Here is a 57671-nt window from a genome sequence, read left to right as displayed (position 1 = left end):
TCGTAGATAATGATGAGCGAGAGTTTTTTGAAATGAAGAAAAATGTAAATCCTATTTTTTCAAACTATACTCCATATGCATATTTTTATACTATTTTTCCAAATAACAATGAAATCTTTCGATTCCCGTATATTTTTCTAAATTTTTAACTTGAAAACCAATTCTTTTATAAAATTCTACCGCCCCATCGTCTGTCTCTGCTTCTATATAAGTCAATTGATATATTCTTACAACCTCTTTAATCATTTGCAGTGCAATTCCTTTTTGACGATAATCTGGAGCCACTGCTATATGACATACTCGTGCTTTAGTTGCTCCGATTACTTCAATACCTATACAAGCTTTTTCTTCATATTTGTACAAAGTCCCTTTATTACTTTGATAAAGTAATACTGCTTTCTTTAAGCTTATTTCTTTTGGACCGACGGCATATTGTAGCACATTTAATATTGAATCTTTTTCAAGTTGTTCAACACGTTGTAAATTCATACTTTCATCCCTTTCTACGAAAAAAGACTAGCTCTTAATAAAAAGAGCTAGTCTCATTACGCCGTTATTTTTTCTTCTTTTTTTACAACGACAGCCACATAACTATGAAGTATCATCCCAATAATAACGAGACTCATACCAACCCAAGATAATGATGACGGAATTGGTGCAGATAACCAGATCAGCTCTCCTACTAGCGCAAATAAAACTTCACCAGACTGCGTCGCTTCCACTGTTGCTAGTTTTTGCGGATCATCTTTCACAAGATCTGTTGCAAAGAAAAATAATACTGTCGCGATTAACCCAGAACTAACTGCTACAATAAAACATTGAAAAACTTGGCTACTTGATGGTAATCCATTTGTAGATACTTCGTAACCAGATAGAATAAACCAAAATGGTAAACTTGCTAATGTCATACCGAGTACTCGCTGAAATACATCTAATTCCCCTTTACAAACTTGCATCATTTTTCTATTTCCAAGAGGATACGCAAATGCTGCAATAAGTACAGGAACTACGCATAAAACGGTTTCACGAATACCTAATGAAGAAGCATGTTCTACTTGCATGAGAACAACACCGAATAAAATAATGCCCGACATAACTAATTCCTTCATCGGAAGTTTTTTATGTAGTGGATCCACCGCAAAAAATGGTGTTAACAAAATCCCTGCAACAATTGTAATTTGCCATGTTGATGCAACGAGCCAACCTGGTCCGAACGCTCCAGCAAAACTGAGCGGTGCATAAAAGAGACCAAATCCAACGATACTCCATACTAACCATTCTTTCGGATTGTTTTTCATATATTGAAAGAGTTGCTTTAAGTTCCCTCTATACATAACAATAAGTAATAGCATTGGAACCATAAAATAATACCGTAATGATGCACTCCAAATCCAGCTTCCACCTTCTAAGTCCATTGCCCGGTTTAAAACAAAGGTAAAGGCAAAGAAAAATGATGCCAGTATCCCTATAACAATTGCTTTCATTGTAAAACCCCTTGTTTAGTTTCTTCCTAATACTATACAACAAAATAAATATAATTAAAATTCACAATCTTTAACTTGTATGTAATCTAGCTCTATATAATTTCCTCAATCGACTTATATGAGCTTGATGATACCGATTATGATCTGCTATATGCCATATTCCCCATCTTATAGTCGCATTTTCCCCTTTTTCATACAAAACTTTCCGCGTTAAATCAGTTTCTGTTAGTTTCATACATTCTTCATAAAACAATTTTTGCACTGCTTCATAATCTTGCATTAACTCTTGCAACGTGTATTTTCTTAAACTCGGTATTTCTCCTACTTCATTCAACATAGGCCCATATTTATTTTCAAATGTTGTTGGAACATCTTCTCCCTTGAAACGATACACCCAATGTAAATCGACAACTGCTAAATGCTGAAGTAACTGCCCAATACTATTTTCATTATTTTCAGACCCTTTATAGGATAGTTCGTTCTCTTCAGTACCTTCTACTAGCCTTTGCAATCTATTAAACGTATCAGCAACCGTCGCATACAAAATCGCTACTTGAGGGTCCATATTTCTTTCTAAATAGAGATCTTTCATACAAAACTTCCTCTCTTAAAAGAACAACACCATATGTTCATCATCACTATACAAACCATTCATTTTTATAGCCCTTTTTTCAATTCCGTACGTTTTAAATCCCATTGATTCATATAAGCGTTTTGCTGGTTCGTTCGTTGACACAACCCCTAAATTCAATTGCTCTAGCTTCATCTCTTTTGCCCTTTCAATTGCTTTACGTATTAAATCACGTGCAAGACCACTTCTTCGATTTTCAGTATCTACATACATTGCAACGATATGTCCTTTATGCTTATATGCGTCTTTTTCTTCTGTTAATAAAGTAACAACCCCAACTAAACGATTTTCATTATTAAAAGCACCAAATGTAAAACTACTATTGGATGAAAGATTACTAGCAACTCGTTCAAGAGGGTTTTCTTGACGTACTGCTTCTTCATAAGTCGTTATAAATGCTTCTGGATTTACTTGTAATGCTTGTAAACGTAACTCCCAATATTGTTTTGCATCCGCTTTTGTAAGTAATCGAATCATTTTATCTTCCCCTTTTTAATTCACATAATATTTTTATGGGCTACTTTTTTTGATTCATACTCTTCTTTTAATATACTGTAACGATTGCGATGAATGAACTTCCCCTGTCTCAATCGATCATTTCTCATTAACCCTTCGCATACAAATCCGGCACTTTCATAACTCTTTTTAGCTTTTGTATTATCTTCATCTACACGTAACCAAATTTTCACCAATTCAAACTGAGAAAAACCTATTTGTAACATGCTGTTTAGAGCTGCCATTCCAAATCCTTTACCCCAATAGTCTTTATTTCCAATCGCAATTCCTAGTTCAGCATTTTTATTTGTTTTATCAAAATTTTTAAGGTCTACCCATCCAATATGTATACCTGCCTCAGTAACGATTGCCCTTTGTTCATAACCATTTTTTCGACTTATACAAGCTTCAATCCAGTTTCTCGTATCTCCACGAGTGAACGGAGGATATTGATCTGGTACGACTAAATGCTTTGTTACATCTCTATCTAATGACCATTGATAGCGATCTTCTACATCATCTAGTGTCAATTCTCTTAATTGAACATATGGTACATTCATTTTTCTCTCCCCTTTTTATTTACCAATAGAAAATCCTTCGAACACTCTTCCACCATACTGTTCTAACGTCTTTTCTATAAAATGAATTAATTCATTTTTCTCTCCCGTTTTATAAAAATAATCAAAAGCCGCTACAAATTTGTTTGCATATTGCTCATCATATCTTCTTAGCACCCTAATAAACCATTTTGAACTCCCAAGCCACTTACCATTTACTCTTAATACATATTCATGTACTAAATCCGCTAATAAATTAGCGATAAACAATTCTTCTTCTCTTTTTGTTGCACCAATAAAGTCATCTAAAGTATCCGTAATAAAATATCGCTTCTGCTTAATCGTTTCTTCGGACCATTTAGCTGGTCCTTTATGTAGTAAATCATTCGCTTCTTTTTTTAATCTCTCAACAATTTCCTTTTCCCCTTTTAATGCAATCCCTTCTGAAACTAATTGTGGTAACGACGGTCTCCCTCGATCACAATCCATTTTGAAAAAGGTTTTATATGTTTCAAAATTATGAACAAACACCTCAACAGGCCATCCATTACTATAGAAAGATTCTCTATAACAAGAAGTTAAACTTTGGTCAACTATTACAATATCAAGGTCAGATGTTTTCGTCGCTTCTCCTCGTGCAACGCTTCCACCGAGTAAAGCTACATCACAATTCGGAAATTGTGATGTAATTATGCTTTGTGCTGCTTCAATTGGTTTCATAGCCGTTCCTCTTTTCTTATTTCACTTTCTTTTTTTCAGCTCTTTCTCTCGCTTTTTTTATATAGCTTTCTGCATCTGGTGTTTTACATGATGTTGCACCGTGATCAACCTCTACTTTTCCAATTTCACGTGCAATTTCAATTGCTTGTCGCTCTAAGTCTTCATTACGAATTCCTATTGCGATTAAAGCACTATTCATCGCTTCTTTTTTTCTATTTTTTTCATTATGTATATTTTCTTTAATCTCTTCTAAGTATGGAGAGAAGAAACCATCATGTAACGTTTTATTTTTAATCGCTATATTTGCTAATAAAGACCAGCCAGCTCTTCCAATCCATTCATCATTAGACTTTGTCCACTCTTCTATTCTTTCTATTGCAATTGGCGAAGTACATATAGATGTCATAAGAACATCCATTAAACAGTAATAATCAACATCCTGAATCCAACTATTAAGCTGTTCTGTCGTTATTTTTTTCGGGTCTAAAATATAAGTTGCTAATGTCATTGCGTCCATATTTTTCGTTCCCCACAATCCAACTGCTAAATCGTGATCTTTTTTTATCTTCTTTTTTAACAATTTTAAATTCGCAAAACTAACTCCAAATAACGGCTCTTTCGCTCCGTGGTTTTTATACGTTTTTCGATTTTGTTCTGTTCCATATTCCTCTAGTTGCCGCATTACTTCCTCAAGTAACATATACCCACCTCTTTATCTTTTATGTTGACTGTATATATGTATGTACGATATATTCTACATTACTTTTCGGTTTTCCTATATTTATTTTTAAAATACGGTATGTGAAATTTCTAAAGATTGCACAGCTACACCATCAAAAAACTGTACATGTTAAACATAGAGTTTTTTGATGGTATCAATTTTGCGTAGAATAAGATATAAACTACGAAAGAACTTTTAATGGTCCTCTCAATCACCTATTTTTTCAACTAAATTTTTTACATCTGACCACTCTTCTATTGACCCTGCATCCGGAAAAACTGTAACTACATTAAAATTCGCACCTTTTTCTTTCCCAATTTGTTTAGCTGCTAATAAATTCGCTGCCGCAGAAGTTCCTATTTTTATACCAGTATCTTTATAAAAACGTGCCATTTCATACAGGGTATCTTCATATGAATAAGTCCATTGTTTTTCTATCAAATTTTCTTCCTGTTCTATGAAATGTTGTTTCCTTCCTAAGCCGAACCCACCGGATCCAGCATATTTCTTTAAATCATTTGGTGGTTGTTCCGAGCCATAGGGCAATTCAGCAGGCATTACTAAATGTAGTTCAACATTTTTTGTATAATTCTTTATTGCTGTATAGACTCCCATTAGAGTTCCACCAGTACCAGCAGATGCTACCCATGCATGTATTGGTTTTCCAATCATTTGTGCAATAATTTCTCGCCCTGTACCTTCAATATGACTTACTATATTTGCATTATTATAGTGTTGGAATAAAAAGTATAATTCTGGCTTTTGTTTGCTAATCTCTATTGCCTTCTCAATTACAGCGTAAAACCCCTTACATTTATCAACTAAGATTACGTTAGCACCATAATATTCGAGTTTATTTAATAGAGATTGACCAATTGCAGAACTTAACACTAACGTGCATTCAATCCCTAAATAATTACAAATACACCCAATTGACCTCGCTAAGCTTCCACCACTATACTCTAAAATATTTTGTATTTTGTCCGCTTCTTGTAAATATTTATTAATCATTGCAAGTGCTGCCCTATCCTTAATCGATCCTGTAGGATTGTGCCATTCACATTTAGCATAGATAGAAAGGTTCTTCGTTTCTTCGCATTTTAATTTCATGAGAGGTGTATTTCCAACATGTTTAGAAAACTCTTCAAAATGGTTTACTATCATACTTTTATACCTCCTTCATAAATTATGTTTATTACATTTGTTCTTAGCAAAAATACTTTCTACATTTTAATAACTCTCTCAATAAGATTTTCTTATATAAAAATCCCTACAAACACTGCAGGGATTTATGTCTAAATCATTTTGTTACACTCTATTTCATATGAAAATAGTTTCCTTATTCAGCTGCATTCATAAGCACAATTCTCCAACCATCTGGATCCTCTATTGTGGTTCCTTTCTCTATCCAATACGGGTTTTCTGGTTCCACCTCATGATAGCCCATATTACTTAATCGATTCACTATCTTTTCAATTTCATCTTTATTAGGCATATAAAAAACTAGTAAATTATCTTTTGTCGGTGCCGGACATGGACTTCCATTAACATGTGTAGTAAACTCCAAATGATACTCTTCATCTGGTAATCCAAACATAACCCCGTCATATCCTTCGTGATTGTGAAATTCCCCTATACGTTTTAGTCCTAATCCTGTTTCATAAAAACTTATCACTTCTTCAAATTTATCTGTTGGTCTTGCAATTCTAAATTGAACCCAATTCTTCATGCAAATCTCCTCCTTTTCATTTTCCAAAGCTTTATAGTAATTAATATAGGTTACATATATTCCCTTTAACATCCCTCATTAGTGTGAGCTTCCTAAGTTGAAAGACCTATTAGTTAATAAACAATAGGACTTTCGTATAAAATTCATATAAAATTAGTTATATAAATGTAGAGATAAAATACAAGCTATTACGTATGAAATAGTTCTCCTTGCAGGGCCTTTATATACCGATCAGCAGATCTTTGTACAGCTTTATTCGCATCTTCCACCACACCATGAAATGCATTATATAGTCGACTAAATTGGATATCTTTTACTTTCTCTGCCATATCTCTAACTTTATTCGCTGGTAATGGAATGAGATTGGGATAACTATACATAAAACTTACCCATTTTCGATCCGAAACTACTTGTATAATATCACCTGATAACAAAATACCTTTCCCTTCATTACCATCTTTCCAATGTATAACAGTCCCGCCCTTAAAATGGCCTCCTAAGCGGTGCAATATAAGTTCTTCCGATAATATCAGATGCTCCCCAGACCAAAATTTAATTTGCTTACTCGGACGAACCACCCACTCTTTATCATCTTCATGAATATAAATAGGTACATTGAATGTTTCCGCCCATTTAACTTGTGTAGAGTAATAATGTGGATGAGAAAGTGCTATTGCTTGAATACCACCTAAATCATATATACGTTGTATCGTTTTATCATCTAAATAACTAATGCAATCCCACATAACATTTAGAGTTTTACTTTGTATTAAAAATGCTGTTTGTCCAATCGCAAATTTAGGTTTAGTAGTAATGCTATACAAACCGCTTTCTTCTTTTATTATTTCGTTTTTGTATAAATTGCTATTTTGCATTGTTTCTAATGTTGTCCATGACTGCCCAATTGGATTAACATATTGTCTTTCCTCATTACAAATTTTACAACGAGAAGGTGCTTCTTCATTTTCGAGATACTGTACTCCACATGTAGTGCAAATATAATTATTCATATTCCCACTCCTTTTTTTATGTAATTGTTTCTTTACGAATATTTTAATAAAAAACAAAAATATTCGAATCAATAATTGGAATGAAAATGAAGTGATACGAAAGTATAATTTGATGATTGAAAGTTTAAATAATAAAGTTTAATTTCATCCTATTTTTCAAAACTGCAATTGATATAAAATCTTGCATACTTTTGAGTAAACTTTTTTACACTTGTAAAAAAGTTTTTTTGCATTTCCCTACCTATAATTGCTAATATAGTAGAGTAGAACTTTTATAGAGAGAAGGAAAATTATGCACAATGGAATTCGAATGACAACTTTGGTAAAAAGGGCTATGTTGGTTTGTGCGGGGGTATTATTTACATACGAAGCCGCTTTAGGATCAGTACATACTGCTTTAGCTAGTACAGAGGATGAAGCAAAATCTGTTCAACTTGTAAGTGAGATTCAAACATCTCTTGCTCCGAAAGAAGCTCCAAAGCATTATAACGGACAAGTTAGAAAAGTCGCTTACTTAACATTTGATGACGGTCCCGGAAAATACACAGCTGAGCTTTTAGATATGTTAAAGAAAGAAAATGCAAAAGCAACATTCTTCCTAATTGGTTCAAACGTAAAAGCTTTCCCTGATCTTGTAAAACGCGAAGATGCTGAAGGCCACTACGTTGGGATGCACAGTATGACTCATAACTACAAGAAACTTTACACTGAAGGTCATTATGTAGATGAAATGAAGGAAGATCAAGGCTTAATCGCTGGTGTTTTAGGTAAATCACCAGTATTAACTCGCCCATCTTACGGATCAATGCCAGGATTAAACGAAGCTCTTCGCAACAAAGTTGTAGAAAATGGCTTAAAGGTTTGGGATTGGACAATTGATTCTTTAGACTGGAAATATAACAAAATGCAAGTTGATGCTGCATCTGCTAAAATTGTAGAGAACGTACTACATGGTGCTACAAATCCAACAGAAGTTATCCTTATGCATGATATTCATCCACAATCGGTAAAAGCAGTACCTGGAATTATTAAAGGACTGAAAGAAAAAGGATATGAATTAGAAGCATATAATGAGAACGAACACTTCCCATTAAACTTCTGGCATGATAATCGTATGTAATAAAAAGACTTGATTCCCTTTAGTAGGTTATCAAGTCTTTTTTTATCCCATATATTAAAAAATATAGCCTACTAACTTCACAATTTCACTAATCAAAATACCGACCACTGCGAAATCAGAATCCCCGAATGTTGTATTCTCAAATCCTAAACCACCTAATATAGGTAATAATATCGCTGGTAGGAATGAAATTAGTAACCCATTTACAAAAGCGCCAAGTATCGCTCCCCTTCTACCTCCTGTTGCATTTCCAAATACAGCTGCTGTTGCTCCTGTGAAGAAGTGAGGAATTAATCCCGGTACTATTACACTTAAACCGATAAATGGAAGAAGAAACATGGAAAGAAGTCCAGCAATAAAACTTGTTAAAAAGCCAATAATAACTGCATTTGGTGCAAACGGAAAGATTGTTGGACAATCTAATGCTGGTTTTGCATTTGGTACAAGTTTATCTGCAATACCTTTAAATGCAGGTACAATTTCTGCAATTAACATACGTACACCTGCTAGAATAATATATACACCTGCTGCAAACGTAATGGCCTGCATGAAAGAATAAACGAGATAATTTTGTCCGTTACTTAATTCAGTTTCGATAAACTCCTTACCAGCAAATGGCGCAACAATAAAGAACAATACAGCCATCGTTAATGACATAGATACTGATGTATCACGTAAGAAACCAAGTGATTTCGGAACTTGAATTTGTTCTGTTGTTTTTTCTTTATTTCCAAATTTACTTCCAACAAACCCTGCCGCTAAATATCCAACTGAACCGAAATGGCCAATTGCAATATCATCCATCCCTGTAATCTTTCTAACATACGGTTGTAGTAATGCTGGAAAAATCACCATAAGTGACCCTAAAATAACTGACCCAATAATGACTAGTGAAGCGCCTTGCATCCCTGTAGTTGAAAATACCGCTGAAATTAAACATGCCATGAATAAGGTATGATGACCAGTTAAAAATACATATTTAAATTTCGTAAATCGTGCAATTATTAAATTTGTAATCATACCAAATACCATGATTAATGCCGTTTCTTTTCCTAATGTTTGCTGAGCTATTGCAACAACAGCTTCATTATTTGGAATTATACCTTTAATATGGAATGCTTTATCAAATATTTTACCAAAAACGTCTAAAGCTCCTACTAATATAGTAGCTCCGCCTCCTAAAACGACAAAGCCCATAATTGTTTTTAAGGTTCCTGAAACTGTGTCTGCAAAGTTTTTCTTTTGCAGTAGTAAACCACACATAGCAAATAATCCAACTAATATTGCAGGCTGTCCCAAAATATCCTTCATTATTATATCAAACATAGCATTACTCCCCTTTCACTGTACTACATCAGGTGTTTTTGTAATGCTTCTTTAATTTCATTTTGATCTAAAATATTTGTTAAACCAGCAACTGTGCGTGTGCCATCTTCAAGATTACAAATAATATCTTTTGCACCTAAATATAAATCAGCTTGCTCAGATTTACTAGAAGCTAAATCTGTATGAGATACTTCTGCTTGTAATCCTAGTTCATTTAAAATTTTCTTCACATTCATTTCCACAATAAAACTACTTCCTAAACCATTTCCACATACAACTAATACTTTTTTCATTTTAATTTCCCCTTTAATTAGAATATTTAGCTATCATTTCTAATAATTTATCTTTTGAATCTGAATGAATTAACATTTCCACATTTTTTTGTTCTGATAGCATCTCACTTAATTGTGCTAATGCTTTTAAATGTGTTTCATTATCTATAGCCGCTAGCACAATAATCAAATTAGCAGCATGCTCTTGTTTTTCTGAAAATGAAACACTTTCTTTTAACTGTAGTAAACTCATTCCTAGCTGCTTAACTCCTGCTTCTGGACGAGCATGTGGTATTGCAATTTTAGGTGCAATAACAATATAGGGACCTAATTTTTCTACATTTACAATCATTTCATCAATATATTCTTCAAGGATATATTGATTTTGTAATAACGGTTCAGCTGCTACCTTTATCGCATCTTTCCAATTATCAACTCGATTTTGAAGTTGAATAAACTCTTTAGTTAAAAGTTCGTTTAACATTGGTTTATATTTCTCCTCCTTCTCAAAATACACCGGACCACTCATAAATTCAGTCAATTCTCTTTTTAAAGATTGCTCATCTACTACATCGGAATATTTTCGAATAATTCCCATGACTACATCAACAGAATCCTTTTGATTCTCACCATACAATACTCCATTTACGTTTCTTAAAAGAGATGCTTTTTCAGAATCAGTTAGAATTGGATTCACCTTAAAAACAGGTACCCCTCTCTTCTCAATTTCAGTAGTTGTAATAATACAATCTACATCAAATGTATTTGATTCATATTCTCGCTTTGAAATTGCATTTAATATATCCACATTTGAAAATAATTTTTCTAATTGGTATTGCAACATACGTGATGTTCCAATACCATTCGGACATACAAGTAGCGCAGTTTTCCGCGGATTGGGAACGATTCCTTCTTTCCTCATCCACGCTCCAAAATGCATAGTAATATATGCAATCTCATCATCTGAAACAGATTTTCTCACATATTCTTCAAAATGATGAATCACTTTTTTCGTAAGATAATATACCTCTTTATAATTTTGCTGAATCGTATTTAGTAATGGATTTTCAATATCTATTCCATACTTCACCCGATAAAACGCGGGTTTCATATGCAAATATAGGTCTGAAGACAGCCCGTTAAAATCTTCAAATATAACGCAAGCATAGTCCTGAAATTCTTTAATAATCCTGTCAACAACCAAATGTATTTCATCCTTATTATTTTTTTCATACATATTTTCCTGGTAATTTACTTTTGCACCTAACAAATGCGTCGTAATATAATAAATTTCATCACTTGGAAATTTAACAGCAAACTTTCGCTCAAACTGCTTGGCGATATACTTTGCTGCTTCAAATTGCTTTGAATCTCGAAGAACATTTTTTTCTGCTTCTTCCATTTCAATGTACTGCCCTTTTAAAATACGTCTATGGAACAAATACATGTAAACGCTTAAATTTTCAAGCACCTCATCTGTATATTGGATACCTAAAAACCCTTCACAGTTTGAAAGAATATTTTTTATGTTGTAAAGTGTTTCTCGTTCCAGAGTATCTTTTTCATTCCTCATATCACTCATAATGCATTTTACTTGTGATATTAAATACTCCCAGCCGTTTTTGGTAATAATGAAAGAGAGACTGGAAATTAACAAATTTCGTTTATCCTGTTCATTTCCAGCAATTTGATAGCCTTGTTTACGCCCAAATTGTAATAATAAATCATACTTATTTAGTTCTACTTTTAGCTTTTTTAAATCTGTAAGCACAGTATTACGACTTACTTGTAAAAGGTCAATTAAGTCTTCTAATAAAATTCTGTTTTCCTTTATGAGTAAGTATAAAATTAACCATATTTTTCTTTCTTGTGGAGAATATTCATATTGATTACTCGTAAATTCATTTAATTTTTTTACTATCATCTGTTTCGTTTCATTACTTATGCAATAACCTAAAGGTCGGATATATTCAATTGAATGTAGCCCTTCTTCTTGTAACCAATCTTCAATCTTCTTAATATCATAATAAATTGTTCGCTTAGAAACTTGAATTACATCAATTAATTGATTTATAGACACATAACCTTCTGCTTGAATAATTTGTTGCAAAATATTTACACATCGATTATCTAATATCATATATGGTGTACACCCTTTCTATACTTGTTCACTAATTGACTTGCAAGTATAGATACTAACTTTGCAAAATTAGATTTTGTAATCGCTTTCTATTAATATAATATCTTTTATTACCTCCAAATATAAGTCCAAATTTTTGTTTCTATGTAGTGCAATGATTGTGCTTTAAAAATTACTTCAGCATACCTTCCCCCGTTGGAATACATTATTTACCTTTAATTCTAAAGTTCCCCTCATTATTCATTTACACCAATGACAAAAAGCTCTTTAGAATTTTTAATATAGCTTAGCACATATTAATCATAAGGAGTGATATGTATATGGATTTTCTCTCATCTGAGTATTTGTCTGCCTTGCTTGCCATTATTGTAATCGATTTAGTGTTAGCCGGGGATAATGCCATCGTAATTGGATTAGCAGCAAGAAGATTACCAAAAGACCAACAAAAGAAAGTTATTATATGGGGTACTGTCGGGGCAATCGCTATTAGAGCCCTCGCTACCCTAGTTGTCGTTTGGTTATTAAAAATACCTGGGTTACTCCTAATTGGTGGTGTACTTCTTATATGGATCGCTTACAAGTTGATCGCTGAGGGCAAAAATCATGATATTAAAGCCGAAGAAGGATTTTGGTCTGCTATTAAAACTATTATTATTGCTGATGCGTTAATGGGCATTGATAATGTACTCGCTGTTGCAGGAGCTGCGCATGGTAACTTTTCTTTAGTGATCATTGGGCTATTAGTTTCTATTCCTGTAGTCGTATGGGGCAGTACATTGATTCTAAAATGGGTAGATCGTTTTCCTGTCATCATTACGATTGGAGCAGCGGTTTTAGCTTATACTGCTACAAAAATGATTGTAGATGAGAAATGGTTCGCTGGATTTTTCGAAAGTAACCCTTTCGTGAAATGGGCATTTATCATTATTATCATCGTCGGTGTAGTTTTCTTCGGAAAGGCAAAACAAAAAGCAACAGCTGGTTCTGTCTAATAATGATGGTATATTTACAAATAAAAGGCGCTATTCATATGAATAGCGCCTTTTATTATTTATTTAGCTTCCCCTTCCGGAGTCGTTTTTACCTTCGTATTGTTTTTATCACGATTGTTATAGTTATACTTCGAACGATCTACTGGAGTGAATCCTTCCGGTGTGTAGAATCGTAATAAGTCACCATTTACGACTTGGTCAGAGTATTTTAGTGAGTTTTGAACCATTTGTTCATTTTTCTTTATTTCATCTGTAAATTCTACTGGCTTTCCAGTTGTTGTATCATAGTATTTGCCGTTTAGTGCAGTAACTGTTGGGCTTACGTAGTTACCGTTACGGAAAGCAACGACTTGTTTATGATCTGGTGATAATAAATCAGAACCGAATTGAACATAATTCTTTGTATCTGTACCTAGTAAGTGTAAAAGCGTTGGAAGAACGTCAATTTCACCACCATATTGATGTTGTACGCCACCTTTCACTCCTGGTACACGAACGATTAATGGTACACGTTGTAACTGTGCATTTTCAAATGAGTTCATTTCTTTACCCATTACTTTTGACATTGCTGCGTTATGATTATCTGAAATACCGTAATGGTCTCCATACATAACAATAATCGAGTTATCATATAAACCAGATTGTTTCAAGTAATCGATGAAGCCTTTTACAGATTCATCTAAATAGCGTGCTGTTTGGAAGTACGTATCTACTGATGAATCACCTGTTGTTGCTGGTTCAATCGTTGCTTCTGCCTTATCGATTGGATAAGGGAAATGGTTCGATAACGTAATAAACTTCGTATAGAACGGTTGTTTCAACGTTTGTAATAACGGAATAGATTCATTAAAGAACGGTTTATCTTTTAATCCATAGTTTACTACGTCTTTTTCATTCATATCGTAGTATGACGCATCAAAGAATTTATTAAAACCAAATGATTTATAAATATCGTCACGGTTCCAGAATGTTTTGTAGTTACCGTGGAATACTGCTGATGTGTATCCTTGTTGTCCTAAAATAGCTGGTGCTGATTGATACGTATTATGAGATTTCGTTGTAAAGACAGAACCTTGTGGTAAACCAAACATTGAATTCTCTAACATAAACTCCGCATCAGATGTTTTCCCTTGTCCTGTTTGATGGAAGAAGTTATCAAAATAAAGCGTATTCGCATCTTTTGTAAATGAGTTTAAGAACGGTGTAACTTCTTGACCATTTAATTTGTAATCAATTAAGAAGTTTTGGAATGACTCTAAATGAATATAAATTACGTTCATTCCCTTTCCTTTACCGAAATACTCAGGATTTGGACTTGCATAAGTTGATGTTAAATAATTTCGTACTTCTGTCATATTATCGCCATCAGCTAATGCTCGTTCTGTCGATGCTTTCGCACTTTGAATTCCATCATAAATTGTGTAGTTGTATGCCCCTAAATATTTCACAATATAATTACGGTCAAACGTTCTTGTTAATAATTCAGGACGGTCAGACTCTGCAAGACCTAAGTTAACACTGAATAATAAAATACCTGCTACAAATACTAGAGATACTTTATGCTTCGCAACACGAATTGGTTTTGGATTTGCAAATTTTGTTGCGACTAACACAATTAATATAATCGTGTCTAAGAAGTATAGTGGATCATAAAGATGTAGCAACGCAAGAATACTACCACCTAAATCTCCAAAGTTATTCGTTTGTGTTAATGTCGGGAACGTAATAAAGTCACTGAAAAAGCGATAGTAAACTACGTTTGCATATAAAAGAATCGACAATAACAAGTTGATAACAATTAACCAAATATAAGATCGTTTCCCTTTTGCAAATAATGCAAGTCCTAAAAATAGAACTGCTGAACTTAGCGGGTTAAAAAACAGCAAGAATTTTTGGATTGTGTTTGAAATTCCTAAATTAAATTCCGTTACATAAGCTGCATATGTTTTGAGCCAAAATAAAATAACGGCAAACAGAAAGAATCCAAAATGATTGCTTAACACACTTTTGCTCTTTAATAAGAACTGTTTCATTTCTCCACCTCTTTTAATCATCCAAGGCTTATTTTTTATAAGTCTGTCTCTCTATTCAAATTTTCTTCTTCAAATAGATTATCTTTATTTAACTATATGAAGAATATTAGTAATTATAATTTGAAGCTAGTATTTATTCAACTATTTCTTTTTAAACATTTTGACCTTGGTTTCTATTTAACAAAATAAATTTGTAACATTTCCTGTTTTCTCCCAAGATTCATCCACTAATTATGACACCCCATACTATATACCTTTATAAACTCATTCGCAAACTATTCTATCTCCAATTTTGGTACATATTTCACATGACAAAATAATGTTATTTAATTATATTGCTCAATTTAGATTCCCCTGCTTCAACTAAATCTTTAAATCTTAAAGTCATTACATCTCTTCCATACATGAAAAATTTTCATGTTCATTAATATTATATTTGAATAATTATTCATTTATCCCACCAGTGGTGTTATGTTTTCTCGACAAAAAAACTCGCTCTAAAAAGAGCGAGTTTTTTCATTATATATTATTGACCTTTGTACATTGCATCTACTTGTTTTTGAAGTTCTTCATTTTCTAAGTACTCATCGTAAGTTGCCTCTTTATCGATTACACCGTTTGGTGTTACTTCGATAATGCGGTTTGCAATTGTTTGTACGAACTGATGGTCATGAGATGTGAATAACATTGTACCTTTGAAAGCAATTAAACCGTTGTTTAATGCAGTGATAGACTCAAGGTCTAAGTGGTTCGTTGGATCGTCAAGTGTGATTACGTTCGCACCACTTAACATCATTTTAGATAACATACAACGAACTTTTTCGCCTCCAGATAATACAGAAACGTTCTTCTTAACTTCTTCACCTGAGAATAACATACGGCCTAAGAAACCACGTAAGAAGCTTTCTGACTCATCTTGTGGAGAGAATTGGCGTAACCAATCAACTAAGTTGTAGTCACTGTTCTCAAAGTACTTAGAGTTATCTCTTGGGAAGTAAGATTGAGATGTTGTAACACCCCATTTGAATGAACCGCTATCTGGCTCCATTTCACCCATAAGGATTTTAAATAATGTTGTCATCGCGATATCGTTACGACCGATAAATGCAACTTTATCACCTTTATTTAAAGTGAAGTACACATTATCTAACACTTTTTCGCCATCAATTGTTTTAGAAAGGCCTTCAACAGTTAATAAGTCATTTCCTATTTCACGCTCAGGTGTGAAGCCAACGAATGGGTAACGACGTGATGATGGTCTAATATCATCTAATGTAATTTTATCTAATAATTTTTTACGAGAAGTTGCTTGTTTCGCTTTAGATGCGTTTGAGCTAAAGCGTGCAATGAAGTTTTGTAACTCTTTTACTTTCTCTTCTTTTTTCTTATTAGCATCTTGTGTTAATTTTAAAGCTAATTGGCTTGACTCATACCAGAAGTCATAGTTACCAACATAAAGTTGAATTTTACCGAAATCAAGATCAGCCATGTGCGTACATACTTTATTTAAGAAGTGACGGTCATGGGATACAACGATTACTGTATTTTCAAAGTTCATTAAGAAGTTTTCTAACCATTGAATCGCTTTTAAGTCCAAGTGGTTGGTAGGCTCATCTAGTAATAGAATATCAGGTTTACCGAATAATGCTTGAGCAAGTAATACTTTTACTTTCTCTGCACCAGTCAATTCTGATAATTTTTTGTCATGAAGATCTTCACCAATACCAAGACCTTTTAGAAGGATTGCAGCTTCTGACTCAGCTTCCCAACCGTTAAGCTCAGCGAACTCACCTTCAAGTTCTGCAGCACGCATTCCATCTTCATCACTAAAGTCTTCTTTCATGTAAATAGCATTTTTCTCTTGCATTACTTTGTAAAGTTGCGTGTGACCCATAATTACTGTTTCTAATACTGGGAACTCTTCATATTCGAAGTGGTTCTGTTTTAATACTGCTAGACGCTCACCTGGCGTAATATGTATGTCACCTGTTGATGGTTCAATTTCTCCAGATAAAATCTTTAGAAATGTTGATTTACCAGCACCGTTTGCTCCGATTAAACCGTAGCAGTTACCTGGCGTGAATTTTATGTTAACATCTTCAAATAATTTGCGATCCGCGAAACGCAAACTAACGTTACTTACTGTAATCATTTGTGTCCTCCTACTAATACCGCTTATTTCAGCGTTTTCTCACCGATTGTCTTAAAAAATCGCATATTACGACTCAATTATTGTAGACTATAGCTATTATATAGTAGAAGCTGGATGAATAGCAACGGTTGATTACCTTTCTATAATGAAATCGGATAGTTTTTATCCATTCCCCTAGCTATTGTATGTATATCATCGACCTCTTTCTCATATAACCATTCACTTCTCATTCTGTAATACATTAGATTCATTTTTCATTCGAAATTTTATATATAGAAAAACTGTAGAGAAATCATCCCCTACAGTCTTCACTTATTTCGTATTTATTATCTTTTCTTTATAACTCTTCAATCTACTCGTTAATCCCATTAAAGCAGGTAACAATATCGGCATCACGATTAAAGCTAATAGTAATAGTGCAACGCCAACAACTGATGCTACTTGTATAAGTGTTAATACACCTGAAGGGATTAATGCTGCAAATGTCCCTACTAAAATTAGCGCCGCTGATAATACAACTCCTCCTATATGACGAGATGCAGTTACAATTTTCGTTACCGAATCCCCTTCTATCTCGTTATAGCGCATCATTACGAAAATACTATAATCCACTCCTAAAGCGACAATCATAATGAAGCTAAAGAATGGAACATTCCAGCTTAATGACTCTACATGTAATACATGTGCACTAATTTGTTCGCTTATACCAAGCGATGCAAAGTACGCTAATAGTAATGAGCCAATAATAAATATTGTATTTAATAATGAACGTGTAATTACAATTAATACAATCGCAATTCCAATTAACATAATCGTAGCTGTACGTAAGAAATCTTGCCCTGTTACTTCTTTTAAATCAACGTTTCTAGCTGTTGTTCCGCCAATTGCTGTTTTCGCATCATGTAATTCCGTTCCCTTTACAGTGCCCTCGATTGTTTTATTGATTTCTTGAATAATCGGCATTGCTTCTTTTGAATACGGATTTACATCTAAAATGATGGTCATTTTAGCAATCTTTCTATCTTGTGACATGTACGTGTTCAATGCTTTTTGGAAATCGTCTCCCTCTAACACTTCTTTTGGAATATAAAACTTCTCAGAGCTTTTCGATTCATTGAGCTCCCCTAAATATTTCTGCGCGTCATGCAGGCCATTGCTTACTTTTCCAAGCCCTTCTGTACTTTTAGATAAACCAGATTGTAATTGCCCCATCTTTTCCTGCAGGTCTTTAAGGCCCGTTAAAAGTTGCCCTTGCCCATCGTTTATTTTCGTTAATCCAGATTGTAACTCAGCTGATTTATTCGCAATTTGTTTTGAACCTGCAGAACCTTCATTTAATCCATTTTTAAGATCCGCTGCCCCCTTTTGTAACTTATTAATTCCATTGTTCATTTCTTTTAAGCCGTTATCCACTTTCAGTAACGATTGATTCGCTTCTTTAAATGAACTCATCGCTGCTTTATGCTGCGTTGCTAATTGATTTAATTCTTTTGAAAGTATATTTAATTGTTTTTGAGCTTCTTTAGCAATTCCTATCGTTTGTTGTATGTTTGAATCATTCGCTAGTTCTGGTTTCGTTTGAACGAAATTGGTCATTAACATTTCAATTTGTTCATATCCCTTTTTCGCACCATCAATTGCTTGAGAAATACTTCCGAAGTATTGATCGTAAGAGCTTAAACCTTTTTCTAACTGTGCATAACCAGCATGCAGCTGCGACGTTGCATTAGATAGAACATTTATATTTTCGTTTACTGAAGCTAAGCCACTCTCAATTTGCTGTGCTCCTTGTGCACCGTCGTTTATGCCATTTGATAATTGATGTAAAGCTGTTCCTAATGCTGATACCCCGTTTTTCGCCTCGTTCGTTCCATCAATTAATTTTTGAACATTCGCAAGACTATTTGAATCATTACTTCCCATTTTATTTTTCGCATCCGTTAATCCATCATTAATTTCCTTTATGCCACCATCGGCATCTCCTAATCCTGTATTCAATTCTCCCGCTTGCTTATTTAAATATAATTCTTTTATCTTCTCACCAGTTGGACGTGTCGGTGCATATACTTCTGATACACCTTTAACTTTCGAAATTTTATCAGTTAATTCGTCTAAAATTTGTAGAGAAGTTCCTTCATCCAGCTTTTTATCAGATTGAATGACTAATGTACTCGGTGAAGAGAAACCAGGCGGAAAATGATCCTCTATTACGTTAATACCCATCTTTGATTCATACTTATTATCTACTTCAAATAAATCATTATAATTTAGTGTATTAGAGTATTTTAATATGAAAGGAATCGATATTAAAAATACGATGATTAAAGCGATAAATGGCCTTGCTACTGAGTTTTTCGCAAAGAATCCCCATAAGCGACTATCCTCATGACCTTTAAATGTTTTAACTGGATAAAACATTCCTTTTCCTAAAAGCACCATAAAAAATGGATTTAAAGTCGTTAATACGAGTAGTAATACTAAAACACCAATTGCTACCGCTGAAGTAGATTGATATAATTTAAAACTCGCTAACGCAAGTGATGCAAAACCAATTAGCACCGCTATACCGCTATATAATACGGTTTTACCTGCCGATTTAAATGTTTCTTTCGTGGCCAAAAATGCATTTTCTTGTTTACTTAATTCTTCTTTAAACCTCATATATAATAAAATGTTATAATCTGTTCCTACTCCAAAGAGGACGACGACTACGAACACTTGTGTAAAGTTTGAAAATGGGAAATTAAATTGATCTACAAGCTGAGCAATAATCCCCATTGAAACTAAATACGACACACCGACTGTAAGAAGAGAAACAATCGGAACAACTGGTGAACGGAATACGAGGATTAATACTACAAGAATGAAGATGATTGAAATAACTTCTGTCTTTTTCACTCCCTCTTGAGAGGATTTAAGAAAATCACCCGCTATTAAGTCACTTCCTGTTAAATACGTTTTTACCCCTTTCGTTTGCACCTTTTCATGAAGATTATTTGAAACCTTTGATATTTCACCATGTTTTTTATCTATCGATATTTGCGTTAAAATAGTCGTATTATCTTTAGAAACTAATTGTTTCTCCAAGTCTTTATTATCTAAATGCGAAACAACTTCCTTAATTCCTAATTGCTCTTTTTCATTTTGCAGGGCGTTGATCGTTTTTGTTATTTCCTTCTTTTGTTCATCTGTTAAAGCTGCCTTATTGCCACTATTAAAAACGGCTATAATTTCATACTTTTCAACCCCTTCTTTATCCATCTCTTTAATCATCTTGTCAGCAATACTGCTTTGTTCTGTATTAGGGATTGTAATTTTCCCTTTTTCCTTCACTAATTTATCCATATTAGGCATCGTTACGACCATTGTAATAGTAATAACTATCCATAATAGAAAAGAGGAACTTCTCCAATTTTTTAGCCTATTCATTTTAATCATCTCCGTTTAAAAAGTTTTACGTTAGTTTAGGAATGAATATTCATTCCTATTATTTCGAAACTCTCCCGGAATGAACGTTCATTCCTATTGTTCTATTATTTTTTTATAAACTCTATTAAACTACTCTTTTCAAAATGAATGTTCATTCCTTTAGTCATACAAACACTGTCTCCTACTCCCATTTTTAAATCTACTTAGGAATGAATATTCATTCCTATACTTATAAGCTATAGAATCAAATGATTCTAATAGCGTTCCAAGAGCTTTCTTCCAATTCTTTTACTAATTCTTTTGAGTATTCTAATTGCCCTGTTGCAATTACTTTCGTTAATTTTTCTAGCGGTTGATATACAATAATAATTAAAGCAACTGGAGGCAATGGACGAAGAAAACCTTTTGCGATTCCATCTTCAATAATATTCATAAAGAAGCCTATAAAATCGTCAAATATTTTCTTACTCTGTTCGTCAAGAAAATAACTATCACAGTGAGAATTTGTAAATAAAAAAGCATCCACATTGTTTCTCGCAAATTCAAATAAACGGTTGTACGTATGACTAAACTGTTCACGAATATTTGCTTCAACAGGAAAATCCGTTTTTATCATTTCAGAAAGCTCTAACATACTTTTTGAAAATAATGAGTTAACAAGCGCCTCTTTATTTTCAAAGTAGCGATAAATAGTACCCGCACCGACTTTTGCCTTTTCAGCGATCATTGGAATTGTCGTACCATCGTAACCACGCTCTGCGAAAAGTTGCATCGCAGCATCAAAAATATCTTCTTGTTTGTTTTTAGCCATTTTTTCCACCTCTATTTTTAGGAATGAAAATTCATTCCGTTTTTAATTATAAATTACATGAAGTAAAAGTCAAGTGCGTGACAAATATCGTTGCGGTTTTAATCCCTTGTTTGTGAAAAATTTATATCAGCGGTTTTTAGAATATATCGACTTACCGACAAAAACTGACAATACAAGAGAAGGCTGTCCCAAAATTTTATTTTGGGCAGCCCTATTTCCTATTTAAAACTTAAAAGAAATCATAAATAAATGCTTTACGTACTGGAACTATCGTCTCAAACGCTCGTATTTCCTCTTCGCTTCCACTAATTAATTCTAGTTCATTAAGTTGTAACGGACGTTTATAGCCAAACATTATAGTAGATAGTGCGTTTATATCCAGCTTAATCCCTTTGTCTTTTGTTTCTTCTTTTATAATTGTTATTTCATGATTCGCAAGTCTTACTGCTACGTTATTCCACGGGGCAAATGCGTCTGTAATGTGTAGAATCACTTCTTGCTGTACATTGTTCCAATTCAACTCATATTGTTTTAAGAAATGCTCTACATCTACAATTCTTCCCATAAAATATGGTTTTATTTCTGTCTTCACGCGTGGCTCTTGTAATGAATATAACAACGGTTCGTTTTCACTTACTGTCATTTCAAGTTCTTTAATCATAGAATCATGCTGGCAAATAAAGTTCCACAGACCATTTCGTGCTTCATTATGCAGTGGTACAAATTCTTCTACTGTCATTTTATAGTTTTCTATTTTGTATAACATGTAACCTGCTGCCTTTTTATTTTCATCATAGTAAATCGCTAATGTTAAATCATCATAAACCGCTTGTAACCACCAGTTCTTCTCTCGAACTAACATACCTGAAAAACGTTCTGCAAATACTTCATAGAGCTTTTCGACCTCTTCTGGATGATTTTCTTTATTGAAACGTTTCACAGTTCCATTTACTTGTTTTTTCATCACTAAATCGCTCTTAGTCATATGACATATGAGTAGATTCGCACAAAGTTCCCAGCCGTATTTACGGTAAAATGAAACCGCAAATGGATGTAACATAGAGACTGTATAGCCATCTTTTTTCATCGTTTGAAGTGAATGTTGAAGTAGCTCTTTTACATGCCCACTTCTTCTGTACTCTGGATACGTCGCTACTCCTGCAACGCCACCCATTTTAAATTTTTCTTTACCTATGTAAATATGAAACGGAATGAGATGTAGTTTTGCTGCTAAGTCTTCCCCTTCCATAATGCCGTATATTTCATGACTTTCCTTCATCTTTGTAAGTTGCTGCTGTAATCGTTCCTCATCTACTTTATATTGAAAAGCGTATTCTGATAAACGTAATGCTTCTCTGAACTTATCTTCTTTTAATTGTATGACATTCATATAATTCTCCTCCATTCCCCGTTTGAATTGTATCACAATTCTTACTATTGTAGTTCGGTAAGTGAAATTACAAAGACGTTTTAACAAAAAAAGCAGATACATCACGTATCTGCTTTCCATCCTTATTATTTAGCTAACTTTTGAAGTTCATCAAAGAATGAAGGATATGATACACCTACTGCTTCTGCATCTTCAATAATTGTTTTTCCTTCTGCCAGGCAGCCAGCAATCGCAAGCATCATTCCGATGCGGTGATCACCGTAACTATTTACTGTATTGCCTTTTAAAGCTGATTTTCCGTAAATGATCATGCCGTCATCAGTTGCTTCTATGCGAGCTCCTAGTTTCGTTAACTCCGCAACGACTGTATCAATACGATTTGTTTCTTTTACTTTTAATTCGTGTGCATCTTTAATAACTGTAATTCCTTCTGCTTGTGTTGCCGCTAATGCGATTATTGGAATTTCATCAATTAATCTTGGGATAATATCTCCGCCGATTTCGATTCCTTTTAATGAAGATGTTTCAATTGTAATATTTGCAGCTGGTTCTGATGCCCCTTCGTTAATTAGATCTACAGTGAACGTAGCACCCATTTTCTCTATAACATCAATAATACCTGTACGAGTTGGATTCATTCCTACATTTTGTAATACTAGTTTACTATTTGGGATGATTGCACCTGCTACTAAGAAAAATGCTGCTGATGATACGTCACCTGGCACTTGAATGTCTGTTGCTGTTAATTTTTGTCCACCTGACAGCTTCACTGTCTTTCCTTCTCGAGTTACTTTAACACCAAATACTTCAAGCATTCTTTCCGTATGATCGCGGGAAATATGTGGTTCTGTAACAGCTGTTACACCTTCTGCGCGAAGCCCTGCAAGTAAAATAGCTGACTTTACTTGTGCACTTGCAACAGGAGAAATATATTCAATTGCTTTTAAATCTCCGCCACGTATTGTTAGCGGTGTAAATGTTCCTTCTTCTCTGCCGTCAATGTTTGCACCCATTTGTTTTAATGGGTTTGTTACACGCTTCATCGGTCTTTTTGCGATAGATTCATCACCTTGTACGCAAGAGAAAAATGGTGTGTTAGCTAATATACCTGACATTAATCGAATTGTTGTACCAGAATTACCAACATCTAATACAGCTTTCGGTTCTTGTAAACCTTCTAATCCTTTACCAACTACAGTAACTTCATCACCGCTTTGCGTAATTTCTACTCCCATTTCTTTAAAACATGAAATAGTACTTAAACAGTCTGCACCGGGCAAGAAACCTTTAATTGTTGTTTTCCCTTCTGCAATCGAACCGAACATAACAGCACGGTGTGAAATGGATTTATCACCTGGGATTGTAATATCGCCATTCAATCCGTTATTAACAGGTTGTATTGTTCTTTCTTTCACGTTTTTCACCTTCTCATTTAAATTGTTTCATAAGTTTGGTATTCTTCTTCTCCAAGCGCTAGCTTTGCTTTCATACGATCTTCTTCCCTTTGGAAGCTAATACGTAATACCCCAAGCAGTCCTTCACGCGCTTCTAATATTTGCAAGTTCGTAATACTAATTTCCTCGCGCGCTAAAATACTCGTAATATGAGCCAATGCCCCTACTTTATCTAAAACATCGACGTATAAGTCGTGATAGGCAGGAATTGCCCCTCTCTTTCGTACTGGTAAAGAGTCACGGTATTCTTTCGCGTCTGCAAAATAGGTTTGAATCTCGCCTGCATCTCCAGTAGAAACTGTATCATATAAATCTTCCATTTCAGAGATCCACTCTTTTAATAATACCATTAAATGCTCGCGATTTTGCTTAACAATATCACTCCACATTTTTGGGCTACTGGATGCGATACGTGTAATGTCTTTAAACCCTCCCGCAGCTAGTTGATGAATGAGCGGATTATCTCCTGCATGTTTCTCCACTTGCTTTACTAATCCAGCTGCGATAAGATGCGGAAAATGACTAACGATCCCTGTTACATAATCATGTTCCTCTGTATTTAGAACGAGAAAATGAGATCCTGTTCCTTGTAACCAACGCTTTAGATCTTCCACATGTTCATTTGGCACATGATTCATCGGCGTTAAAATATAAAATGCATTTTCAAATAAATGTGCTTTTGCACTTTCAACTCCCGTTTTATGAGAACCTGCCATCGGATGTCCACCAATGAAAGAAACTTCCTTTGAAAATAAAGCTTCCGCTTCGTTCATAATAGAACCTTTTGTACTACCAACATCAGTCACTATAACATCTTCTCGTAAACGGAATGACGCAAGTTTGTGTAATAGCTTCTTCGTTTCTTCAACTGGAGAAGCAAAAACAATTAAATGTGCCTCTTCACATGCATGTTGTAAATCAACTGCTATTTCATCTACTACGTGTAATTCTTTTGCACGCTCTATTTGTTCTTGAAATATATCGTAACCTGTTATCGTTACATCGTGCTCTTTCTTAATCGCTAAGGCAAGAGAGCCTCCTATTAAACCTGTTCCAATTAATACTACCTTTTTACGCATTTGCCTCATCTCGAGACTTTCTTTTTTTATTTTCAAAGTGTTGTTTTAACACTGAAATCACTCCTTCATTTTGCTCCCTTGTTCCAACTGTAATACGGACACCATTTGGGAATGGACGAATAATAAACCCTGCATGTGCGCAAGCTTCATAAATCTCTCCAGCATTATCTACCGGTAAGAAGATGAAATTAGTTTGTGACGAATAAAATGGTATACCGTTTTCCTTACAGAAACTCTCGTATTGCTGTAATCCTTCTGTATTCACGCGAACTATTTCTTTAATAAACTCGTCATCATCAAAAGCAATCGTAGCTGCTTTTTGCGCTAATGAAGATACGTTAAATGGTAAACGTACGACATTTAATTTCTCAATTAGCTCTTCCTGTCCGATCGCATATCCAACGCGGAAAGAAGCTAATCCGTATGCTTTAGAAAATGTTCTAAGTACAAGAATGTTTTTATGTTTTTCTAAAAGCGGTAATGTCTCCGGGAAATCTTTTGCTGTTACGTATTCATAGTACGCTTCATCAATGACAATTAACGTATTTTCACTAATACCTTCAATAAATTGAGTCAAATTTCGATCATTCACATATGTGCCTGTCGGGTTGTTCGGATTACAAATCCATACGATCTTCGTATTATTATTTATTGCTGACGAAATTTCGTCTAAATCGTATACACCATTATTTAAAGGGATTTCTTTCACTTCACAACCTTCAATAATTGCATGATGACGGTACTGCGGGAATGTTGCACCAGCCGTTACGATGTTATCTCCTGCTTTAAGTACTGCACGGCTTATTATTTGAATGACTTCGTCTAAACCACTACCGCAAAGTATTTGTTCCATTTGGACATGTAACTTATCTGCAATTGTTTGACGGAGCGTTGTAGCACCTCCGTCAGGATATAAAGCATGTTCCAACCAAGACTTTTGCAACTCTTCTAAAACTCTCGGTGAACAACCGAATGGATTTTCATTCGATGCTAATTTCACAAACGAATGATCTCCGTACACTTCTTTCATTTGTTCTGGTGATTTACCTGGTTTATATGGTTGTAATGATGATAGTTGATCCTTTACTTGCACGTTAAACCCACCTTTTTATTAAAATTCTTTTGCGTAGTTATTGTGTTGCATAATGTTTTGTTTTAATAATTCCATACGATCTTTTCCGAATTGTTCGACTAGTGCATCTGCAAGTTCCCATGCTACAACAGATTCAGCTACTACACCCGCTGCTGGTACTGCGCAACTATCAGATCTTTCAATACTCGCTTGGAATGCTTCCTTCGTATCAATATCAACGCTTGCTAACGGTTTGTATAATGTAGGAATTGGCTTCATAACGCCTCTTACGACAATTGGCATACCTGTTGTCATACCGCCTTCTAAACCGCCAGCATTATTCGTTTTTCTCGTGTATCCTTTTTCTTCATCCCACAGAATTTCATCATGCACTTTACTTCCTGGTTGTCTTGCCGCTTCAAAACCTACGCCAATTTCAGCACCTTTAAATGCATTTATACTCATAATTGCACCAGCAAGTTTGGCATCTAATTTACGATCGTAATGAACGTAACTACCAACGCCAATTGGCATACCTTCTGCAATAACTTCCACAATACCACCGATTGAATCTCCGCTACTTTTTGCATTGTCAATCGCATCCATCATTTCTTGCTCTACTTCTTTGTCTAAACATCGAACCGGTGAGTTTTCAGTTATCGTTTGAATTTCTTCAATCGGTAAGTTTGAAATATGTTTTGCTTTTACACCACCAATTTCAAGAACATGTCCTGCAATTTTCACACCTAATTCGCTTAAAATTTGTTTTGCAACTGCACCAGCAGCTACACGAACTGTCGTTTCTCTTGCAGATGAGCGCTCTAATACGTTTCTTATATCACGATGACCATATTTAATTGCTCCATTTAAATCCGCATGTCCTGGACGTGGTTTTGTAATTGTACGTTTCATGTCTTTACTTTCTTTTTCCGAAATTGGCTCAGCACCCATTACTTTCGTCCAATGTTTGAAATCATCATTTTTTACGATTAACGTAATCGGTGATCCAAGTGTCATCCCGTGACGAACACCACTTACAATTTCAACTGTATCTGTTTCAATTTGCATGCGTCTTCCGCGCCCATGACCTTTTTGCCTTCTTAATAATTCTTTATTAATATGTTCCGCCGTAAGTGTCAAACCTGCTGGTACACCTTCTAAAATAACTGTTAACTGCGGTCCATGTGATTCTCCAGCTGTAATGTATCTCATTTCTCTTGCCCCTTTACTATTTTTTTGTACAAAAAAGTCCCTACTGAGCGCTCAGTAGGGACGATGTTTATCGCGGTACCACCCTAGTTGTAGACAACTGTCGTCTACCTCTCTTCTTCTTTAACGATCGTTTGACCGTCTTCCCCTCCATAAGTTGTCGGGAAAGATGCTCCAAGGCTGTAATTCATGCTTACCTTTGTACTGATTCACACCAGCCATCAGCTCTCTTTAACAGTGAGATAAGCACTACTGTTTCCTCTTCAACGCATATATGATATGGAATTAAGATAATTTATTTTTGAAACCTTTTAACTCATCCATGAATCTATGGAATTCTGGAATGTCCATTTGTTGTGCAGAATCTGACAATGCAACTGCTGGATCTGGATGAACTTCAGCCATTACTGCATCTGCGCCAATTGCAAGTGCCGCTTTCGCTGTTGGTAATAATAAATCTCTGCGTCCAGTTGAATGTGTTACATCAACGATAACTGGTAAATGTGTTTCTTTCTTTAAAATTGGTACTGCAGAAATGTCTAATGTGTTACGTGTTGCTCTTTCGTATGTGCGGATACCGCGCTCACAAAGAATAATTTGATCGTTACCTTGCGCAATGATGTATTCCGCTGCGTTAATGAACTCATCAATTGTTGCTGCTAATCCACGTTTTAATAATACTGGTTTGTTAACTTTACCTACAGCACGTAATAAATCGAAGTTTTGCATGTTACGTGCACCAACTTGAATTACATCAACGTAGTCTAATGCCATTTCAACATCGTTCGGATTTAAAATTTCACTAATAATTGCTAAGTCGAACTCGTCTGCTACTTGACGTAAAATTTGAAGTCCTTCTACTCCTAAACCTTGGAAATCGTATGGAGATGTTCTCGGTTTGAATGCACCGCCGCGCATTAATTTTAAGCCTTGATCTTTCATCGCTTGCCCTACTTGACGAACTTGCTCTAAGCTTTCTACTGCACAAGGTCCCATGATAAACGTTTGTGTTCCGTTTCCAATCAATTCACCTTTTACATCAACGATTGTATTTTCTTGTTTCTTTTTACGTGATACTAGTAACGCTTTGCGGTTATCATCTTCTTGTAACTCTAAGCTTGCTTTGAAAATCGTTTTGAAAATATGTTGAACAGTTGATGTTTCGAATGGTCCTTCGTTATGCTCTGCGATCATATCAAGTACTTCACGCTCACGTACTGGATCAAAGCGTTTCGTACCTTGTACTTGCTTTTGCTCTCCAATTTTTTGAACAATTTCACCACGTTTGTTTAAAAGGTGTAATAGTTGTAAGTTAATTTCATCTACCTGTTTACGTAATTGATCTAATTCATGATTTGCCATTTGGAAATCCTCCTCTAATGTTTTAAAAGTATAGTAAGAGAATAAAAGATTCTCTATTTTCTGAACTGGTTAATTATACAAATTTATAGTGGAATCGATACCTCTTCTTATTTTAAACTAATAATTCGTACAAAGACATGAACTACTAGTTAAAAACCCACTTTTTTGTACAAAAAAGCCCTACTGATGCAATCAGTAGGGACGATATTTATCGCGGTACCACCCTAGTTGTAGACTTCTTTCGTCTACCTCTCTTCATTGTTAACGATCATCTGACCGTCTTTCCCTTCATAAAGACAAATACTATCTTTACTACGAAAAAGATGCTCCAGGACTGTAATTCGCTCTTGTTTTTGTACTGGTTCGCACCAACCACCAGCTCTCTGTTACAGGGAAACAACAACTACTGCTTTTTCCTTTCAATGCATGACTATTTTATTTTCAAGTTGGACCACTAAAATACAAAAAGTCCCTACTGAATAAATCAGTAGGGACGATATTTATCGCGGTACCACCCTAGTTGTAGACTAACTTTCCGTCTACCTCTCTTCACTGTTAACGATCAATTGACCGCTTTTTCCTCATAAAGACAAACTATCTTTATTACGAAAAAGATGCTCCAAGACTGTAATTCATGATTATCCCTGTACTGGTTCACACCAACCACCAGCTCTCTGTTACAGTAAGACTAACCACTACTGTGATCTCTTCATTGCACTTTGTTTATTCAAATGTTTTTGAAATTGAATAAGTATGATTCGTATTATAGAACGCTTTTTAAAACACTGTCAACAACTTTTTATATATTTTTTTAAAATTCCACTTTCATCCTATAATTCTTTTTGTAAATCACCCATTACAATTCCTATGCGAATTATTTCATTTTCTAGTAAATGTAAAACATATTCCTCTACTTCATACTGAACTAATAATTCTTTTATTTGTATGATTTCTTTTTCAAATAAAACGGCTTCTTGACATGTTTGTAGTAAAATAAAAAACACATTTGCAAACATTTTTTTATGCGCTTTCATACTTTCTTTCTTATGAAGCATTTCAATCAATAACTGCTTCATTTCCTCACCTGTACATTTACCATGTACACTTGAAAATGCACGAGACATAATACATAATCCTTTTTCTAATATTTCATCCATGTATAAGATAATACGTAAAAGCATTACATATTCTCTCGCAGTTATCTCACCCATTTTTGGTCGTTCTCGTAAAAATACACTGAGCCAAGCTGTCCAAAATTTTTGTTGTTCTTTTACGCTTAATGTTTTGACGTAATAGCATAAAAACTGCATAAATTTAATTTTATTTTCTTCATTTTCTAGTATGAGTAAAGGGTATAACCACTCTGTTTTTTGCTCCCAATATAGTACACATTTAATAAATACAAAGCTAAGCCACTTCAAGAAAGCTTCCCTCGTATGCGGATGTAATACTTCCAAATGTTCTATCGCATACTTAATAAATCGTTTCATTTCTGTAAATAAAGGTAAATTTATTTGCGTGTAACATAAACCAGCCCATGCATATTCCGTAATTTCATTTGGTTTTTTTAAATCTAAGTATGGTAACAAATATTTTCGGCACCATTGCTTTTCAATATGATATAGAAATGTAATATCTGCTATTAAACGAGCAAACATAAAGTTTGTTCGTTCCAAATTAACTCTTACTTGTTCTTCAAATAAAAATAAATATTCATATACATTACGATCGTATAAATGATCATATGATAACAATTTTAATAATACAGCTGTCATTTTCCCAACAGGATGCTGAATTGATTCATTGTAAAAATCTTGTTTTCCAAGCTTAAAATCCGTATCACTCTTCATAACTTGAGGAAACACTGAAAAAGCAAAGCGTTTTACAACACGTATACTATTCTCTTCTAACTCTTCTAGTCGATTACTAATTTCATATAGAAAACTACTAATTAACCAATGATAAGCAGTATTTCTAACAAATTTCTGCAATAGCGGAATAATTTTTTGGATTTGATCATTTGTCAATCCTCGGTTATTTCGCCATTCTCTAATACAAACAAACCATACTTCATTACTTATTTCTTGCACTCCTACTAATTGATATGCGAATGAAATACTCCACTCTGTATTCAATTTACATGCTTTTGATAACATCTCTAAAAAATGGCGTTGTTCAAAAACACCATCTTGCGAAAATTGCCGAACTTGCTTCATAATTTCAACATCTTTCAGCTGCAATAATCCGTCAGCTGTTACATTACAAGTAATGCTTTGCGCTGTATCCTCTTTCTTTTGTACACTGTATCGTTCAGAATGAAAATGAGGATGCTTTTGCTTCATTAACTCATACCCATTTGCCGTAGATGGACTATTTGAATCACACTTGAATAATAAGTCTAATACGAGACATGCATCAAATACCCTCTCTTCTGTAAGATGCTTTATTACAGTTCGAGTGACTTCTTCTTTTGTTTCTTCTAAACAATGTGCATAATGCCTTTTTAAAAGTTGAAAAACTTCGTGTTTATAAGTGAAATCTAAAAGAAGTCCTTCATGTAACAACCATTTCATTTTGTCATCTACACGAACAAAAATATTTTTATTCATCGCGTCAATTGCAATTCGCTTTTGAAGTACACTATTTGCTTCTATCATTTCTGTAATATAATAATCCGCTTTTTTCTCATTGTTTTCACATAAATAAGTTAGACACTCTTTTACAATTTGTATTAAAAATGCAAGATCATTTTGATGAAAATCTTTTTCTACATCTTCCTTATTTCTTTTTTTCAGTGCCGTTTGTCTTAACGACAACATTCTCAATTTTTCTAATCCGATCATCATAATTGGAACAGCATAATGGGTGATATATGGCCTCATCTTTTCGTTCCAAATTTGCTCCACATGAGAAAATGTAGATACTGGTAAGCGACTCGATTCCTCGAGTTCTATTGATTCTTGCGTATCATTTCCCCATTTTCTTACACGTTTCAACTTCAGTTTTCCATCTAAAATAAAAGTTAGTAACAATAAGGCCATTTCCTTATGCTCAGGAAAAGAACATTTTTGCAGTAACTTAGAAATCTTTTCTATAGAGCTACTATCTTTTTCAGCTGTTTCTAATAAAAAGAGTGTCCATCTTGCAAACAACAACGGATCCATCTTACTCTTCGTTTCGTTTAAGTAGTTACAAATCGTTCTCCATAATAACGGTGATATTTTAGAATAGTTTTTATAAATTAATTGAAATAATTCTTTCTGATGACTAAAAAGAAATTGTTCCACTAACCATTCTGCAAGTAATTCATCTACTTCATTATAGTTTGGCGTAAGCATAAACAAATTTTGTAATTTACCTTCTGCTTCTAACCATTCGACCCATTCATAATCATGAGCAAATTCCACAAAGTAACGAACTGTTTCAATTTTTTTAATTGATTGCTTTATGTATGATAATTGTTCCTGTTCTACTGACGGGGGAACCGTTACAATATCCCGAATACGCATTCTTTTCGTAATATAATTATCGCCCATTAATTCCGCCCAGCGTTTTACCGCTTTTACGAGGGATTGATGATTATTCACTTTATTCGGATACACAATTGGTCTTATCCCTAAATGTTCCCAGTGGTACGTATTTTCCCCTTGTGCGACAAAAGCAAATCGTCTTGTACTTGGTGGTAAACCAGTTGCTAAATATTTCATTACTGGGTCATTATGACTATATCCAACGAATAAAACGGTGTAATTCGAGAATAGATCGACTAAAAATCTTCTCGCCCACCCTTCCGTTAAGTAAGCCCTTCCAAAATCACCGTCTGTTAAAATTAAAGCCTCTTTCTCCTGTTCTACATTACCATGTATATAAGCAAGACCTTTAAAAGCTCTCCCAGTCGGTAAAGCTGGAGCATAATAAACATTGATATCTCTATTTATTTCCTTAATTGCAGTTGTAAAATGTTGATCAAAATTTGTTGTTACAATGCGGATATCTGTATCTAAAGGAAATAACCTTGGAATTGCAAAATGCAATGGATTCGGTTTTGATTTCTCTATATGAACAAGATCTCTTGCAACTTGATGTACATCTTTTGTTTTTGCAATTTTACCAAGATAATAATCATGTGGTTCTGTTATTTCACGTTTTTCGACATATAACGTTTTTGCAATTGCATCAACTAAATCATCAAAATTCGGTAAGTTTGATTTCCCTTTCATAGAAACTCCCGCTCCAACAAATAACACTAACTTTCCTTGCTCAAGGTGATCGATTAACTCATCTGGAATTTCTACTTCTGAAGTAATCCACATCCTGGATTCCCCCTTACCTAAAAATGTCATACACTCTCATTTTACTATAACATTTTTCCGTTGTTTTTATAATATTTAGACGAAATTCCGAACATGAAAAAGTTTTACGTAAATAAATCCGTTACAATGTATGAACTCCAGAATTTATTGAAAAACTATGTATAAATCGGAGGTGTGAATTTTGAATGATTTCACAGTAGTGCTTATCAAGTTTATATCGTGCATTATCGCATTTAGTATTGGGCTTGCTTTATTTTTCCCTGCAACGTTTGTTCAAATTATTTCATTCAGTCTCTTTGTTACAATCGTATCCTACATGTTCGTTGATAAAATCATTTTAAATCGAATTGGCAATACTGGTGCCATTATGTCGGATTTCTTATTAACATATTTAAGCGTATGGATTTTCGGTAATATTTTATTAGACAACTATATGCAAATTGCATGGGGCAGTATCCTTTCTGCCATCGTCTTCACTTTATCTGAAGTAATCGTTCATCGCTTCTCTAACTCTCATACAAGGCACAACAATGATAACATTCGTATTAATCGCCGCTTTGCATATGGTACAGAGTTTGCTGAAGAACAAAATATATTGGATAAAGATAAAAAAAAGTAACGTTTTAATGCAGGAGCGCCCTTTTTAATTATGTGGTGCTCCTTTTTTGTATTTTTTCATTATGGTACGTGAAATTATATAATTGATTATTTCAAAATACCGACTTACTAACAATATTTGACGCTATTTTTTCTAATGAAAAACTGCCTCTTATTTAGAGGCAGCCACTTTTAAGTCTTTTACTGCAACAACATCCGCAAACGCTCCCAATACTGCGTTATGATGTTTCATAATATCTGCAGCACGTAACACTTCTGTATCAAATGTACTATGCGCATCACTCACTAACGTTACTTTATATCCTTCACTACATGCTCTGCGTGTTGTCGTATCTACACAATACTCTGTTTGCATTCCTGAAAGAATAACGTGTTCAATTCCTTTTTCTTGTAACACTTCGCTTAAGTTTGTCTTATGGAATGAATCTGGCGTCGTCTTTTCAACGATATTGTCCCCTTCTTGCGGAGCGATGGCCGCATGGATTCGCCAACCATCTGTACCTTTTTCTAACGGATGATCTTTAGGTCCATTATGTTGGACATAAATAACCGGAATATCATTTGAACGACATTCCCCAATAAGCTCTTGTAATGTTTGTAAAAACTTTTCCCCATTATGTACTGGCATTCCAGCTGTATACATCCCCGCTTGCACATCAATTACAATTAATGCTTTTTTCATTTCGCACAGCTCCCTTTGTTTGTATAAGCCATTGCATCTTCATTATAATTATTTAAATTCCATCATCCAACAATCTTCTAATTTCTCCTCATGCAACTCATGTTCCTTTAAAATCTTTACTTTTTTAAATCCACTTTTTTCATAACACTTTATCGCACGTTCATTATTTACTTTCGGATCCATTGCGATTGCTTCTGCTCCCATATCACCCATAATGTATGTAATTGCTGCCTGAACGAGCTTTGTTCCAATTCCTTTTCTCCAATAGGCTGTTTCACCGATAAATTGGTCCATTCCCCATACATTTTGTGATTCTTTATAGCCATATAACGCTTTCCACTCGGAATCAACTGGGTACATTTGTATGTAACCAATCGGAACGGCATCAAATTCTATTAAACATCTTTTTTCATTACTGTTTGGATTATGTATAAAATGATTAAGCACCTTTTCTACAGATTGCGGATTATCTCGTCCTTCATAATACTGCAGGACTTCTGGGTCCGTTAACCATTTAGAAATGATAGATGCATCCCCTTCCATTACGTATCTAATCAATAAACCTTCTTTTTGAAAAAGCATATTATACCTCTATTATTCCTTTATATTTTTTCTTGATGTTATATCTTTCATTGCACCTACTAATGCATATGGTAGTAATGTGATCGTAAAAAATGCTGTAAATACGTTAAATTGCGGGATTGTATAGAGCGTGAACCATTCAGTGAAAAATTGAGAATTTAATATTCTATTAAAAAACTCTCCGCCTGGCCTAAAGTTTGGCGCCCACGCAGTGATTTCACACAAAATAAAGTGAAACTTTAATCAGTGGGGGTTTTGTTCATCCCCCACTGATTATTAGTTGAACCAATCGGGCTTTTACGGGCAGTTGATCCCCCACCTAACTTCTTCGCTTTCGCTGAATTTTGAGGTGGGGGTCTTACTGCCCGTTAATGCGGGATAAACAGTAACTGAACAATGAAAAATGCCCCTAGATAGCGAAACCATGTCCGCTTCCATATTGGTTGTGCATTTTTTAATGTATCTCCCATCTAACCCCCTCCTTAAATATCCATCATATTGATTATACACTTTCTCCACGTTATTTGTTAAAATTTTCTATATAATCAATACTGTTGGGGGAATGCATTATGTCTAATCCTATACTTGCATCCACTTTAATCATTCTTAGAGGAAACTCTGCAAGTGGTAAAACAACAATCGCAAAGCAACTACAAGAACATTTCGGACAAGGTACACTTTTAGTATCACAGGATGTTGTACGTAGAGATATGCTTAGAGTACACGACACAATGGGTAATTTATCTCATGATTTACTATTTGAAATTACAAAGTACGGAAAAGGAAAATGTGAATTTGTTATTTTAGAAGGTATATTGAACAGTCGTAGGTATGGTGAGATGTTAAAAGAATTAATTCGTTATTTTGATGAAAATGCATTTACATATTACTTTGATTTATCATTAGAGGAAACTATTAGACGACATAACACAAGGGACAAACGACATGAATTTGGTGAAGATTCCCTACAAAAATGGTATAATCCGCACGATACAATTGAGGTTGCCAGAGAAACTATCTTTACAGATAACTTTACGCAAAAAGATATATTTGATGTGATTTTTAATGATATTAAGATATACAAATAAGACTGATATAATCAATCAGTCTTATTTGCATTATGTACCTTGTATCTCGGTCTTCATTACAGAACAATCTTGACATAAATAAAAATAGATATTCATTTCCCCAAACTGGAAATCAACTACTGAAATAAGTCCGCGTTCCTCGATATCTTGTGTAATTGTAGCAACATACCACCTTGTTTCTTTGTTTCAATATATTCCCTTACTTCTTTCATGAAATACACCTGTCCTTTGAACTTAATTACACACTATTATGGTTGAAAGTGTTTAGTAAACGATTTAATCCGATTTATATATTTCATTATACGTTAACCCGTCGTTGTCAACATACTATTCTTCTATTCTTCTATACTTCCTCACCTCATCCTTAATAGTTTATTTTATAAACATGATACAAGTTTCATTTTCCTTTTATGTTTTAGTACAGATTTAGTAATAACCCTTTAAAAATTCTATGTTACTTCCACTCAAAAAATAAAAGCCAGCCTCAATAAAGAGAACTGACTTCTATTTGGATCATGATTGTTATTATAAAATTTTCACTTTAACAGTTTGTCTTCCCCAATTCATAGCTTTACTTTTTGAACCCATTAAAACATCGATACGATTACCTTTAATTGCACTTCCAGTATCACCAGCGATAGCTTCTCCATAACCTTCTACCCATACTTTAGACCCTAACGGGATTACTTTCGGGTCAACTGCGATAATTCTCATATTCGGATTTGCCGTTAAATCATGCCCCATCGCAGTTAAAACGCGTCCACCATATGTACCATTTTCACTTGGATCAGCAGTATATGCTGTCGCTACTACCGTTAATTCACGTTTAGCAGACTGTATGTTGTTTTTAGATGCTTCTTTCGCTCTCTCTTCTTCTTTAGCCTTTGCTATTTCTCTTGCTTTTTCTTCTTCTTTAGCTTTTGCTATTTCTCTTGCTTTTTCTTCTTCTTTAGCTTTTGCTATTTCTCTTGCTTTCTCTTCTTCTTTAGCTTTTACTATTTCTTGCGCTTTCTCTTCTTCTTTTACTTCTTCTTTGACTTTTGCCTCTTCTTTAGGCTTTACTATTTCTTGCGCTTTCGGTTCTTCTTTGACTTTTGCTTCTTCTTTAGGCTTTACTATTTCTTGCACTTTCGGTTCTTCTTTAACTTTTACTTCTTCTTTGACTTTTGCTTCTTCTTTAGGCTTTACTATTTCTTGCACTTTCGGTTCTTCTTTAACTTTTACTTCTTCTTTAGGCTTTACTATTTCTTGCGCTTTCGGTTCTTCTTTGACTTTTGCTTCTTCTTTAGGCTTTACTATTTCTTGTGCTTTCGTTTTTGCTACTTTCTGCTTCTTTACTTCTTTCTTTTCTTTAACTGATTTTTGTACTTTCGCTACTTGCTTCGTTTTCTCTTCGGTTTTCTTTTCAGTTGGTGCTGTACTTGATAGGAAAGAAACGTTTGCATAAGCAGTTTTTCCTTTGTACTCAAATTGCAGCCATCCGTCTTTTACTTGATGCGTTGATTCAATTACATCATCTTTTTTTAGTCTGCCAAGAATTTCTGAATCCGTGTTTGCTTCGGTACGTACATTTAACAAATTCGCCGTTACATGATACACATCTTTTGTAAACTCCGAACTTACAAATACTTCTTTACCGTTCAATTCAATTTTTGACCAGCCATCTTCGGTATTGATGACTTTTAACTCTTGCCCATTCTTTACTTTTTCGACCACTTTTGATTCTGTAGTCGGTTTTTCACGTACGTTAAGTACATCTGCTGTTACGATTGTTTCTGCGGTAGCAGTTGTGGTAAACGCCCCCAATCCAAAAATAGTTGCTGTTGCTGCGCCAATTACTTTTTTCATATTAGCCTCCATTATATTTTTTTGAATTTTATCAAATGTCTCTGTAAAATTGTATAATTTTACATATTATCAAAACATTTGCAACAGTATATTAATACGACTTAATATACTGTTATTAAAACTCCTCACTTCAATACTAACAAATTCTTTTTTCTAATTCTATATATTATAAATCTCCTTATCTTTTATAAAAGCTTCATGCCCTTCTTCACACTAAATAGTTGTTGCAATTCCCGCCAAAAATAAACTTACGATTGCTAAAATTTGAGTAGCGACTATAGCCCCTCTTAAATGAAACTTATAATCTTTATATCCTTTCATACCTGCCGTACTAGGAATCACAACAAACCTTGGAGTAATCCAGCAAAAAATTAGCCAATCAATTATAAGTAAATCTACTAAATTGAAAATCATTAAAATACCAAAAGTGTGTAAATAAGCATCCATATACATTAATTTTTCATGCTTATGTAATATATATGTAGAAACGAAAGGACAACCGAAAAGAATAGCATTGTATACAATATTAAAGTAAATGGTTTGCTTTTTTTCATGAATCGATTTTGGAAAAACTACTTTTTGAATATCTTTCGGATAATCAGTTAATGAAAGTCGAGGATTATAATATAAGGACCCTAAAATCATTACGGATAGTACAATAGACATGATGACTCCAACGTACATCATTTGCTCAAATTGATTCATATGCTTCATTCACCCTTTTCTGTAATTACTATGTTAATCATTCACTTAATTACACATTGTATGTACGTACATAATCAAAAATTAACATCTAGCTTTAATAGTGAAGCAAACAAATGCAAACGTACTAAAAGCAATGATCGATCCAAATAATATCCCTTCTCGCAAAATTTTACTAAGCGTAGGTTTTACATCGGAGAAAGTTTGTGAGATTGATGGATTACCTGGGGAAATTTTGAGCACATACATATAATTACAAAAAGGCAGTGCTACTTATGTAGCACTGCCTTTTCCTTTATTCATTTACTTATAAAGTATTGTCAGTTCTTCTTTATGTTCTGTATTTCCACATTATAAATATTTCACGTCAAGGAGAGATGACTGAAATGAATAATCAAAAAATTGAACTTACTGGTCGTATCGTTACACCTAATGATCCTGATTATAATTCAGCGCGTGAAGAATTCAATACATTCTTCAACAAATTTCCGTTAATCATTATTTTTGCTCAAAATACGCAGGATGTAGTAAAGCTGTTCGCTGGTCAAGGCTACATAACGTTCCTATACGCATGCGCTCTGGACGTCATAATTATGAGGCATTATCCGTCAGTAATGCTGGTCTTGTAATTGATGTAAGTGAAATGAAGCAATTAGAAATAGATCACAATAATGGAACTGTAACTATCGGGACTGGATGGAGAAATATTTCTTTAATTGAAACACTTGCAGCTGAAGGATTAGTTGTGCCGAGTGGTGTTTGCCCTACTCCCGGGATTGCAGGTGTTACTTTAGGTGGCGGACATAGTATTCTCTCTCGTCCGTTTGGATTAACTCTCGATCATTTACTTGAATTAGAAATGGTAGACGCGAATGGTTGTATAATACGCGCTAACGCCAAGTGTAACTCCGATCTCTATTGGGCTTCGCGCGGTGCTGGTGGTGGTAACTTTGGAATATGTACTTCGTTTAAGTTTCGAACACATAAAATTAATACGGTAGGATTTGCAGAAATAAGCTGGGGGATATCAGATTTAAAACCTGTATTAACCTCTTGGCAAGAATATACGCTACCTTGCGCTAATAAACGACTTACAACTACTCTTTTTATGTCTGCAGGATTAGAACCATCATTATTAATGCAAGGTGTATTTCTCGGTTCTGTACAAGAATTGCAGTTGCTACTACAGCCATTACTAGAAGCCGGTTCACCACTGCAAGTAACTATCGAAGAAATACCATGGGCAGAAGCGAAAATAGCTGAGAAGCAACCTGCAACACCTTTACCATTTAAAAGTGTTGGTCCATATGTATATGAACTATTACCAGAAGAAGGACTATCCATTATCGATCACTTTATTAATAATGCACCTCCCTTTTCCACCACCTCCGTATTTTTCCACGGATTAGGCGGTGCTGTTGCTGAGGTGCCAAATGAGGCGACTGCTTACTTTTACCGAAAAGCACTATCAAACATGTCAATATTCGCTACTTGGGAGCAACCAGAAGGTGCTGGTGGAAGTATTCGATGGGTTGAAGACTTCCGTTTGGCAATGCTTCCATTTACAAAAGGTGTCTATGTTAATACTCCTGACCTATCCATTAAAAATTGGCCAGATGCATACTTTAGTTGCAACTTTGACCGATTAATGGAAGTAAAAGCGAAATATGATCCGAAAAATGTCTTTAACTTTCCGCAAAGTATTCCGCTTTTTTAAACTATATACTCCACCTAATCTATCTAAATGCAAAACATCCATTTTTTAAAATGGATGTTTTGCAAAAAAAGTTTACATAATATAATTATCAATTACTTATACTAAATAACTATTCAACCACCGAAAGTAAAACTTTCTCAAGCTCTTTTTTGGATAACATACTTTCGTTTATATAGCCATTCTTTTAATTGTACTTCATCCAAAGTTTCGTTCCCCTCTCGTGATCTTTCACACTATATTCGCTCGTTTTTCACAAAAGGTACATTTTACATGAAAATTTATTTATTACAATAAAAATATAAGGTATATTTTTAAGAAAAGGAGGATTTCAAGAATGAATCAAGAGGATAAAATTCACGCTGAAAAAGTGTTGAAAAATCTATTCATCGGATCACAAGTTGATGGATTACAATTTGGTATTTCTCCAGCCGCTATAAAGATTCATTTCACAAACTTTCACGACTCAGTTGATTATGACGGACAATTATATATCAATATTGAATCCAAATAGTGTTTATTTAATAAACCTCAAAAAAGATACCCATTAAATGAAGATGAATTTAAAGTTTATTCTGAGGAAGAAGAATATGAAAGAATATTTAAGATAAGAAGACAAAAAGTTACCGATATACGACTCGGCTTAGAAAGCCCTCATTTAATTATTACATTAGAGAGTGGACAAATTATTTTTGTAAATGGTTTTCATGATTATTATGAATGTTGGCAATCTGGTGTCCTATGTGAGCAATGGCTTGTAGTCGCTGCACCTGGGAATGAAATCGCCACTTGGGCTCCCGATGAGTTTATCGATAAATAAACTGTCTTCACGAAGAAGAACCGAAGATATTTTATGAACTACATAACTATTTCTATTACACTTAAACGAATGACCATTTTACTTTAATAGAACTCACTTTATTAAAGCTGAAAGGATGATAATGATGGCATGTGTCCATGATTTTGGAATAATTGACGATTTTACTTCTCAAAAAAATTACGAAGATTATACACCAGAGAAATATCATTGTATTTCTGTTGATGATGATATTATCAGTAGCTTAAATCAAAATTTATCAATTATGAAAACCTACTTCCATACAGTCAAAAATCAGGAATACGGTTTAGCCTATTGCGGTATTACAATTATCCCGCCTGAATCATTAGCAATATTCTATGAAACAGTTACATCTTCAAAGTTCTTCAAAAATTCTGATGAGCTGAATGAGTTAGCTTCAAAAATTGAACAAGCTACAGCAGAACAGAAGTACATGATCCATTATGGGGTTTAAATGTAATTCAAAAATGCTTAGGATTTCTCCGAAGCATTTTTTGTATGTTACTAATAAATTTATTCCTTAACCATTTAGTCCATGCTTTAGCCTATGCCCCATCTTTTACAAGTGAGGGCGCACCTATTAATCTAAATAAGCGTCTCATTTCCAATCTTCCAGCTAAACCATCTCCCGTGTCCTTCTGTTTCTCCAACCGTTTCACGATATTCGTTTCCGTTAATATAATAATCAATATGAAGGTCACGATCCCACATGTTGTTATACAGGTGGAATACATCACGTTTTGCGCCAATTTCTTGTATTTGTTTTTCTAACTTATGTTTTACTTGTTCTGGTATTTGATTTGCGACGTGTGTATGGAAAATACAAATAACAGCTTCTTCACTTATTTGTTCAATAATAGATGATAATAGCTCTACACCGTCTCCTTCTATTAATTGGACAGATTCATTTTTCACTAAAGATGCAGCTTGATCAAACATTTCAAGCCTTTCTTTATGTTCTGGCCAAATTAAAGCACGTAACCATAAATAATCTTCCTCATTATGTAAATCATTCACATGTAAGTCCAGTCCGATTCTTTCTACGACAGATGGGCTTTCTTTTAGAAAATGCGGCACATTCTCTCCTCTTATTTCAGAAGTTACATGCACATTTGAATTTATATTTCCGTACATTTCATCCGTCCCGTACGAATAACGATATTGGTCCCAGAACAGTTGCAACCCAGAACTTGTCCCAATTTCAATTAACGCTAACGGCTTCTTCACTTTGTTAAATATGTAGCAGAAACTTGGGTATAAGTATGCGCACCGTCTTACTTCATTTGTTTGAACGAGTTTCGTTTGTAACAAAGTAATGATTTCTTCTCGGTACTCTTTACAGAAATCTTTTAAATGATTAAAAGCTTTATCTAAATTTGTATCAGCATTTTCAACTAAACTACTATAATACGTTTTTAAATGATGTTCTTTCCCTGCTAACAATAAATAATGTACTGCACCTAATAGTAAGTTTGGGACTGGTTGACCTACCTGAGCATAGGACGATAGTGTAAGTACTTCCTCATCTTCAGCAATTTTCATTGATAAATATTCATATAAATCACTTGACCCTTTACATTCCTTTATTGAAAAGTTTCGAAATAAGTTTGAAATTTGTTCTTTTGTACGCATTAAAATCCCTCCTTTTCATTTTTCAGAATAATCTTACCATTGCTAGAAGAAAAATCCCATAAAAAGGTATTCGATTTAGTCACTTAAGGATACGTAAGCTTTTTCGAGATAATTTCAAACTGTAATTTTTTTCTATTTATCACCTTAAAAGAGCTTGTTAAATAAGATTTTTAGCGAATAAAACGTTAAATAGTTTAAAATTATCAGATAACACTAGATATTTTAGTCTATTAATTATTATAATAGAGTATGAGATGGTTATATAATTGAGACAAAAAAGGTATACACCTAGGTGGGGCCTAGGCGGTGTTTCTCTTTTACGGCTTAGACATAGAAAACACCTACACTTTTTTGCCAATATAGGGGATGGAGAGATTATCATGAGCAACATGCAGCAAAAAACAGACGTTATCTTAATTGGTGCAGGAATTATGAGTGCAACGTTAGGCTCATTACTAAAAGAATTAGCACCAGAATGGGAAATTAAAGTTTTTGAAAAACTCGCAAGTGCCGGGGAAGAAAGCTCTAACGAATGGAATAATGCAGGTACAGGGCATTCTGCGCTATGCGAACTGAACTATACTTCCGAAAAATCTGACGGATCTATAGATATTAGTAAGGCTGTAAAAGTGAATGAGCAATTCCAGCTTTCAAGACAATTTTGGGCATATCTTGTAAAGAGCAAATTAATTCGTAATCCACAAGATTTTATTATGCCACTACCTCATATGAGTTTAGTACAAGGGGAAAAAAATGTTGAGTTTCTAAAAAATCGTTTTGAAGCGCTTTCAAAAAATCCACTGTTTCACGGAATGGAATTTTCTGATGCTCCTGAAACATTAAAAAAATGGCTTCCACTCATTATGGAAGGCCGCACATCTAATGAATCGATGGCGGCAACGAAGATTGACTCTGGAACAGATGTTAACTTCGGTGCATTAACACGTATGTTGTTTGATTATTTAAAAACAAAAAATGTCGAGCTAAACTACAAGCATAGTGTCGAAAATATTAAGCGCACGAAAAATGGTTTGTGGGAAGTAAAAGTACACGATATGAATAGTGGTAAAATTGAGCATCATACTGCTAAATTCGTCTTTATTGGCGGCGGTGGCGGTAGTCTACCTCTACTTCAAAAGACTGGTATCCCTGAATCAAAGCATATCGGTGGATTCCCGGTAAGTGGACTATTTATGGTATGTAAAAACCAAAAAGTTGTAGAGCAACATCATGCGAAAGTATACGGTAAAGCTAAAGTTGGCGCTCCGCCAATGTCTGTACCTCATCTAGATACGAGATATATAGACAACAAAAAAGCTTTACTGTTTGGACCATTCGCAGGCTTCTCACCTAAATTCTTAAAAACTGGTTCAAATCTTGACTTAATCGGTTCTGTAAAACCGAATAACGTCTTAACGATGTTAGCCGCTGGTGTAAAAGAAATGGGACTTACAAAATACTTAATTCAGCAAGTTATGTTATCGCACGAAAAACGTATGGAAGAATTACGCGAATTCATTCCGAACGCGAAAAGTGAAGATTGGGATATTGTAGTTGCTGGGCAACGTGTACAAGTAATTAAAGATACTGATGCTGGCGGTAAAGGAACACTTCAATTTGGTACAGAAGTAGTAAGTGCAGCTGACGGCTCAATCGCCGCATTACTAGGCGCATCACCAGGTGCTTCTACTGCTGTTCACGTCATGCTTGAAGTATTAGAAAAATGTTTCCCAAGCCGCATGGTAGAATGGGAAGAAAAAATAAAAGAAATGATTCCTTCATATGGCATTTCACTAACTGAAAATCCAAGATTGTTCCAAGATCTTCACACTTCTACTGGTCGTACACTTGGATTAAACGAAAAAGAAACTGTTCATAATTAATGAAGAAATAAAAAAACGTCCGATATATTCGGACGTTTTTTTTGTCTACTAAAAATTATACTTATCAATATTATCTTTCGTAAATACAACTCGTTCTGGTAATACGATAATTCCGTTCCCTTCTGCCTCATAATCATATCCTTGAATGGAGTTTGGCTCTACTTTCACTTTTCCGATTCCTTTTACTTCAAAGCTATCCCCTACTTTTAACTTCTTTCCTTTTACAACAATTTCATTTGCTACATAAGTTGCCAACGCACCTTGCTGTTTGACATCCCATAATCCGAATTGTTGTACTGTTCCTCGTTTTACATAATCACGCATAACGTTCGGTGTAGAAAATCCAGTTACCACTATTTTTTTATCCATTTTTAAGTTTTCAGCTGCTTGCGCCATGGCTGGGAGTGCTGTTGCATCTGGACAAATAACTGCGTTAATATCTGGATACGTTTTTAATATGTTCTCCCCTACGGATAAAGATTTTTGTGCATTATTTTCCCCGTACTGCGTCGTTACAATTTCCCAGTTCGGATATTTCTTTTTAATAATTTCTTTCGCTTTCGTTACCCATTGGTTTTGATCCGTTACTGTTGGACTAGAGTAAAAGAAGGCTACTTTTCCTTTATCTCCAATTTGCTTAGAAGTCATTTCAATTAATAAGTTAGCAAGTTGGTCTGGTGTTCCTTGGCTGATATAAAAAGAACGGTCTTTCGGATTCACATCAGAATCCCACGTTAAGACGGTCATTCCTTTTTTCTTAGCACGTTGTAGTGATTGCGATAAACCATCAACTGATGTAGAGGAAACCATAAGTGCATCATAGTTTTGGTTAATAAAATTATTTATATACTTTACTTGCCCTGATACACTCGCTTCAGACGGCCCATCATATTTCACTTGTACGCCTAGCTTCTCTCCCATCTCCTTTGCTCCTTCACCTCCCGATGTAAAGAAGCCCACTCCTGTTAATTTCGGGATAAATGCAAATTTCACATCATCCGCTTTTTTCTTATCTGCCGTTTGACTGGAACAAGCTATTAAACCTATTAAGCAAATACATACAATCAATACAATCCCTAGTTTTCTCTTCATGACATTTCCCCCTTATGCAAACTCTGTCTTTTCCCCACTAAGAATTGATGTAATTTGAAATGTCTCATAATAACTGAAAGAATAAGGATAATACCTATTACGACATTTGATTGTTCATTTGTTAAGCCTGTCATTTGTAGGCCATATTGCATAAGCCCTATAAAAATACTTGCCAGTACAGTACCGAAAATACTTCCTTTTCCACCTGTAATAAGTGTCCCGCCTAATACGACTGCTGTAATGATTGGTAATATTGTTTCGCTTCCTATATCAGCACGTGCAGAACCGAAATATGCAGTTAAGAAAGCTCCCCCTAATCCACCTCCTAACCCAGAAAGTATGTAAGCAATGATTACTACTTTCTTCGTCTTAATCCCGGTGTATTTTGCTGTATTTTCGTTCGCACCTGTTAATTTTACATGGCGCCCGTATATAGTTCGGTGAAATAATACAGTATATAAAACTGTTAATACGATCAGTAGCCATAATAAATTCGGTATTCCTATAAAACTACCGTTTGCCATTTGTACAAATGTGTCAGGTAAACCGCTTATTCCTTCATACCCAGAAGCACCTGCTCCTCCTGAAATGACGAGTGCAATTCCTCCGTATAAAAACATCGTTCCGAGTGTAACGACGAGTGGTTCTACATCTGTCATTTTTATAATGAGTCCGTTTAAAGCGCCTGCTAAACAACTAATTATTAGGGCAATTATGACAGCAAACAAAATAGGTATTCCGTTCATCCAAAGTACACCAATCAAGATCGAAGTGAGCCCCATTATTGATCCGACCGATACATCAATTCCTCCTGTTACAATAACGAAAGTCATTGGTATCGCCGCAATTGCGATAAATAGGAAATCATTTGTACTAAAAAGGAGATTACTAATATTTAAGAAATCGCTGTTTATAAAACTAAAGAGAATGAATTCTATAAGAAGTAATATGATTAAAACACCTTCCCATCTGTAAAAATACTTCATAGATTCATTCTCCTTTCTGCTTTGCACTTCTTCATGACGCTATCTAATATGATAATAAGTAATAGTAAAAAACCTGAAATAGCATTATTCCAAAATGCTGGTATTTTTAAAAAGACAAGTGAACTGCTTATCGCTTCTAAAAACAATGCTCCTAATGCGGCTCCAAATATAGAACCTGTTCCTCCTTTTAGATGAATTCCTCCTAGCACAGCAGCTGCAATCACCTGTAGTTCTATTCCTGTACCAGTTTGATTTGGAACGAACCCGATATTCATAACAAATATGCAACCAGCGATTGCCGCACTTATGCCCGATACAATAAACGCATTTATCTTCACTTGATTAACAGGTATACCAATGAGTCTCGCACCATCTTCATTGTCACCTACCGCATAAAAGTATCTTCCGTATGGTACTTTCCTTAAAAAGAAATATAGTAGTAATAAAATCATAAAAACACCCCATACAGTTATCGGCAGACCGAGTATGACGATAGATGAAAGTTTCTTAAAATTATTTGGAATATCTTCAATCCACTTCCCGCCTGTGAAGATTAACATTGCACCTCTAACAATTCCTAGCATCCCTAATGTCATAATAATGGCTGGTACCCGAAACTTTGCAACGCCAATCCCGTTTATGAAACCGATAATAGCACCAAGCATTACAGCAGTAAAAATTGACAAGAATGCATTATACCCGTTCGTTAACAACATCCCGCAAACTGCCGCGCTTAATCCCATAATTGAGCCAACTGATACGTCTATATTTTTCGTAAATAAAACGAACGATTGGCCAATTGCTAGAACGACTAAAATAACGCTTGATTTCATCATTAAAGATAACGAGTTAAACTGAACAAAACTAGGATTTATTATACCGACAATGGCTATATAAATTAGTAGTAACAGTATGATAGACGTTTCGTGCATTTTATACATACGTTTCATTCCGTTACACCTCCGTATGCAAGACGTGTAACTTCTTCTACACTTATTTGTTCTTTCTCCAAATGAGAAACAAATTGACCATTTCGCATGACGTATACACGGTTAGCTAATTGGACAATTTCCTCAACGTCTGAAGAAATGAATAATATGGCGAGTCCTTCTCTTTTCATTTTTTCTATCGTCTCATACACTTCAAGCCTTGCTTTTGCATCAATTCCGCGAGTTGGTTCATCAAGAATAATAATTTTTGGATTACACGCGAGATATTTCGCAAGCACGACTTTTTGCTGATTACCTCCCGATAAAGATGTAAGTTCTTCATTCATACTTGGTACAACAATTCGGAACTTTTCTATAAACGACTTCACTAAAGCGCTTTCTTTTTCTCGGTTAATAAAAAAGCGATTATTGTACTGTAAACATGCTGCAGTAACATTTTCTTTGACAGATACAATTGAGAAGATTCCATTTCTCGCCCTATCTTCCGGCACATAAACGAGCCCTTCGCTTAGTCTATTATGCAAAGAACATGTATCAATTGCTTTTCCTTCTAATAAAATAGAACCTGATTTTATAGCTTTCAATCCGAATATTGCTTCCGCTAATTCCGTTCTACCTGATCCAACAATGCCAGCAATACCCACAATCTCTCCAGCATGTACAGTGAATGATATATTCCCGAATGTTTGACTAGTTAAATTCTTTACTTCTAATATTTTTTTCGTTCTTTCTGTCTCTTGAACTATTTCTCTTTTTTCTTTCTGTTTATATCCTTTTGGCAATAGCCCCTCCATCAGCATGTCATATGTATAGTCACCTACATCCCCTTGACTCACAATTGTTCCATCACGTAATATCGCTACTTTATTGGAGATTTCAAAGATTTCTGGAAAACGATGTGTAATGTAGATCATTCCAATTCCTTTTTCTTGCAAACTTTTCATCAGCACAAAAAGACTCTTAATTTCATGAGTTGTTAATGTCGATGTTGGCTCATCTAAAATAAGAATCTCAGCGTCCCGTATTAACCCTCTAATGATTTCTACTAACTGTTGCTGCGCAATAGATAACGATCCTCCCTGTTCATTAAGATCAATATCCCAACTTAAACTGTCAATTAATTGCTGAACTTTTACTTTTAGTTTCTTTCTATTCCCCTTTAATCCAATACATATATTTTCTTCAATGGTCATATGCGGAAAAATGAGCGGTTCTTGTGGTATTAAATAAATCCCTTCTTGGTGTGCTTCTTTTGGATTTGCAAACTGCTGTCTCTTTCCTTTCACATACATTTCTCCACTATCATACGAATATACCCCGTTAATATTTTCATTAATGTCGATTTCCCGGCGCCATTGCCCCCAACTAAAGCGTATATATCACCATGCTCTACTTGTAAGTTCACTTCCTTTAGCACAAGTTGATTTGAAAACGCCTTACTCATTTTCTTCACTTGTAATAAGGGCACATTCTCCACATGATGTCACCTGCCTTTATCCAGAACATTTTTTGAGAAAATGATTATTTGTTCTACTTGTTTTGTAGCATTGTATATTCCTTTTTTCATATCTAGAACACTTTTTTCAATGTACTATTAATCGTTTCAACTGGAATAAACAAAATATGTGACACATATGTTTAAGCATTGGTCAATTGTTGAAAGGGATGAAGAGTATGTCACAGCTGAACTTCGAAGAAAATTTATTAACGAAAGTAGCTTGGTACTATTATAAAGATCAATTAACACAACAAGAGATTGCTTCACTTCTTCATATTTCAAGAAATAAAGTCGTCCGGTTATTAGATAAGGCACGCAGTGAAGGTATCGTTACATTTCACGTAAAAGGGACCGGTTTGCATTGCTTGAGCATTGAACGTGACTTAATGAAAAAGTTCCACTTAAAAGATGCCTTCATTATCGCTACTCCAATAAACAATTATGCTACTTCTCTTGGAAAAGCCGCTGCACAATATTTAGAGACTCATCTCCAACAAGGTGATTTACTCGGCATCGGCTGGGGTGAAACGATAAGTAAAATGCTAGAAAACATTCATTTTGAAAGTTCTATTAATATTTCATTCGTAACGCTAACAGGCGGAGTAAACCACTATCTCCCAAGAAAACAAAACTATTTACACTACATGCAAGGTGATCTTCATATTATTCCTACTCCTTTTCTAGCATCTTCTACTGAAATGGCACAAAGTATTTTATCAGAACCGAGTGTAAAAGATATGCTTCATGTCGCTTCACTTGCACATACGGCAGTTGTCGGTATTGGCGGGTTATCTCAAGACGCAACGATTGTAAAAGAAGAAAAATTAACGCTACGTGAAATGACATATATTCGAAGTCAAAACGGGGCGGGCGATATTTTAGGACAGTTTTATAATACGAATGGTGATTTATTAGAGCTCTCGCATCATAATCGTCTAATTGGCACACCACTTACGATTCTTCGCAGTATGAAGCATGTCATTGGTGTGGCTGGAGGTACTCAAAAGATAGATGCCATTTATGGGGCTTTAAAAGGGAAATTTATTCATACATTAATTACTGATGAAGAAACTGCGCTCTCCTTATTAAGAAAGGAAGGTGATTCTTAATGTCTACTTTATTAGCTTTCGATGCTGGTACAGGAAGCATTCGAGCTGTTCTTTTTGATTTACATGGCAATCAAATTGCAGTAAGTCAAAAAGAATGGGTTCATAAAACTGATCCTCGTTACCCCGGTTCTATGAATTTTGATGTAGAAGAAAACTGGCAACTTGTACAACAGTGTACGAAAGAAGTTCTGCAAAAAAGTAATATACTTCCCTCTTCTATTCAAGCTATTAGCGCTACAAGTATGCGAGAAGGTTTTGTTTTATATGATAAAAATGGGCAAGAAATATGGGCATGTGCAAATGTTGATGGCCGTGCATCCGCTGAAGTTAATGAGCTAAAAGAAATCCGCTCACATCTTGAAGAAGATTTATACAGAAAATCTGGGCAAACTTTTTCATTGGGTGCTTTACCACGTCTACTTTGGATTAAAAAACATGAACCAGACGTCTACAACAATATTCAATCCTTTACGATGTTAAATGATTGGATTTTGTATAAATTAAGCGGCGTACTGCAAATCGATCCTTCCAACGGTTGTACGTCCGGAATCTTTGATTTACAAAATAGAAATTGGGATAACGAAGTCGCTAAAGAATGTGGTATAACGTTGCCATTTTCACCAAAAGTAAATGAAGCTGGCACTGTGATTGGTAATGTTACAAAAGAGTGTGCAGCACTAACTGGTTTACTTGAAGGAATTCCTGTCGTCGCTGGCGGCGGTGATGCTCAAATGGCAGCACTCGGGACTGGAGCCGTAAAACCAAATCAAACTTTAATATGCGGCGGCAGCTTTTGGCAACAGGAAGTGAATATTACAGAGTCAACAACGGATCCAAATGCTGCAATTCGAGTAAATTGTCACGTCGTTCCGAACCTTTGGCAATATGAAACGATTGCCTTTTTCCCTGGCCTCGTTATGCGTTGGTTTCGAGACGCTTTTTGCCAAGAAGAAAAAAAGCTCGCTGAAAAACTCGGTGTAGACGCTTATGAATTATTAGAAGAACAAGCGAAAGACGTACCTGTCGGTTCATATGGTATTATCCCTACTTTTTCAAACGTTATGAACTACATTTCTTGGCGTCATGCCGCACCTTCATTCTTAAATTTAAGTTTAGACGCTGACAAATGCGGAAAAAAAGAAATGTTCCGTGCTATTGAAGAAAATGCCGCCTTCGTTACACTTGGAAACTTAAAACTAATTGAAAATCTTACTGGTACATTCCCTTCTGAAGTCATTTTTGCTGGCGGTGCCGCTAAAGGGAAACTATGGCCACAAATTCTATCAGACGTACTCGGCATTCCTATAAAAGTACCCGTTGTGAAAGAAGCAGCTGCTTTAGGAACTGCAATTGCTGCTGGAGTTGGCGCTGGAATATATACATCTATGGAAGAGACTGCCGAACAATTTGTACAGTGGGAAAATACATTTGAACCAATCACTGAAAATCACGAGCTATACAAGGAATTCTATGAAACATGGAAAACCGTGTATAGCAGTCAGCTCGCTTTAGCTGATAAAGGACTTACAACACATATGTGGATTGCGCCGGGTGCACTGTAACTCATTTACATAAAGGAGTGAACTGTATGTTAAAAGCGAATGAAAATGATTTCTCCTATCGCTTCGGTGATAACGGGCCGAAATATTTAATACAAGGCCCGAATATTGATCTTGGTCTTGTTGTCATTCAGCCTGGGCAAGAGTTTCAAAATCATTACCATACAACGTGTGAAGAAGTTTTTTATGCGTTAGAAGGTGAAATAGACTTCTATGTAAATAACGAAAGAGTTCCGATTAAACAAGGTGATGTCCTGCAAGTTCGCCCTCATGAATCTCACTATCTAATTAACCATTCTGACAAACCTTTTAAAGCTGTTTTTATAAAGTCACCACATTTACCAAATAAAGATACGGTACAAACGGAAAATCCAACATTAACGAAGGAGTGATTTTGAATGACTTGGGGATTTAAAAATCGATTAAATACAATTTTACCTGATGGTAGAGCGGTTATGTTAGCAATAGATCACGGCTACTTTTTAGGGCCAATTCACGGGCTAGAACAACCACTTGAAACAGTTAAAAACTTACTTCCTTATACAGACTCCCTCTTTTTAACACGCGGTGTACTTAGCTCCTGCATTCCTGAAAACTGCAGCACACCGATGGTTATGCGTGTATCCGGCGGCGCTACTGTCGTCGGTAAAGATTTAGCGAATGAAACAATTGTTACACCTGTGAAAGAAGCAGTGAAGCAAAACGCAATTGGCGTTGGCGTTTCTGTTTTTGTCGGATCAGACTATGAAACACAAACTGTTACAAATCTCGCAAATGTAGTTTCTGAAGCTCATGATTACGGCCTACCAGTACTCGGCATTACCGCAGTCGCAAAGGAATTACAAAAACGTGAAGCTCGCTTTCTAGCACTTGCTTCCCGCGTATGTGTTGAAATGGGTGCTGATATTATTAAAACGTATTACTGCGAAGGATTCGAAAAAATAACGAGCACATGCCCTGCCCCAGTCGTCATCGCGGGCGGCCCAAAACTAGATTCAATTGAAGACGCATTAAACATTACGTACAATGCATTGCAAGAAGGTGCAATTGGAGTAGACATGGGCCGAAACATATGGCAATCCGAACATCCAGCTGCGATGATCCAAGCGATACATGGCATTGTGAAAAATGGATTGAATGTGAAAGAGGCACTTGAACTTTATGATGATGTGAAGAATTAATGTGAAAAGACAGACTATTTATTAGTCTGTCTTTTTTGTTAAAATAAAGTAAAGGAGGAATGATTATGCGAAGAATGACTTTCGAACGTCCTACCGATTATTACGATGAACGCTTATACTCTATTGATGAAAAAATTTGCGCCCTATTAAAAGAACGAAAAGAACTTTCAGGTGGTGACCCAGGTTTTCCACATGATGAAGCGATTTATAAATGGGCAAAGCAATACGAATTTTATCCAGACTATCTAAACTCATTATTCTCTTCCATGATGGATGAAGAAGAATTTAAACCTCGCGTTGAACCAACTGAGTTTAAAAAACATGTACCTGTTTTTAAAACTTATGAACATAATGGCGTCATGTATACTGTAACTTTTATTCGGCAATATGCAAATGCTAGTGTGGTTTATTTATATAGCGATTGGGATTCCACGGATGAAGATTTTATTGAAAATAAGCCTCATAGTTTCTTCCAATTATCAATAGATGATACATACGATTGCTGGTCAGAAGGTGGTGACGGCACCGATGGACATATGAATCATCAATTCGTTATATCTCCTGTCCTTCCTGATAATTTGTCTGGAATAAGCTTACGATTTAAAGAACTCAGTATGCCGTTTAGGAAAGATCAAGCTGTGCTTGAATTTGAAATTCAGATAGACAAATAAGGTGAGACTATAATCAATCCACAAATAGTAAGATAAATAAGGTAATAAAATAAACAAGCCCCTTTCCAAACTGGATAAGGGGCTAAATATACACCTTCAAATGATTACTCTTGATGATTACTATTAAGCTTTGAAACTTTCTTACCTTCTCTATAATCAAGACAAGACACTTCAATTAATAAGCCATTAAATACTGTAAAATAAAAACCATAACTACTACCTCGCATCGAATAAGGTTCCTTATCTATTTCAATGCCGCCTGCTACTAAACGATTATACGCTTGATCTACTTCATTTGTAGTTTCCACTAAAAAACCAATATGAAAAGCTTCTGGATACGTAACTTCCTTATTCCCTTTAAATGCTTTTGGATCACTTAGCACAAGTATAAATCCACTCTCATCACTCATAACTACAAGTGCTTTCCCTTTTTGTTCCAAAAATTGAAAATCAAAAAATGTTTCAAAGAAATGTCTCGCTTCTGATAAGTCATCAACACATAAATTTAAATGATTCAGCTTCATGTACTCATCTCCTTTTAAACAGAAGGGATATAGACTCATTTTCATAACCCTTAAATATGTAAGGCAAGATATTCAAGCGTTCCATCTAAGACTATGCTTTATAAGTCTAATATTTTTCTCTATAGCCTAGAACGCTTTTTTAATGAATGCAATTACATGAATCATTAGACGTGAATTTTTAATTGACCTATATAAAATTGCCACATTATTTACTTTTTAAATTGTGTAAAACCCACTCAATCAAGAAGATTGCTGAAGAGATACGCTCTGTCGTATCACCTAAAAATAATTTATGAAGTAATGCCTCCAAATGGATTGGTTTATTAGGCAACACTTGAATATACCTTAAAACAGATCCAGCTGGCGGTGTAGGTTTGTTATTAATAGCCCATATCCCTTCTATCAATGTCCAAGTTGACGTATGAACTATGTATGAAGCCTTTAGCTCATCATGTGCTTTCAAAGCAGACTGAATTTTAATGAGCGAACTATGCAACCAATGAGAAATACCTTTCACTTTGTCGCTAGAAACACGATAGTTTTCAAATTCATATGTAGCTATTTCCTTTAACTTTTTTAACTCACCGCTTTTATCAAATAAAATTTCCCCTTCTAAAAATGAGTATAGTTCCATCGGATTGTTTTTAAAGTTTACTTGTATTTGATTAACATCTGCATACTTATATTCAACTAAAATTTCCTCTCTCGTTTCAGAATGAAACTTCTTCTTTTGTCCGTCTTCTAAAAGAATATATAAGTCTAAATCCGAATCAGGATATGCATCACCTCTTGCGACAGATCCGATAAGCATACATCCAGTTACCTTATCTATTGATAAGATTTCAGCTACTATTGTTTGCACTAATTTTTTATGTTGTTCATGTTTAATAGATGTTTGTGTTTCTAACATTTGTAACCTCCAAACATTTTCTTCACTTCATTTACCTCCATTTATAACGAAACAATAAAACATATATCACATCCATATTTTACTATAAATCAAAAAAAGAGGATATTTGCTTATTAATAAACAAATATCCTCTACCTTTACATATATATTACGACTGCTGATAAGCCGATTTCGATGATTTCACATAGTAAACTGCGTGATCAACGTTAATGATATGATCTGGTTTTGGTTTACCACGGCTCGCTCTATGTCCTGCTAAATGTTCTTCACTTGTTTCCCAGTTTTTCCATGCTTCTTCAGATTCCCAGCGAATCATAACGACTACTTCTTCGTCTCCTCGTCTTACTTTTTTCACAAGAACACTCAAGTCGATAAAGCCTTCAAATTTTTCAATTATACCTTCTCCAGTAAAACGTTCTACAACTATATTTGATGTACCTTCTTTTACTGTAAATGTTTTCGTTTCGATAAACATATATTCCACTCCTTCATTGTAATACGAATACTACTATACTTCTATTATAGTTGATTATGATAATTATTTTCAATTATAAAGTTTTAATTTTTCGAATTATGCTGTTTTCTCTTCAACTGCCCCATCTAAAAATTTGAAATATGGGAGTAGGATTCCGATTAAAGAAGTGACACATATAATTGAACCGATAATAAAGTATAGTGCTCTTACTCCCCACATTTCACTCAATATTCCCCCTACTAACACACCTAATGGCATAGCGGATCGTATGAAAAATAATCGCACCGAAAATACTTGTCCTATCATATTGTTTGGTACTGTTTGTTGGCATATTGTTGTGTTATGAACATTGAAAAAGGCAATGCAAATGCCTGCAACTACTTCAATGAACACCGCAATTACTATACTATGATTGAACCCTAGAGAAATGTATGTTAGTCCTCCTATAAACAATCCCCCAAGCATAAGTATACGTCGGCTTTTATACGTTACTTTTCCGACTAGTATAGATCCAACTACATAACCAAGTGGGAAACCAGCCATAAAATAACCAAACTCCGCATACCCCGCTGAAAGCTCATCTTTTATATAAGGTAGATTTGTAACCAACGTTACCCCAACCCCAAATTGCACGAAAGTAAGAAATATACCGAGCCAAACAATAACTGGTTTTGTGAAAAAATATGTAAAACCGCGAAGAAACTGTTCTAGCCACGTTTTCCGAATAGGTTGTTTTGTTCTCTTTTCTTTTATATTAAGTAATAACGCACCACTAACAAATAGACAAATACATACGAAAGATAATGTAAGTTCTGTTCCAATCAAATGAATGACTACTCCGGCTAATACGGGCCCAAGAAACATCATAAAACGAGTCATTCCATCAATGTACGCATTTGCATCTTGAAGTTGTTCTTTCCCTACAATGCTCGGTGTAATTGCTTGACTTGCAGGTGTATACAGCGGCGTAATAAGCCCGATTATTATTTGTACGACATACACATGCCATACTTCTATACTGTTAGTAAGTAACATGACTAACGGCAGTAAAAAAACCGAAGCCCGCATCCATTGCGAAAAAATCATAATCCACTTCCGGCTCCATTTATCAATAAATGGGCCACTTATTAGTTGTAGTATAAGAGATGGGATAAAGTATAATAGCCACATACTACTTAAAGCCATTTCCGATCCTGTTAACTCATATACTAGAATTGAATTACATAACGTTCCGAAAGCCCCTCCTAATTCTGAGATTGCACTACCAATCCACATAAAAAAGAAAGAACGATTTTTCAATACACTCTTCACTATAGCTCACCAACTTTTCTCTTAAATTCCTCCCTTTATGTACATTCTCGTTGTAAATTATCTATTTAAAAATACATCTAATTCTTTCGCTAACGACTGTACTGCTTTCTTCCTTAATACATACTTTCCGTCATGTATATCAACTAACTTCGCTGCACGTAACAATTTCAAATGATGGTGTACTGTCGATTTACCAAGCTGCAATCTTTCCGTTATTTCCTGTAATGTACGTTCTTTTTCAAACAACATTTTTATAATTCGCAATCTCGCCTCATCCCCAAGAGCCTTATGTTTTTGAACTAAAAAATAATTCGGCT

48 protein-coding genes, 6 pseudogenes and 3 other annotated features (1 of these 57 cut by a window edge) are annotated in these 57671 nt (G+C 34.8%); of the genes and pseudogenes, 14 read left to right on the top strand and 40 right to left on the bottom strand.

The features are described from left to right. Window positions 1-90 precede the first annotated feature (90 nt). The 10 genes from C4S65_RS10945 to C4S65_RS10900 all read right to left on the bottom strand — a co-directional run bounded on the left by C4S65_RS10945 (window position 91) and on the right by C4S65_RS10900 (window position 7347). Window positions 91-489, bottom strand: a complete 399-nt coding sequence (locus tag C4S65_RS10945) for a GNAT family N-acetyltransferase (protein WP_086407434.1) — start codon at window positions 487-489, stop codon at window positions 91-93. 56 nt (window positions 490-545) lie between these two features. Then, window positions 546-1484 carry a multidrug resistance efflux transporter family protein gene (locus C4S65_RS10940; protein WP_000644590.1) on the bottom strand — a complete coding sequence of 313 codons (939 nt, stop codon included), beginning with the start codon at window positions 1482-1484 and terminating at the stop codon, window positions 546-548. A 70-nt stretch (window positions 1485-1554) separates the two neighbouring features. Next, complete coding sequence (locus tag C4S65_RS10935) at window positions 1555-2076, bottom strand: DinB family protein (protein ID WP_000654221.1); 522 nt, start codon at window positions 2074-2076, stop codon at window positions 1555-1557. A 15-nt stretch (window positions 2077-2091) separates the two neighbouring features. Next, on the bottom strand, window positions 2092-2592 hold the full coding sequence (locus tag C4S65_RS10930) for a GNAT family N-acetyltransferase (RefSeq protein ID WP_086407433.1): 501 nt from the start codon (window positions 2590-2592) through the stop codon (window positions 2092-2094). A 20-nt stretch (window positions 2593-2612) separates the two neighbouring features. Next, window positions 2613-3170: a GNAT family protein gene (locus tag C4S65_RS10925; RefSeq protein WP_086407432.1), complete on the bottom strand. Its 558-nt coding sequence runs from the start codon at window positions 3168-3170 to the stop codon at window positions 2613-2615. 15 nt (window positions 3171-3185) lie between these two features. Then, window positions 3186-3887, bottom strand: coding sequence for a nucleotidyltransferase domain-containing protein (locus tag C4S65_RS10920; RefSeq protein WP_086407431.1), 702 nt, complete (start codon window positions 3885-3887; stop codon window positions 3186-3188). A 16-nt stretch (window positions 3888-3903) separates the two neighbouring features. Next, the gene (locus C4S65_RS10915; protein WP_086407430.1) at window positions 3904-4587 is read right to left on the bottom strand and encodes a DNA alkylation repair protein; all 684 of its coding nucleotides are present in this window, start codon (window positions 4585-4587) and stop codon (window positions 3904-3906) included. A gap of 228 nt (window positions 4588-4815) precedes the next feature. Then, a complete protein-coding gene (locus tag C4S65_RS10910) occupies window positions 4816-5772 on the bottom strand; it encodes a pyridoxal-phosphate dependent enzyme (RefSeq protein WP_086407429.1) in 957 nt (318 codons plus the stop codon). Window positions 5773-5947: 175 nt separating this feature from the next. Then, complete coding sequence (locus C4S65_RS10905; protein ID WP_000800669.1) at window positions 5948-6337, bottom strand: VOC family protein; 390 nt, start codon at window positions 6335-6337, stop codon at window positions 5948-5950. Window positions 6338-6525: 188 nt separating this feature from the next. Next, window positions 6526-7347 carry an MBL fold metallo-hydrolase gene (locus tag C4S65_RS10900; protein WP_061666519.1) on the bottom strand — a complete coding sequence of 274 codons (822 nt, stop codon included), beginning with the start codon at window positions 7345-7347 and terminating at the stop codon, window positions 6526-6528. Between the two features lie 292 nt (window positions 7348-7639). On the opposite strand from C4S65_RS10900, the gene C4S65_RS10895 reads away from it, so the two are divergent. Further along, window positions 7640-8467 (top strand): peptidoglycan-N-acetylglucosamine deacetylase, encoded by an 828-nt coding sequence (locus C4S65_RS10895; RefSeq protein WP_000551449.1) that lies wholly within the window; start codon window positions 7640-7642, stop codon window positions 8465-8467. 54 nt (window positions 8468-8521) lie between these two features. Here the strand turns inward: C4S65_RS10895 and C4S65_RS10890 are convergent, their stop codons facing one another. From C4S65_RS10890 to C4S65_RS10880, 3 genes are read right to left on the bottom strand one after another with little or no spacing between them, the layout of a single operon-like run. Beyond that, on the bottom strand, window positions 8522-9793 hold the full coding sequence (locus tag C4S65_RS10890) for a PTS ascorbate transporter subunit IIC (RefSeq protein WP_061666517.1): 1272 nt from the start codon (window positions 9791-9793) through the stop codon (window positions 8522-8524). A 23-nt stretch (window positions 9794-9816) separates the two neighbouring features. Beyond that, window positions 9817-10086 (bottom strand): PTS sugar transporter subunit IIB, encoded by a 270-nt coding sequence (locus tag C4S65_RS10885; protein WP_000757316.1) that lies wholly within the window; start codon window positions 10084-10086, stop codon window positions 9817-9819. A gap of 13 nt (window positions 10087-10099) precedes the next feature. Next, entirely contained in the window at window positions 10100-12205 is a 2106-nt protein-coding gene (locus C4S65_RS10880; protein WP_103945224.1) for a BglG family transcription antiterminator, read from the bottom strand. Window positions 12206-12525: 320 nt separating this feature from the next. Between C4S65_RS10880 and C4S65_RS10875 the strand changes: the two genes are divergently transcribed. Then, window positions 12526-13197: a TerC family protein gene (locus tag C4S65_RS10875; RefSeq protein ID WP_000346964.1), complete on the top strand. Its 672-nt coding sequence runs from the start codon at window positions 12526-12528 to the stop codon at window positions 13195-13197. 59 nt (window positions 13198-13256) lie between these two features. On the opposite strand, the gene C4S65_RS10870 is transcribed toward C4S65_RS10875, so the two are convergent. From C4S65_RS10870 to C4S65_RS10815, 11 genes are all read right to left on the bottom strand, one after another. Next, a complete protein-coding gene (locus C4S65_RS10870) occupies window positions 13257-15230 on the bottom strand; it encodes an LTA synthase family protein (protein ID WP_000808749.1) in 1974 nt (657 codons plus the stop codon). A gap of 526 nt (window positions 15231-15756) precedes the next feature. Continuing rightward, the gene (locus C4S65_RS10865) at window positions 15757-17382 is read right to left on the bottom strand and encodes an ATP-binding cassette domain-containing protein (protein ID WP_000633860.1); all 1626 of its coding nucleotides are present in this window, start codon (window positions 17380-17382) and stop codon (window positions 15757-15759) included. Between the two features lie 312 nt (window positions 17383-17694). After that, window positions 17695-20811, bottom strand: a complete 3117-nt coding sequence (locus C4S65_RS10860) for an MMPL family transporter (protein ID WP_103945223.1) — start codon at window positions 20809-20811, stop codon at window positions 17695-17697. 244 nt (window positions 20812-21055) lie between these two features. Next, on the bottom strand, window positions 21056-21622 hold the full coding sequence (locus C4S65_RS10855; RefSeq protein ID WP_061666510.1) for a TetR/AcrR family transcriptional regulator: 567 nt from the start codon (window positions 21620-21622) through the stop codon (window positions 21056-21058). A 229-nt stretch (window positions 21623-21851) separates the two neighbouring features. Further along, window positions 21852-23012 carry a GNAT family N-acetyltransferase gene (locus C4S65_RS10850; protein ID WP_061666508.1) on the bottom strand — a complete coding sequence of 387 codons (1161 nt, stop codon included), beginning with the start codon at window positions 23010-23012 and terminating at the stop codon, window positions 21852-21854. A 125-nt stretch (window positions 23013-23137) separates the two neighbouring features. Beyond that, window positions 23138-24427 (bottom strand): 3-phosphoshikimate 1-carboxyvinyltransferase, encoded by a 1290-nt coding sequence (aroA, locus tag C4S65_RS10845; RefSeq protein ID WP_103945222.1) that lies wholly within the window; start codon window positions 24425-24427, stop codon window positions 23138-23140. A 17-nt stretch (window positions 24428-24444) separates the two neighbouring features. After that, window positions 24445-25545 carry a prephenate dehydrogenase gene (gene tyrA, locus C4S65_RS10840; protein ID WP_098517187.1) on the bottom strand — a complete coding sequence of 367 codons (1101 nt, stop codon included), beginning with the start codon at window positions 25543-25545 and terminating at the stop codon, window positions 24445-24447. Next, window positions 25538-26638, bottom strand: coding sequence for a histidinol-phosphate transaminase (gene hisC / locus C4S65_RS10835; protein ID WP_001197262.1), 1101 nt, complete (start codon window positions 26636-26638; stop codon window positions 25538-25540). The genes tyrA and hisC overlap by 8 nt, the downstream gene beginning before the upstream one ends. An 18-nt stretch (window positions 26639-26656) precedes the next feature. Continuing rightward, entirely contained in the window at window positions 26657-27829 is a 1173-nt protein-coding gene (gene aroC, locus C4S65_RS10830; protein WP_001269431.1) for a chorismate synthase, read from the bottom strand. Between the two features lie 53 nt (window positions 27830-27882). After that, window positions 27883-28102 (bottom strand) — a binding site (T-box leader). Window positions 28103-28111: 9 nt separating this feature from the next. Next, entirely contained in the window at window positions 28112-29188 is a 1077-nt protein-coding gene (locus tag C4S65_RS10820; RefSeq protein ID WP_001273575.1) for a bifunctional 3-deoxy-7-phosphoheptulonate synthase/chorismate mutase, read from the bottom strand. A gap of 194 nt (window positions 29189-29382) precedes the next feature. Then, window positions 29383-29620, bottom strand: a binding site (T-box leader). Between the two features lie 54 nt (window positions 29621-29674). Then, window positions 29675-29910: a binding site (T-box leader), on the bottom strand. Window positions 29911-30018: 108 nt separating this feature from the next. Beyond that, window positions 30019-33501 (bottom strand): DUF4020 domain-containing protein, encoded by a 3483-nt coding sequence (locus C4S65_RS10815; RefSeq protein WP_141551122.1) that lies wholly within the window; start codon window positions 33499-33501, stop codon window positions 30019-30021. A gap of 181 nt (window positions 33502-33682) precedes the next feature. Here C4S65_RS10815 and C4S65_RS10810 point away from each other — a divergent pair, with 181 nt between their 5' ends. Continuing rightward, window positions 33683-34120, top strand: a complete 438-nt coding sequence (locus tag C4S65_RS10810) for a YndM family protein (protein ID WP_000997702.1) — start codon at window positions 33683-33685, stop codon at window positions 34118-34120. 150 nt (window positions 34121-34270) lie between these two features. On the opposite strand, the gene C4S65_RS10800 is transcribed toward C4S65_RS10810, so the two are convergent. From C4S65_RS10800 to C4S65_RS34340, 4 genes and pseudogenes are all read right to left on the bottom strand, one after another. Continuing rightward, complete coding sequence (locus C4S65_RS10800; RefSeq protein ID WP_097960186.1) at window positions 34271-34801, bottom strand: cysteine hydrolase family protein; 531 nt, start codon at window positions 34799-34801, stop codon at window positions 34271-34273. A gap of 48 nt (window positions 34802-34849) precedes the next feature. Beyond that, complete coding sequence (locus C4S65_RS10795; RefSeq protein ID WP_000898783.1) at window positions 34850-35383, bottom strand: GNAT family N-acetyltransferase; 534 nt, start codon at window positions 35381-35383, stop codon at window positions 34850-34852. 12 nt (window positions 35384-35395) lie between these two features. Beyond that, window positions 35396-35614, bottom strand: a pseudogene (locus C4S65_RS10790) (YfzA family protein); the annotation flags it as partial. Window positions 35615-35760: 146 nt separating this feature from the next. Continuing rightward, window positions 35761-35853, bottom strand: a pseudogene (locus C4S65_RS34340) (YfzA family protein); the annotation flags it as partial. A gap of 99 nt (window positions 35854-35952) precedes the next feature. Between C4S65_RS34340 and C4S65_RS10785 the strand changes: the two are divergent. After that, window positions 35953-36471, top strand: a complete 519-nt coding sequence (locus C4S65_RS10785; RefSeq protein WP_086407422.1) for a kinase — start codon at window positions 35953-35955, stop codon at window positions 36469-36471. 525 nt (window positions 36472-36996) lie between these two features. Here C4S65_RS10785 and entB read toward each other — a convergent pair. After that, window positions 36997-38319: a cell wall-binding protein EntB gene (gene entB / locus C4S65_RS10780; RefSeq protein WP_258043869.1), complete on the bottom strand. Its 1323-nt coding sequence runs from the start codon at window positions 38317-38319 to the stop codon at window positions 36997-36999. Window positions 38320-38532: 213 nt separating this feature from the next. Further along, complete coding sequence (locus C4S65_RS10775) at window positions 38533-39024, bottom strand: hypothetical protein (protein WP_001071236.1); 492 nt, start codon at window positions 39022-39024, stop codon at window positions 38533-38535. A gap of 97 nt (window positions 39025-39121) precedes the next feature. On the opposite strand from C4S65_RS10775, the pseudogene C4S65_RS10770 reads away from it, so the two are divergent. From C4S65_RS10770 to C4S65_RS10755, 4 genes and pseudogenes are all read left to right on the top strand, one after another. Further along, window positions 39122-39274: pseudogene (locus C4S65_RS10770) on the top strand (N-acetyltransferase); the annotation flags it as partial. A gap of 133 nt (window positions 39275-39407) precedes the next feature. After that, window positions 39408-40738: pseudogene (locus tag C4S65_RS10765) on the top strand (FAD-binding oxidoreductase). 334 nt (window positions 40739-41072) lie between these two features. Beyond that, window positions 41073-41555: pseudogene (locus tag C4S65_RS10760) on the top strand (hypothetical protein). Window positions 41556-41676: 121 nt separating this feature from the next. Next, window positions 41677-42027, top strand: a complete 351-nt coding sequence (locus C4S65_RS10755) for a short-chain dehydrogenase (RefSeq protein WP_141528217.1) — start codon at window positions 41677-41679, stop codon at window positions 42025-42027. A 131-nt stretch (window positions 42028-42158) separates the two neighbouring features. On the opposite strand, the gene C4S65_RS10750 is transcribed toward C4S65_RS10755, so the two are convergent. Next, a complete protein-coding gene (locus C4S65_RS10750; RefSeq protein ID WP_097960544.1) occupies window positions 42159-43205 on the bottom strand; it encodes a DUF2332 domain-containing protein in 1047 nt (348 codons plus the stop codon). Window positions 43206-43585: 380 nt separating this feature from the next. On the opposite strand from C4S65_RS10750, the gene C4S65_RS10745 reads away from it, so the two are divergent. Then, the gene (locus C4S65_RS10745; RefSeq protein ID WP_000069155.1) at window positions 43586-45088 is read left to right on the top strand and encodes a malate:quinone oxidoreductase; all 1503 of its coding nucleotides are present in this window, start codon (window positions 43586-43588) and stop codon (window positions 45086-45088) included. Between the two features lie 48 nt (window positions 45089-45136). On the opposite strand, the gene lsrB is transcribed toward C4S65_RS10745, so the two are convergent. The 4 genes and pseudogenes from lsrB to C4S65_RS10725 form a co-directional block, all read right to left on the bottom strand. Continuing rightward, window positions 45137-46180 carry an autoinducer 2 ABC transporter substrate-binding protein LsrB gene (gene lsrB / locus C4S65_RS10740; RefSeq protein WP_097888500.1) on the bottom strand — a complete coding sequence of 348 codons (1044 nt, stop codon included), beginning with the start codon at window positions 46178-46180 and terminating at the stop codon, window positions 45137-45139. After that, complete coding sequence (locus C4S65_RS10735) at window positions 46177-47166, bottom strand: autoinducer 2 import system permease LsrD (RefSeq protein WP_142391529.1); 990 nt, start codon at window positions 47164-47166, stop codon at window positions 46177-46179. Before C4S65_RS10735 ends, lsrB begins: the two co-directional genes overlap by 4 nt. Further along, complete coding sequence (locus C4S65_RS10730; protein ID WP_098838286.1) at window positions 47163-48116, bottom strand: sugar ABC transporter permease; 954 nt, start codon at window positions 48114-48116, stop codon at window positions 47163-47165. The genes C4S65_RS10735 and C4S65_RS10730 overlap by 4 nt, the downstream gene beginning before the upstream one ends. Then, window positions 48113-49593, bottom strand: a pseudogene (locus C4S65_RS10725) (sugar ABC transporter ATP-binding protein). Before C4S65_RS10725 ends, C4S65_RS10730 begins: the two are co-directional and overlap by 4 nt. Before the next feature lie 179 nt (window positions 49594-49772). Here C4S65_RS10725 and C4S65_RS10720 point away from each other — a divergent pair. The 5 genes from C4S65_RS10720 to C4S65_RS10700 all read left to right on the top strand — a co-directional run bounded on the left by C4S65_RS10720 (window position 49773) and on the right by C4S65_RS10700 (window position 54134). Next, complete coding sequence (locus C4S65_RS10720) at window positions 49773-50723, top strand: sugar-binding transcriptional regulator (protein WP_142391530.1); 951 nt, start codon at window positions 49773-49775, stop codon at window positions 50721-50723. Continuing rightward, complete coding sequence (gene lsrK, locus C4S65_RS10715) at window positions 50723-52285, top strand: autoinducer-2 kinase (RefSeq protein WP_086407414.1); 1563 nt, start codon at window positions 50723-50725, stop codon at window positions 52283-52285. Before C4S65_RS10720 ends, lsrK begins: the two co-directional genes overlap by 1 nt. A 26-nt stretch (window positions 52286-52311) precedes the next feature. Then, a complete protein-coding gene (locus tag C4S65_RS10710; RefSeq protein WP_000909986.1) occupies window positions 52312-52674 on the top strand; it encodes a cupin domain-containing protein in 363 nt (120 codons plus the stop codon). A 6-nt stretch (window positions 52675-52680) separates the two neighbouring features. After that, window positions 52681-53463 carry a 3-hydroxy-5-phosphonooxypentane-2,4-dione thiolase gene (gene lsrF, locus C4S65_RS10705; protein ID WP_000219782.1) on the top strand — a complete coding sequence of 261 codons (783 nt, stop codon included), beginning with the start codon at window positions 52681-52683 and terminating at the stop codon, window positions 53461-53463. 65 nt (window positions 53464-53528) lie between these two features. Next, window positions 53529-54134: a hypothetical protein gene (locus tag C4S65_RS10700; protein WP_140337988.1), complete on the top strand. Its 606-nt coding sequence runs from the start codon at window positions 53529-53531 to the stop codon at window positions 54132-54134. A 104-nt stretch (window positions 54135-54238) separates the two neighbouring features. Here C4S65_RS10700 and C4S65_RS10695 read toward each other — a convergent pair whose 3' ends face one another. The 5 genes from C4S65_RS10695 to C4S65_RS10675 all read right to left on the bottom strand — a co-directional run. Next, on the bottom strand, window positions 54239-54658 hold the full coding sequence (locus tag C4S65_RS10695) for a VOC family protein (protein WP_086407412.1): 420 nt from the start codon (window positions 54656-54658) through the stop codon (window positions 54239-54241). A gap of 205 nt (window positions 54659-54863) precedes the next feature. Further along, entirely contained in the window at window positions 54864-55568 is a 705-nt protein-coding gene (locus C4S65_RS10690) for a nucleotidyltransferase domain-containing protein (protein WP_000894819.1), read from the bottom strand. Window positions 55569-55716: 148 nt separating this feature from the next. Then, window positions 55717-56043, bottom strand: coding sequence for a heme-degrading monooxygenase HmoA (gene hmoA, locus C4S65_RS10685; protein ID WP_070806328.1), 327 nt, complete (start codon window positions 56041-56043; stop codon window positions 55717-55719). A gap of 96 nt (window positions 56044-56139) precedes the next feature. Further along, window positions 56140-57354 (bottom strand): MFS transporter, encoded by a 1215-nt coding sequence (locus C4S65_RS10680; RefSeq protein ID WP_086407410.1) that lies wholly within the window; start codon window positions 57352-57354, stop codon window positions 56140-56142. Between the two features lie 57 nt (window positions 57355-57411). Beyond that, window positions 57412-57671 carry the end of a metalloregulator ArsR/SmtB family transcription factor gene (locus tag C4S65_RS10675; protein ID WP_086407409.1) on the bottom strand. 784 nt of this gene lie beyond the right edge of the window, so only the last 260 of its 1044 coding nucleotides appear in the window; its start codon lies beyond the right edge, outside the window; its stop codon occupies window positions 57412-57414.

This window comes from Bacillus sp. ok061, assembly GCF_900108285.1.
In the GTDB taxonomy this organism is placed as follows: domain Bacteria; phylum Bacillota; class Bacilli; order Bacillales; family Bacillaceae_G; genus Bacillus_A; species Bacillus_A thuringiensis_S.
The sequence above is the reverse complement of the archived record's forward strand: the minus strand, read 5'-3'. Positions and strand labels throughout refer to the sequence as shown.

Excerpts from the sequence above, each read along its gene's own strand:
- C4S65_RS10945 (WP_086407434.1), bottom strand. The coding sequence starts at position 489 with ATGAATTTACAACGTGTTGAACAACTTGAAAAAGATTCAATATTAAAT.
- C4S65_RS10940 (WP_000644590.1), bottom strand. The coding sequence starts at position 1,484 with ATGAAAGCAATTGTTATAGGGATACTGGCATCATTTTTCTTTGCCTTT.
- C4S65_RS10935 (WP_000654221.1), bottom strand. The coding sequence starts at position 2,076 with ATGAAAGATCTCTATTTAGAAAGAAATATGGACCCTCAAGTAGCGATT.
- C4S65_RS10930 (WP_086407433.1), bottom strand. The coding sequence starts at position 2,592 with ATGATTCGATTACTTACAAAAGCGGATGCAAAACAATATTGGGAGTTA.
- C4S65_RS10925 (WP_086407432.1), bottom strand. The coding sequence starts at position 3,170 with ATGAATGTACCATATGTTCAATTAAGAGAATTGACACTAGATGATGTA.
- C4S65_RS10920 (WP_086407431.1), bottom strand. The coding sequence starts at position 3,887 with ATGAAACCAATTGAAGCAGCACAAAGCATAATTACATCACAATTTCCG.
- C4S65_RS10915 (WP_086407430.1), bottom strand. The coding sequence starts at position 4,587 with ATGTTACTTGAGGAAGTAATGCGGCAACTAGAGGAATATGGAACAGAA.
- C4S65_RS10910 (WP_086407429.1), bottom strand. The coding sequence starts at position 5,772 with ATGATAGTAAACCATTTTGAAGAGTTTTCTAAACATGTTGGAAATACA.
- C4S65_RS10905 (WP_000800669.1), bottom strand. The coding sequence starts at position 6,337 with ATGAAGAATTGGGTTCAATTTAGAATTGCAAGACCAACAGATAAATTT.
- C4S65_RS10900 (WP_061666519.1), bottom strand. The coding sequence starts at position 7,347 with ATGAATAATTATATTTGCACTACATGTGGAGTACAGTATCTCGAAAAT.
- C4S65_RS10895 (WP_000551449.1), top strand. The coding sequence starts at position 7,640 with ATGCACAATGGAATTCGAATGACAACTTTGGTAAAAAGGGCTATGTTG.
- C4S65_RS10890 (WP_061666517.1), bottom strand. The coding sequence starts at position 9,793 with ATGTTTGATATAATAATGAAGGATATTTTGGGACAGCCTGCAATATTA.
- C4S65_RS10885 (WP_000757316.1), bottom strand. The coding sequence starts at position 10,086 with ATGAAAAAAGTATTAGTTGTATGTGGAAATGGTTTAGGAAGTAGTTTT.
- C4S65_RS10880 (WP_103945224.1), bottom strand. The coding sequence starts at position 12,205 with ATGATATTAGATAATCGATGTGTAAATATTTTGCAACAAATTATTCAA.
- C4S65_RS10875 (WP_000346964.1), top strand. The coding sequence starts at position 12,526 with ATGGATTTTCTCTCATCTGAGTATTTGTCTGCCTTGCTTGCCATTATT.
- C4S65_RS10870 (WP_000808749.1), bottom strand. The coding sequence starts at position 15,230 with ATGAAACAGTTCTTATTAAAGAGCAAAAGTGTGTTAAGCAATCATTTT.
- C4S65_RS10865 (WP_000633860.1), bottom strand. The coding sequence starts at position 17,382 with ATGATTACAGTAAGTAACGTTAGTTTGCGTTTCGCGGATCGCAAATTA.
- C4S65_RS10860 (WP_103945223.1), bottom strand. The coding sequence starts at position 20,811 with ATGAATAGGCTAAAAAATTGGAGAAGTTCCTCTTTTCTATTATGGATA.
- C4S65_RS10855 (WP_061666510.1), bottom strand. The coding sequence starts at position 21,622 with ATGGCTAAAAACAAACAAGAAGATATTTTTGATGCTGCGATGCAACTT.
- C4S65_RS10850 (WP_061666508.1), bottom strand. The coding sequence starts at position 23,012 with ATGAATGTCATACAATTAAAAGAAGATAAGTTCAGAGAAGCATTACGT.
- tyrA (WP_098517187.1), bottom strand. The coding sequence starts at position 25,545 with ATGCGTAAAAAGGTAGTATTAATTGGAACAGGTTTAATAGGAGGCTCT.
- aroC (WP_001269431.1), bottom strand. The coding sequence starts at position 27,829 with ATGAGATACATTACAGCTGGAGAATCACATGGACCGCAGTTAACAGTT.
- C4S65_RS10820 (WP_001273575.1), bottom strand. The coding sequence starts at position 29,188 with ATGGCAAATCATGAATTAGATCAATTACGTAAACAGGTAGATGAAATT.
- C4S65_RS10815 (WP_141551122.1), bottom strand. The coding sequence starts at position 33,501 with ATGTGGATTACTTCAGAAGTAGAAATTCCAGATGAGTTAATCGATCAC.
- C4S65_RS10800 (WP_097960186.1), bottom strand. The coding sequence starts at position 34,801 with ATGAAAAAAGCATTAATTGTAATTGATGTGCAAGCGGGGATGTATACA.
- C4S65_RS10795 (WP_000898783.1), bottom strand. The coding sequence starts at position 35,383 with ATGCTTTTTCAAAAAGAAGGTTTATTGATTAGATACGTAATGGAAGGG.
- C4S65_RS10785 (WP_086407422.1), top strand. The coding sequence starts at position 35,953 with ATGTCTAATCCTATACTTGCATCCACTTTAATCATTCTTAGAGGAAAC.
- entB (WP_258043869.1), bottom strand. The coding sequence starts at position 38,319 with ATGAAAAAAGTAATTGGCGCAGCAACAGCAACTATTTTTGGATTGGGG.
- C4S65_RS10775 (WP_001071236.1), bottom strand. The coding sequence starts at position 39,024 with ATGAATCAATTTGAGCAAATGATGTACGTTGGAGTCATCATGTCTATT.
- C4S65_RS10755 (WP_141528217.1), top strand. The coding sequence starts at position 41,677 with ATGATGGCATGTGTCCATGATTTTGGAATAATTGACGATTTTACTTCT.
- C4S65_RS10750 (WP_097960544.1), bottom strand. The coding sequence starts at position 43,205 with ATGCGTACAAAAGAACAAATTTCAAACTTATTTCGAAACTTTTCAATA.
- C4S65_RS10745 (WP_000069155.1), top strand. The coding sequence starts at position 43,586 with ATGAGCAACATGCAGCAAAAAACAGACGTTATCTTAATTGGTGCAGGA.
- lsrB (WP_097888500.1), bottom strand. The coding sequence starts at position 46,180 with ATGAAGAGAAAACTAGGGATTGTATTGATTGTATGTATTTGCTTAATA.
- C4S65_RS10735 (WP_142391529.1), bottom strand. The coding sequence starts at position 47,166 with ATGAAGTATTTTTACAGATGGGAAGGTGTTTTAATCATATTACTTCTT.
- C4S65_RS10730 (WP_098838286.1), bottom strand. The coding sequence starts at position 48,116 with ATGAAACGTATGTATAAAATGCACGAAACGTCTATCATACTGTTACTA.
- lsrK (WP_086407414.1), top strand. The coding sequence starts at position 50,723 with ATGTCTACTTTATTAGCTTTCGATGCTGGTACAGGAAGCATTCGAGCT.
- C4S65_RS10710 (WP_000909986.1), top strand. The coding sequence starts at position 52,312 with ATGTTAAAAGCGAATGAAAATGATTTCTCCTATCGCTTCGGTGATAAC.
- lsrF (WP_000219782.1), top strand. The coding sequence starts at position 52,681 with ATGACTTGGGGATTTAAAAATCGATTAAATACAATTTTACCTGATGGT.
- C4S65_RS10700 (WP_140337988.1), top strand. The coding sequence starts at position 53,529 with ATGCGAAGAATGACTTTCGAACGTCCTACCGATTATTACGATGAACGC.
- C4S65_RS10695 (WP_086407412.1), bottom strand. The coding sequence starts at position 54,658 with ATGAAGCTGAATCATTTAAATTTATGTGTTGATGACTTATCAGAAGCG.
- C4S65_RS10690 (WP_000894819.1), bottom strand. The coding sequence starts at position 55,568 with ATGTTAGAAACACAAACATCTATTAAACATGAACAACATAAAAAATTA.
- hmoA (WP_070806328.1), bottom strand. The coding sequence starts at position 56,043 with ATGTTTATCGAAACGAAAACATTTACAGTAAAAGAAGGTACATCAAAT.